This window comes from Alcanivorax sp. (genome assembly GCF_017794965.1).
In the GTDB taxonomy this organism is placed as follows: domain Bacteria; phylum Pseudomonadota; class Gammaproteobacteria; order Pseudomonadales; family Alcanivoracaceae; genus Alcanivorax.
In genome coordinates, this window is the sequence record NZ_CP051240.1 from 2,238,264 (window position 1) to 2,295,934 (window position 57,671).

The window sequence follows — 57,671 nt, forward strand, 5'->3', positions numbered from 1 at the left end:
ACCGCCCGGCCGAGGGAGCCGTTGAGCTCGGTGGGGATATAGATGGCGCTGCCCGCATGGGGATAGACCAACGCCATGGGCGGTTCACTCTGCAGGGCCAGAGCGCCGGCGATGCAGTCTTCACGCCAGGCCGGTAGCGGACGGTAGTCCGGGTGATGGCGACGATAGAACCATGCCTGAGCCGGGGGCAGCACAAACCAGTCGCGGTGCTGCATGGCCGCCACCCTCTCACAACCGCTATGAACCCGCTGGCCGTTGCTGTCCAGGTGAATGCGCCGATGGTGCGGGGTTACGGTCTGGAAATGACTCTGTCGTGGCGCCAGCTGATCCCGGGTCGCGCACTGTCCGCCTGCCAGGTAACCATCATCCGCACAGACCTGCACGGTCTTCAGTTCCGACAGGGGCGGCTCCGGCCAGGGGGACGGCCCCAGCAGGCTGAACACATCCAGCATGAGGGGGGCCGCAGTGGCTGTTCCTCCCAGGCTCGGGGCCGGTTCGCCGTTACCATTACCCGCCCATACCCCCACGGTATAGCGGCCATTACTGCCCACAGCCCAGGCATCGCGCAGACCATAGCTGGTGCCGGTTTTCCAGGCGATGGGCTGGCTGGAACTGAACTGGCGCCATTGTCTGGCCGTACCGGGCCGGGCCACATCGCGCAGGGCCTGCTGGGTAAGCCAGGCAGCCCCGGGGCTGAGCATGAAGGGCACGTCCTGGCCGCTGGATTCACTACTCTGCAACGTGGCGACCGGTTGCACCGGACGGCCACTGGCCGCGGCCATGAGCCGGGCATAGATGGCGGTGATTTCATCCAGCCGTCCTTCTGCCCCTCCCAGGATCAGGGTCAGGCCATAGTCTTCTGCGGGGCGAAACAGGGTGCTCATGCCCATGCGCTGCAGGCGGCTGTGAAAACGGCCCCCTCCATAACGGCGCAGCATGCGCACGGCGGGAATGTTAAGCGACTGGCTGAGCGCTTCGTGGGCGGGCACGGCACCACGGTAACTGTGATCATGATTCTCCGGGCTGAACCCCCCGTAATTGGTGGGCAGATCCGCAATCAGTGTTTCCGGTAGCAGCTGGCCATCATCCAGCATCAGACCATAGAGCAGTGGTTTGAGAATGCTGCCGGTGGAGCGCGGTGAAGCCGCAATGTCCACGTCGGCACCGTACTCGCTCCGGTTGCCGTGGGTGACATTGCCCACATAAGCGCGGGTCTGCTGCTGGTGGTGATCAATGACCACCACAGCCAGATTGTGTACCCCTTCCCGTTCCAGCCGCTCACCATGTTGGCGAGTGAGATCCCGTACCCGTTGCTGAAGCGGTGCCTCCAGGGTGGTGACTAGCAACTTGCCCTGCCCCTGCTTTTCCAGGGTATTCATCAGGTGTGGTGCCAGCGCGGGCAACGCTTGCGGTGGTGGCGGCAGGGGTTCCAGCAGGGCCAGTTGCAGATCCCTGTCATTCAGTTCGCCTTTCTCATGCAGGCTGGCCAACAGGCGATCACGTTTGGCCTTTAACCGTTGCTGGTTTCTGCCCGGATGGATCCAGGACGGCGCGTTGGGCAGAACCGCCAGCAACGCGGCTTCCGCCCAACTCAGTGCGTCCGGTTCACGCTGGAAGTAGCGCCATGAAGCTGCACGCAGGCCCACGGTGTTGCCACCGAACGGCGCCCGGCTGGCATATTCGGTGAGAATCTCCTGTTTGCTGAGATGCCACTCCAGCTGCAGCGCCAGTGCCGCTTCGCGGGCTTTCTCTTGCAGGGTCCGTGGCGGATCATCGCGTAGCAGGCGGGCCAGTTGCATGGTGACGGTGGAGCCACCGCTCACCACCCTGCCCGCCTTGAAATTCAGCCAGGCAGCCCGGCCAATGGCCAATGGGTCGATGCCCGGATGCCAGGCAAACCGCTTGTCTTCAAAATCCAGCAGCGCCTTGCGGTACTTGTCTGGCACCTGTTCCACTGGCACGAAACGCCATTGCTGATCTTTGGCAATGCGGGCATCCAGCATGCGGCCATGGCGATCGAGCATGAGGGTGGCATAGGGGGTATTGTGCAGGCGCTCCGGTAACGGCCAGACTTGCAGTGCTGCCAACAGCACCAACAGCAGGATCAGGAATGCCAAAAGGCCAGGCCGCCATCGAAAGGTCATAGAGTCGGGCTCTTCGCCGATTGGTGAGGAGGATTTCGCTTGCCGTGGATATGGTCATGCCAGCCGGCACTGCCGTTGACCTTTGAGAGCCGGGCTGCGCGCCAAAAGTAGCCAGTCACAATATAGCAAAATGGTCACAAATCCCCTACATCAGGGCATAGCCGACGCGGGCCCTGTGGCGCAGAATGAATCCGCATTTCATTTCTGCATGATAAAAAGGGATCTCTGCATGGACACGCTGCAACACTTCTACATTAACGGCCAGTGGACCGCGCCTTCTGCCGGCAGTACCCAACACACCATCATCAATCCTGCCACGGAAGAGTCGGTGGGCTCGCTGGCCATGGCTGACGCAGCGGACATCGATGCCGCCATCGCTGCGGCCCACGCGGCGTTCCCCAGCTGGAGCGAAACCCCGCTGGAGACCCGGCTCGGCTATCTGGAAAAAATTCTTGCCCTGTATCAGGACAAGCTGCCGGCGATGGCCCAGGCCATCAGCCAGGAAATGGGGGCGCCGATTGGTCTTGCCACCAACCTGCAGGCCCCTGTGGGCCTGATGCATATTGCCAACAACCTGGAAGTGGCCCGTGAATTCACTTTCGAGGAAGAGCACGGCTCCTCCATCATCCGTCACGAGCCGGCAGGCGTCTGCGCCCTGATCACCCCGTGGAACTGGCCCATGAACCAGGTGATGTGCAAGCTGGCGCCGGCGCTGGCGGTGGGCTGCACCGTGGTGCTCAAGCCCAGCGAGTTTGCCGCCCTGTCCGCTAATGTGCTGGCACAGATCATCGACGAAGCCGGGCTGCCGGCGGGCGTGGTGAACATTGTCTACGGCGATGGCGCCAAGGTAGGCCCGCAGCTGTCCTCGGATCCCCGTATCGATGTGGTGTCCCTCACCGGTTCCACCCGTGCCGGCATTTCCGTCAGCCAGGAAGCGGCTACCACCATCAAGCGCGTGTCGCTGGAACTGGGTGGCAAGTCAGCCAATATCCTGTTGCCGGACTGTGATCTGGACGCGGCGGTGACCCACGGGGTACGGGCCATGATGAACAATACCGGGCAAAGCTGTAATGCCCCCTCCCGTATGCTGGTGCCGGCAGACAAGCTGGCGGAAGCGGAAGCCATTGCGGCCAGGGCCTGTGCGGACATTGTGGTCGGTGATACCACTGATGAAGCCACCATCATGGGGCCGATCGCCAATGGTCGCCAATACCAGCGGGTGCTGTCGTTGATCGAGCAAGGTGTGAAGGAAGGCGCCAAGCTGGTGTGTGGCGGTACCGAAAAGCCAGCAGGCCTGGACAAGGGCTACTATGTGCAGCCCACCGTGTTCAGTGACGCCAACAACGACATGACCATCGCCCGGGAAGAGATCTTCGGCCCGGTGCTGACCATGATCCCCTATCAGGACCTGGACGACGCCGTGGCGATTGCCAACGACACCATCTATGGTCTGTCCGGCTATGTGTTTGGTGAGCCCGAGCTGGCCCGGTCCGTGGCCAACCGGCTGCGCACCGGCAACGTCCACCTGAACGGCGCGGCACCGGATTTCACCACCGCTTTCGGGGGTTACAAGCAATCCGGCGTGGGCCGGGAGTGGGGCAAGTACGGCTTTGACGAGTTCCTGGAGATCAAGGCCCTGTTCCAGCCCGCCTGATAACCAGCACAAAACCCCACCTTTTGTTTACTGGCATTGGCGCCCCGCCCGGGGTGCCAATGCGCCAATTACCCCTCCCTCCTGAATTGACACTATCTTTACATTGAATAATGTCACATTAAGACATTGAGTGGTCATATCGACCGCGGACCAGGAGGATTTATGACAACAACAGCCACCACCCGGATCAAGCAGAACGAGAAAAAGGCCGAGAAGGTACCGCAGGGTGCCACGGTCAACATCCCGCCGCGCCGTCTGGATTTCGAGTTTGATGAAACCACTGCCAAGCGCTATTTCTACGCGGATGACCCATTTCTGAGTGCGTTCTGGATCACGCTCTCTACCCTGTTCCCGGAAGGGGAGGATTTCTTTGTGCAGGCGGTACGTCACTATCGCAAGGAAATCACCGACCCGACCCTGAAAGCCCAGGTGGCGGGCTTTATTGGCCAGGAAGCCATGCACAGCAAGGAGCATGAAGCCTGGAATGAACTGGGTCAGAAATTCGGTTACCCCACCGAAAAACTGGACAAGACCCTGGGCAAACTGCTGGGTGCGGTAAAAAAGTACACCCCGAAGATCTTTCAGCTTTCTGCCACAGTGAGCCTGGAGCATTACACCGCGATCATTGCCGAGCAGCTGCTCCGCGATGAGTCCCACCGCGAACTGGCCGATCCAGAAACCCTGAAACTGTGGCTGTGGCACGCGCTGGAAGAAAACGAGCACAAGACCGTGGCCTACGATGTGTACGAGAAGGTGAGCGGCAACTATCTGCTGCGGGCCGGTACCATGATTCCGGTCACCGTGATCTTCTTTGCTGTGATCGGTGCCTTCCAGGCGCAGATGCTGGCCTCTGATGGCAAGTTGCTGGACCTTCGCAACAACTGGAAAGGGGTGAAATTCCTGTTCGGTGGCAAGGGTCTGTTCACCCAGCTGTGGCCGCAGTATCTGGATTTCTTCAAGCCGGGCTTCCACCCGTCCCAGCACGACACCGATGCGCTGCTGGACGAATGGCGCGAGCGTCTGTTCGGTGCCGACGGCATGCTCACCGAGCAGCACGAGCAAGCCAGCCAGAAGAAGAAAAAGAAGCTGCATTAAAACAGCTTCGAGCTGTCAGCTTTCAGCTGCGAGGAAAAGCAAAAACGGAAAGCCGCCTTTGGGCGGCTTTTTGTATTTTGGGGAGCGCCGGTGGCACAGGTTACCGCAGGAGCGGTCGTTCGACCGCGATGCCCCCGACATTCGCGGTGGAACCACCGCTCCTACAGCTCGGCGCGTCCTTCCCCGTTTGCTTCCTGTGCCAGCTCATGTACAACATCGGTAGCCAAGGATGTGATACATGAAGCTTCTGCGTTTTTCTGCTCTTCCCCTGTTCTTACCGTTAGCCGGGTTCTCTGATTCCATCACGCTGGACCCGGTCATGGTGACCAGCACCCGCATGGAGCGCCCGCTTGCGGATACTCCCGCGGCTCTCACCGTGGTGGATGGACACGACGCCCAGCAGGGCCAGCCACGGCTGCAGCTGGATGAAAGCCTCAACCGGGTGCCCGGTCTTTATCTGCAAAACCGTTACAACTTTGCTCAGGGTCTGCGGCTTTCTTCCCGTGGCTTTGGCGCACGGGCGCCGTTCGGGGTACGCGGGCTGCGCCTGAATGTGGACGGCTTTCCGGAAACCCTGCCCGATGGACAATCCCAACTGGACAGCATTGACCTGTTTACCGTGGATCGTCTCACCGTGCTGCGAGGTCCCAGCTCCCTGTTCTACGGTAATGCCACCGGCGGCGTAATCGACATCACCACCTTTGCCGCTCCGCTGGCGGAATCGGCCAGCGCCACATTACTGGCCGGGAGTGACGGCTACCGTCAGGCCAATGTGCAAGCCAGCGACCAGCGGGATCAACAGCATCATGCGTTCAGCCTCACCGCGCTGGCCGATGACGGCGACCGGGCGCAAAGCGAGGTGCGTAAATACCTGCTCACCGGTCAGGCCGGCTGGCAACTGCCTGACGACCGCGCCGTCACCCTGTATATGAGCGCCATGGATACGCCCATGGCCAATGACCCGGGGGGCCTTACCCGACAGCAGGTTCGCGACAATCCCCGCCAGGCCACTCGCTTTGCCTCGCAGCTGGATGCCGGACAGGACGTGGATCAGCAACGCCTCGGGTTTCACTACCGGGATGAGTCACTGGGTAGAGGCATGCTCAATGCCCGTGCCTTTATCAGCCAGCGGGACTTCCGCCAGCAACTGCCTTTCCCTGGCAGCAGCCTGATCAATTACGACCGGCTATTTTACGGTGCCCGTCTGGATTACACCCTGCCCCTGAGCCTGTTTCAGCGCCCCAACCGGTTACTGGTGGGCCTGGATGCGGATCGGCAGGAAGATGCCCGTGGACGGCGCGCGGTGAATCCCCTCGGCGACATCACCGCGCAGACTGCCAATGAGGACCAGCACGCCACCGCCACCGGCCTGTTTCTGCAACTGGACAGCCAGATGACAGAAAGGCTCATGCTCACGGTGGGCGGCCGGGCGGACCGGTTGCGCATGCGCATTGAGGATCACCTGCTCGACGATGGCGACGACAGTGGCCGCAGGGACTTTGAGGAGAGGAGTTACAGTGCCGGGCTGGCCTGGCAGGCGACGCGCACCCACACGCTTTACAGCACGGTCAGCTCCGCGTTTGAGAGCCCCACCTTCACCGAACTGGCCAATCCTTCCGGCGCCGGCGGCTTCAATCCGGCACTGGAACCGCAAACCGCACTGAACCTGGAAGTGGGTGCACGGGGTGCACTGACAGAGCGTTTGTTCTATGAGGCCGCCCTGTTCCGGGTCGACGTGGAGGACGAAATCACCCCCTATGAACTGGGCGGGCGCACCTTTTACCAGAACGCCGGCGAAACCCGCCGGGACGGGTTCGAACTGGGACTGGAGCATGCGACCACTGACCGCCTGACCCTGGCGCTGTCCTGGACCTGGTCCGACTTCCGGTTCCGGGAATTTGTCGACACCCAACAGAATACGGATGTGAGCGGCAACCGCCTGCCCGGTCTGCCGGAGCATCACCTGTATGGACAGGTGGAGTGGCAGGCTGACAACGGGCTCTTTGCGGCGGTGGAAGGCCTGTTCAGTTCCCCCCGCTATGCGGAGAACACCAATACCACCCGAGTGGGCAGCGAGATGATCGTGAATCTGCGGCTGGGCAAGGAATGGCAGGGAGCGCAGCAATCGCTCACTCTGTTTGGTGGCGTTACCAACCTGTTCGACCGGGACTACATCAGCAACCTGCGCATCAATGCCAACAGTGACCGACCGGTGGCGGCACGGGGGTATTTTGAACCGGGGCCGGGTAGCGGGGTTTACGCCGGGGTTTCGGTTGGGTGGTGATGCCATGCCGCGAGCTACCGGCGTAGAAGTGAAAGGCTTCATTCAGCAAGCTGAATTTCCCACAGGGACTTGGAGGTTTATTGCAGCTGTGGGAGCCAGCCTGCTGGCGATCCGAGCCCAGGTGAGGAAAGAACCGTTACGAGTCTCAAGAAGCCAGTCTCGAAGACCAACCCCCGAAGACCCCATTCTGTTTTGCCTTTCGCCACTCGAAACGCGTCTCTCGCTTCTCCCTCCCCTGCCTCGCTGTCGCTCGGATCGCTTGCAGGCAAGCTCCCACAAAACCCCGCGCCCTATCGCGATAAAACCGTAGGGCGGAAATCGGCGAATGCCGATCTCCGCCATGAACGCCCACGCCCGGTCGGAGATGGGCTACGCCCATTTCCGACCTACGTTTTGCCGAAGCGCTTGTGGGAGCCCAGGACAAGGAGCCAGCCTGCTGGAGAAAAGATCGCGTGCAGGCACGCTCCTACGGGGAGGGCCACTGGGTGAGGCTGTGGGTGCCAACCGTCTGAGTATGGCTATTGCTGCAGAGCTTCTCCCCCCACAACAATTACCCTCTCCGCAGGAGCGGTCGTTCGACCGCGATGCCCTCAAATTCGCGGTGGAACCACCGCTCCTACAGTCCCAGTCATGCATGAGGCAGCTGATGGCGATGACCGCATCCCTTGCAGGCAAGCTCGCACATAGCCTCTATTGCCGCTGTAAGAACTCCTCTTGAGGGGCGAAGGGTTTACGGTTCTTGCATCAGGCTTCCGGCATCCAACCTCAGGCGTCACGTCTAAAACGCCGACACCCCGCCGTCCACGGCCAGGCTCTGGCCTGTCATGTAGCTGTTGGCCGGGGACAGCAGCATGAGCATGACGGTGACGATTTCTTCCGGCTGACCGAGGCGCTTCATGGGGCTGCCGGAGGCCAGCATGGCGTGGACGGTTTCCTTGTTCTCGGATAGTTCCCCCTCGTCCACCATGGGGGTGTGGGAGTAGAACGGGCATACCGCATTGACGCGAATATTACGACGCGCGTATTCCACTGCCGCGGTTTTGGTCATGCCGATCACCGCGTGTTTGGCCGCCGAGTAGGCGCCAATCTTGGGAGCGCCCCCCAGCCCTGCCATGGAGCTGACGTTGACGATGGCGCCGCCGTTTTCCTTCATGGCCGCGATCTGGTGCTTCATCCCGTACATCACGCCTTTCACGTTGATGTTGATCTGCTGATCGAGGATCTCATCGGTGAGCTGATCGAACGGCACAAAGGCGTGGGCGATACCGGCGTTGTTCACCGCCATATCAAGATGGCCGAACTGGGCCAGGGCGGTGTCCACCATGGCCTTGCAGTCGGCTTCGCTGGCCACGTCACATTTCACTGCGGCCACTTTCACGCCCTGCCCGGCCAGTGTATCGGCGACGGCATCGAGGGCATCGGTATTGATATCACCCAGCACCAGGCTGGCGCCACGCTTGCCCAACTCTTCGGCCAGCAGTTTGCCGAAGCCACTGGCGGCGCCGGTGATGATGACGCTCTTGCCGGTGAAATCGAGAATGGGATCCATGGGGTGTTCTCCTTCGTCGAACAGCTGCGAGCTATGAGCTTCTAGCTGCGAGTAAAATCCTGCTATACAAGAAAGATTAACTACGAAGCCGCTGTAGGAGCACCACTTGAGGTGCGGATGGGGGTGGTACAGGTGCCGGAAGCCCATCCTGCGTTCCTGGAATCCTTACCTCGCTTAGGCTCGGATCGCCTGCAGGCAGGTTATTCGCTCCGCTCACCCTGCGGGCCGCACTGCGTGCGTTACTCCGCTGCGCTACGTTCCTACAGCGGCTTCGTTGCTTCTGCGCTCGTAGCTCGTAGCTCGTAGCTCGTAGCTCGTAGCTAAATCTAGATCGTGAAACCGCCGTCGACCACCACGCATTCGCCGGTGACGTAGCTGGACGCATCAGAGACCAGGTACAGCACGGTGCCGGCCATTTCTTTGGGCTCGGCGTGGCGACGCATGGGGATCTGGGCGATGGCATGCTTGTAGATGTCATCGTTGCTGAACAGGGCGCCGGCGAACTTGGTCTTGGTGAGACCGGGCAGCAAGGCGTTCACGCGGATGTTGAACTGGGCGCATTCCTGGGCAAAGGATTTGGTCATGCTGATGACCGCCGCCTTGGAGATGGAATAGATGCCCTGCATGTCACCCGGGTGCAGGCCGTTGATGGAGGCGGTATTCACGATGGCGCCGCCGCCATGTTCGCGCATCAGTTTGGCGCCATTCACTGACATGTAGAAGTAACCGCGCAGGTTCACGTCCACGGTCTTGTCGAAGGCATCCACCGGGGTGTCGAGGATATGCCCGAAGTACGGGTTGGCCGCGGCGTTGTTGACCAGGATATCCAGCTTGCCGTGGCTCTCGCGGATGTGAGCGAAGATCGCATCCACTTGCGCCATCTCGCCGATGTGGCAGGCAAACCCTTCGGCACTGCCGCCGTCCGCCTTGATGGCATCGGCCACCGCCTGGCAATCATCCTGCTTGCGGCTGGACACGATCACATGGGCGCCCTGCTCGGCCAGCAAACGCGCGATTTCTTCACCGATACCACGGCTGGCACCGGTGACCAGGGCAATCTTGCCCGTCAGATCAAACAGCTTGGTACTCATCACTTACTCTCCCTATCAAAAACGCGGCACGCTTCACGCAACAGGCAACAACGCGTCAGACGGGGTTGCCAATCGGCAACGCCCTGCCCGCGCGTCTTTTTTGTGTTTTGGATTCTGGCGTGTTGCCTGATGCATGGTGCGTGTTGCGGGGGCTTACGCCCCGTTATGAATAATCTCCACGGCCATATTGGCCAGGGGTTCTACCAGGGCACCGACGGTGGCGGCTTCCTTGCTGGAGGCGTTGCCGTCTTCGGCGCGCTTGGCGACGCCCTGACAGATGGCGGCCAGACGGAAGAAGCTGAAGCACAGGTAGAATTCCCAGTGCTCAATCTTGTCGATGCCACGGCGCTTGCAGTACATCTCCACGTATTCCTGCTCGGTGGGGATGCCCAGTGCCTTGCGGTCCACACCGCGCAGGCCGGCCATCTTGGCATCGCCCTGGGGCATGCGCATGCCCATACACTGATAGGCCAGATCCGCCAGCGGGTGACCGAGGGTGGACAGTTCCCAGTCCAATACCGCGATCACCTTGGGCTCGGTGGGGTGCCACATCATGTTGTCGAGACGGAAATCACCGTGGGCCAGGGCCACCTGCCCATCGTCTTCCGGCTTGTGCTTTTCCAGCCACGCCATCAGCTCGTCCATGGCCGGAATGTCTTTCAGCTTGGAAGCCGCATACTGCTTGGTCCAGCGACCCAGCTGGCGCTCGAAGTAGTTGCCCGGCTTGCCGTAATCGCTCAGGCCCACCGCTTCCAGATCCAGGCTGTGCATGGCCGCCAGCACCCGGTTCATTTCGTCGTACATGGCCGCTCGCAGGGCATTGCCCTCTTCACCTTCGCCCATCTCGGGGAGTGCAGCGCCCCAGAAGATGCGGCCTTCACAGAATTCCATCACGTAGAACATGGAGCCAATCACGTCACGGTCTTCGCACAGGTGCAGCACGTTGGGCACCGGCACGTCGGTGTTCTTGAGGGCGGCCATGACGCGGTATTCGCGATCTACGGCGTGGGCCGACTGGAGCAGCTCACCCGGCGGTTGACGACGCAGCACGTAGGCTCCGGAGGGCGTCGTGATCTTGAAGGTGGGGTTGGACTGGCCACCCTCAAACTTGTCAGCTTCGATGGGGCCCTTGAAGCCAGGGATCTGCTGTTCGAGGTACTCGGCCAGTTTTACGGTATCCAGTGTATCCACCTGGGACATGGAGCTCTCCTGTTGTTCTGTCTGCTGCGCAAATGGCTCGTCACGGCGCCGCCCTCCCTTTTTAAGAGAGCAGCGACGCCGGACACGATCGGTTCAGGCGAATTGTTTGGCCAGGGTGCGGCCCAGCTGCATCATGTGCACCTGATCCGGCCCATCTGCCAGCCGCAGGCTGCGGGCATAGCTGAAGAAGTGGGCCAACGGGGTGTCCTGACTGACACCCACCGCACCATGGACCTGAATCGCCCGGTCGATGACATTTAACGCCATATTGGGCGCAACCACCTTGATCATTGCGATCAAATCCTTGGCGACTTTGTTACCTTCGCGATCCATCAGGTCCGCCGCCTTCAGCGTAAGCAGGCGTGCCTGCTCGATTTCGCACCAGGATCTGGCCAGATCTTCGCGCACGGAACCCTGTTTACTCATGGGCTGACCGAACACTTCCCGCTCGTTGACCCGCTTCGCCATGAGCTCGAACGCCTCCTGGGCGGCACCGATCAGGCGCATGCAGTGATGAATCCGGCCCGGGCCCAGGCGCCCCTGGGCAATCTCGAAGCCGCGGCCTTCGCCGAGGATGATGTTTTCCTTCGGCACCCTGACATTCTCGAAGATCACTTCCGCGTGGCCTTCCGGGGCATCGTCATAGCCAAACACCTTCATGGGCCGCAGGATCTTGACCCCCGGGGTGTTGGTGGGCACCAGCACCTGGGACTGCTGCACATAGCGGTTGGGGTTGTCCGCGTCGGTCTTGCCCATGACGATAAGGATCTCGCAGCTCTTGCGCATGGCGCCGCTGATGTAGAACTTGCGGCCGTTGATGACGTAGTCGTCACCATCACGCTCGATGCGGGTCTCGATATTGGTGGCATCGGAGGACGCCACCTCCGGCTCGGTCATGGCAAAGGCACTGCGGATGGAGCCGTCCAGCAGCGGCTCCAGCCACTGCGTCTTTTGCTGCTCGTTACCATACCTGGCCAGCACTTCCATGTTGCCAGTATCCGGCGCGGCGCAGTTAAACACCTCGGAGGCAATCAGGCTGCGACCCATTTCCTCAGCCAACGGCGCATATTCCAGATTGCTCAGACCTGCACTGTAATCGCCATACTCTTTCGGCAGGAACAGGTTCCAGAGACCCTTATCTTTCGCCTTGGCCTTGAGCTCGTCCATTACCAGTGGGGTTTCCCACGGGTTGGCGGCCAGCTCTTCACGGAAACGGGCTTCCGCCGGGCGGATTTCGGTGTTGATGAAACTACGGACCTGTTGCACCAGATCCTTCATCTTGTCGGTGTATTGAAAGTCCATGTCGCTCTCCCTGGTCTCTCGTTGTCTGTTGCGATGTCAGCCGTGGCGGTCTAGTTGCCGCTTTGCTTGCTGCGTATTGATCTTGCGGTTTCTACGTCCGGCGTCGGGCGTCAGGCGTCCGGCATCAATTCAGAAATAGGTAATCGCGTCGAACCGGTCCGCCCGGTCCAGATGCGGTACATTGTTGAAGCTGGCCACGCGCACCACCTTGCGGTTGAAGAACCCGTGTACCACGCTGGTATTGCGGATCTGCAGGTTGAGTTCGACCACGGTATCGTCAGCAGTATTGAGTGCATGCTTCATGAACATGCCCATGGCGCCGCCGGAGCTGACGATCACCACTTTTTCCTTGTCACTGTAGGTCTGCTGGATATGGTCACGGGCGGCGGCCACACGGTCGGAGAAGTTTTCCCAGGTTTCCGGCAACTCCCCTTCCAGCTCACCATGGCGCCAGGCTTTCATGGCCGATTTCAGGGCCCGGTAAAAGGCCGATGCGTGGGCGCTGTCTTCCTTTGCCTTGTCTTCGGGGTGCTGGGCCTGCCAGGCATGCACGAGGGAATGGAAGTCGAATTCGTTGAGGCCGGTGTGAATCTCGCCGGGCAGCTGCACGCCCAGGCCGTCGCAGATCCCGGCGCCGGTTTCCTGATGGCGCACCAGATCCCCGGTGATCAGGCCATCAAATTGCATGTCCCGTTCGGCAAAGTACTCGCCCAGCCAGCGGGCCTGCTGGTGCCCCAACGGGGACAGCTGGTCGTAATTGTCACTGCCGAAAGACGCTTGTCCGTGGCGGACAAGGTAGAACTGGGCCATGCGCTTCTCCTCAGCGGGTGTCATTGATGGCCCAGACTAGATCAGCCCGCACTGTTAGTGAAATTGATATTTTGAATCCTGACCAATAAGTCTCATGCATGAAGATAGCTACAAGCTGCAAGCCTCAAGCTACAAGGCGCGAAAAGGGGTATCAGGTCCGGATGCGCCGTGCCCGCGGGATTGAGTTGAAAGTGGAAAGGGGAAACCTGGTCGGCGGTAGCGGGTTGGTTATCGTAGGGCGGAAATGCCTTAGGGCATCTCCGCCACCTCTGTGACCATGGGGCGCTTGTGGGAGCTTGCTTGCAAGCGAATGGGCTGGATACAAGGATTTCGCGTGCAGGCACGCTCCCACATAGTGAGTGGTTACGCGGGCACGGCATCTCCGGTTCTGGCCACCCATCCCGCGCCTTGTAGCTTGAGGCTTATGGCTTGCAGCTCCCCTCCCATAGCCGCCCCCTATCCTGGCAAGGGAGATTTTCGCTTGCAGTGGTAGCGGGGGCTGGTTAGGCTTTGTCCATTGTTTAAAGGAATTCATGCAATGAAAGCGATAGCCTCATCCCAACAGCTCGTGACCGCCCTTCCGGCGGAGCGTATTGCTGTGTCCGTCGCTTTCTATTTTGGGTATTGGTTTAGCCGCTCGCGCGCCTGACCTTTCCCAGGCGCGCCCGCTACGGGACGCCTGCCGAAACCTTCGAAAACCCCGGTCGGTATCCCGCCCGGGGTTTTTTATTGTCCGCAAACTACTGAAAACACGGCAACGCAACGACGGAGACACAGCATGTATCGATATCAACCGACCACACTGCCACTGCGATTTCGTCACTGGCCGCAGCCCCAGAACCGATTACGACGATGACAACGAACACAGAGATCAAAGGACAGACCATGCAACAGCTTCATAATGCTACCGCCGACACCCCACCTTCGGTGGATCCCAGCCGCCGCAGTCTGGCACTGCCTTCCCCTGCCGTGCTGCGCGAGCGTCTGCCAGTGGATGCGGCACTGGCTTCACAAATTGCCAGTCACCGCCAGACCATTCGCGACATCCTCAATGGTGAAGACCCGCGTCTGCTGATCATCACCGGGCCCTGTTCACTCCATGACCCCAAGTCGGCGCTGGAGTACGGCCACAAACTCGCCGCGCTTGCCGATACGTTGTCAGACCGGGCCTTCATCGTGATGCGGGCGTACGTGGAGAAGCCGCGCACCACGGTAGGTTGGAAAGGCATGCTCTACGATCCCCACCTGGACGGCAGCCACGACATGGCCACCGGCCTGAACGTGTCCCGTCATCTGCTGCTGGATCTGGCGAAACTCGGTCTGCCTCTGGCCACCGAGCTGTTGCATCCCATGGCCGCGGACTACCTGGGTGATCTACTCAGCTGGGCCGCCATTGGCGCACGCACCACCGAGTCCCAGATTCACCGGGAAATGGTGAGTGGCCTGCCCCTGCCGGTGGGCTTCAAGAACGGCACGGATGGCAGCATCGGGGTGGCCTGCGATGCCATGGGATCGGCCTCTCACCCGCACAGCCACCTGGGTGTGGATGATGACGGTCGCGCCGCACTCCTGCAGACCGCCGGTAACCCGGATACCCATCTGGTCCTGCGTGGCGGGCATGATGGACCCAACTACGATGCCAGCAGTGTTGCCATTGCCGTGGCAGAACTGCAGCAACGTGGCCAGAACCCGCGTTTGATCGTGGATTGCAGCCACGCCAACAGCGGCAAGAATCCGTTACAACAGCCGGCGGTGATGCGTGACCTGCTGGCCCAGCGAGCTGAAGGTCAGGCGCACATCGCCGGGATCATGCTGGAGAGTCATCTGGAGGACGGTCGCCAGGGGCAGGATGGTGAGCTGGCTTACGGGGTGTCCATTACCGATGGCTGTCTCGGGTGGGAGAAGACTTGTACGTTGCTGGAGGGGGTATAGCTACAAGCTTCAAGCCTCAAGCTACAAGGCGCGGGATGGGTGGGGAGTCGTTTGAACCGCCGTGCCCGCGCATTTTCGTGGACGATATACTTTTGTGGAAGCTTTCCTGTAAGCGATTTAGCGTAGGTCGGAAATGGGCGTCAGCCCATCTCCGACGGTGGAATAGGCTTGGGGAGGGGCATGGCGGAGATCGGCATACGCCGATTTCCGCCCTACGTTTTTTCTGGATCGCCGCAGGAGCTCTCTGTGGCCTTCAGGGTATGCCTGCAAGCGATCCGTGCGACAGCGAGGCTGGACGGCAGAGCAGCGAGTAACGAGTTTCGAGTTGCGAAAGGCCAAACAGGATGAGCTTTCAGGTTTTTGGTTTTCGAAACTCGCTTCTCGGGACTCGTAACGATTTTCCCTCGCCTGGGCTCGGATCGCCTGCAGGCAGGCTCCTACGGGTGCTTAACCATGGCGCCGATGAACCTGATAGCCCATGTCGCACCTGTCAGCTCATAGCTCACAGCTCACAGCTCACAGCTATTCTTTCCCGCGCTGGTTTTTCAGATAAACGACGAAGGCCACGCTGGCGATCAGCAGCAGGAAGAACACAAAGGCGGTGAGCTTCTCATACAGGGTCAGGTCATTTAGCACCGGCTTGCTCCGTTTGCGGTCAGGAATACAACAGCGAACCCACGCCCATCTTCACCACCTTGCCGCCGATGCGGCAACGCAGCGCCTTGCCGGCATGCTTGTCGAATTCTGCACGCAACAGGCTCTTGCGAGTGTCCGGGCTACCCCGGTCCACGGAGAAGGTATGGGTGCCATCGGCGGTGTCTTTCTGTTCTGCCAGGTAGGCAATGAACTCGGGCATGACATTGCCAATGGGGGGATACACATCCCTGGGCAGGTCAGGATTAAGGATGCGACCGTGGAATTCGGATTCCCCGGTAATGGTACCCGGCGCAAACAGGAACAATTCGGTGGTATAGACGTGCCCACTCAGGGCCTCCCAATAGCCCGTGTTCAGGCTGGCCGACAGAACATGCTCCGGCTTGGTGAATGGCACGATCAGGGTGGGCTTGTCCACGCTGACCACCATGGGTTTGTACTTGCTGAAAGAGATATGTTTTTCATCCGTATTCAGCGCTGCCGCCAGCTTGCTGATCTCCGGGGTGTAGTGATCGATGGTAGGCGCCAGTTCGCGGGCAAACTGAATGGCTCCCGGGCCGCCTTCCCCCTTGTCCACAAAGCTTTGTATCAGCTGGTCATTCTGCTTGAGCAGGAAGGAAGCGAAGGCCCCCTCATCCTGGGTCAGCCCCATTTCGTAGGCCACATAGGACGCCGCAAGGATGGTGTGGGCGCCAAACAGTTGCTGGCCCCGGCCGTTATAGACGGACGCAGGACAGCCGCTGTCTGACGGGTCGATGAAAACGGTTTCGGTCTGCTGGAACTCGCTGGCGATGGCCGCCTTGCTACGCGAATCAATGGGTTCATTGCCCAGGGTAACCACAGGAATTTGGGTGCCCTGAAACGGGGCCCCGGCAAACACGTCCAGCAAGGCATAATCGAGCGACATATCATCCATCCTCATGATTGTTGTCCGTCCTTCGACTATGCCCGACGGGAGGATTATTGCAATGGAGCAAAGAACGCCTGGCGCCGGATACATGACGCCAGACAAAGAGAACACAAAATCTGTGCACCAGTTCGCCTGCAGGGCATCGCGTTCAGAGTTTTTTAGCGTCAGGCGTCCGGCGTATCACGGCATCGGTGCGGTGATACCGCCAAGCAGGAAGGGCAGCAGGCGTCGGGTGATGTCCGCTTCGGTCACGTCCATGTTGAAATCGTTTCGGCTGATTTCTTTCAGGGATTCCATGCCGGACAGGGTAAAGATGGCGGCCCCGAGGCCAAATTGCACCCGCCAGAACAATTCCCGGGGAGGCATATTGGGCAGGGCGCGCTGCATGTGCTCCTGCAAACGCCGGAATACCGCACCGTACTGTTTCTGCAGATAATCCCGAAGGTGCCCTACCGGCTGGCTGTAGGCCTGGCCGGAGAGTCGGAAGAACACGGCGGCCCGTTGCGGATCTTCAGGGTGAGTACCGAGCGCAAGGCGGGAAATCAGGGAGAGCAGGTTTTCTGCCGTATCGGGCACCCCGCTCTCTTCCATTTCCGCGAGCTTGGCATCCAGCGCCTGTGAGAAGGGAGACAGGAAGCGTTCGAATACTGCCTGTATCAGGGCTTCCTTGGAACCGAAATGATAGTTCACCGCCGCCAGGTTGACCCCGGCCTTGCTGGTGATCGCCCGCAGGCTGGTCTCCGCAAACCCCTTTTGGGCAAACAGCACCTCTGCGGTATCCAGAATCCGGTCTACTGTTCCTGGCTGTGCCATTGCCCCCGCCCCCAGCGTTCAAAACATACGTTTCAAACATACGTTTGGAGCGGGGATCGGTCAAGGTTTCATGGTTAGCCCGGGGGATCAATTTGGTGAAGGAAAGCCCGACTGACAGGTGAGGGGGCGACCGTTTGCTATGCCCTCCGGATGCGACCGCGATCCGCACCTGTTTTCGCGCCAGAACTGCCGCTGCGACAATAAACGGGAAGTCCTTTTCCTTTGTGGGAGCTTGCTTGCAAGCGAATATACCCTCACCCAGGTTTGCCCCCCCTTCGCGTGCAAGCACGCTCCCACAGAGCAGAAAGGGATACGACTCTGGAGCATCTGGAATCAGAACAGATTCGCTTGCAAGCAAGCTCCCACAGCTATAGCGGGGGGCAGCAGTGTTTCATTGGTAACCTGCAGGGAGCGGTCGTTTGCTATGCCCTCCGGGTGCGACCGCGTTCCGCACGTGTTTTCGCACCGGAACTGCCGCTCCGGCAAAACAGGAAGTCCTTTCCTTTGTGGGAGCTTGCTTGCAAGCGAATATACCCTCACCCGGGTGCCCACCCTTCGCGTGCAAGCAAGCTCCCACAGATGCCCTGCGGTGAGGGGATCGGTTTCCTTTTCAACTTTACACTTTGAACGTTCAACTCATCACTCAGAAGTAATACACCAGTTCTGCCTGCACAAAGTCCGAGCGGCTGATCGGGCCCAGGCCCGGGTTGGTGTTCACGTTCCTGATGGCATCACGGTACAGCGCCGAGGGGCTCAATGGATCCGCCGCATCGGTATAGAAACGCGCTTCCAGGGTGGCTTTCAGGTTGTTGCCAAAACGCCGGCTGGATTCGAAGCTGATCGCCTTCTCTTCTTCTTCGGTGTCATAGATGATGCCGGCCAGGATCTCGGTGGACGACACATCGTTAAAGGTGAAACGGGTTGCCAGCAGCACATCACTGGCCAGCGGTGAGGCCAGGCTGTCGTCGCGGTCTTCCCAGATGTATTCAAGAATCCAGCCCAGATCCGTGGCACTGCCAAACAGCCCCACCTGGGTGTATTCAAAGCCCCCGTCAAGAGCGTTGAAGCGCTCCCCCTGTCCGGAGCGGCTGATGCCTTCCAGCTTCCACAACCAGCCGTTCTGCAGGTATTGCAGCTCCAGACCGGTCTGGTCAATCACATTATATAACGGTGTGAATTCCGGATCGGAACCGGCGGGTAACGCCCCGGTTGTTGCCAATGCGACCAACTCTGCCTGGGTCAGGTTCCGAGGGATCAGCAGCGGGTCCCGGCTGGTGCCGGAGAAATGCGACAGGGCCAGTTCGATGCCATTGTCGAAGTACTGCTGGTAACGAATGGCAAAGTCCACCCGGCCATCTTCTCGGGAAGATTCATACACTGCGTCATCGGATACCGGCAGGGGGGTACGGGGGCGTCCTTCCTCCCCGGCGTAGGTGCGCTCCCGGAACCCGGGAAGCACAAACAGGTCCACGATCCCCCAGTCCCGCACCAGCGACAGGTTGATCATGGGCTGGCCCAGCTTTTCCTCACCGTCCACCTGATCCACCTGGTCGGTCTGGTTGATGATGTCCACCAGATGGCGCCCTTCAGTGACGCCCCAGAACACCTTGCGGATCCCCACCCGGGATTCCCAACCGTTGCCCACGTGAATCCACGACAGTTCGCGAATATCCCAATGGGTCCGCTCGCTGTCGTGCTGGTCCACGCGCACATAAGGTATGAAGGTAAAGAGGTCATCCCGGTCATTCCACTCATGGAAGATTTCCGGTTTCAGGTAGGCGGAGCCGTTAGCGGAATAATCAGCATCGGGATACGGCGATTCCTGGGTGAAGTAGCGCGCTTCCAGCGCCACTTCACCACGGAACTCCCAGCCCATGGAGGCCAGCGGCATCGCCAGCAGCGATGCCGTAAAAAGTGCTTTTTTCATGGCTTATCGGGCGCGCTTGAGGCTGTTCTTGTTGAAATCCGCTTCGCTGAGCCCGGTGTCATACTGGTAGTTGCTCCAGAACAGGTCAGTGGCCTTGCCGGTCTGGTGATTGACCATGGACATCTTGGCCGGCTGCCAGAACTTGTCTTTGTACTGGCTGAAATCGCTGGATTCCAGGGTCTTCAGCAGGCTGCCGCGACGATCGTAGTAGTCCACTTTCCAGGTGCGGTATTCGTCCTTGTCCAGCCAGACCACCATCTTGGTATAGCCGGAATGCTTGTCGGTGGGGTAGCGCTCCATGACGTAGCAGGTCAGCTTGCCGCAGGCTTCTTCACGCAGGTACTTGTAGGTGTACTTTTCCACTTCCTGACCACGCATGTCTTCAAAGCTGAATTCGCTGCCCATGAAGGGGCCGGACTTGTTACGCGAGGCAATGGTCTTCACCCGGCGAAGCGCCGGCAGGTACAACCACTGGTCATCGTCTTTGGTCTTGTAGCTGAAGGTCAGCATGGCTGTGCCACGCACATCACGGGGGGTATCGAAAATGGTCAGGCTCTTGTCACCCTCGTCGTCACCCTGCCCTTCCAGGGTCTTCACTCGCAGTTCGCGCTCCGCGGTGTCGCCACGTTGGGTGATCAGCACCATCTTCATGTCAGCCTGAAAGTCACCAAATCCTTCTCCGCGGGCATCCGCCTCACGAGCAATTTCCAGCCCTTTCTCTTCGGGGGTCTGGGCGATAGCGGCAAACGGGAAGGCGATGGCCAGGGCCAGCCCGGCAGTGAGCAAACGAGATGTCATGGGTACCTCAATACGGTCAGGAATCATTGTTGTAGCGACGATGGTGCACGCAACACCGTGTTTACCATGATACCTTCCGCGCCGGAAACAGCGATGCCAATGGGGCCAAAATACGCCTTGCCCGTGTCAACATATGTCACGGATCCAGCTTAAATGTCAGACCGAACCTGCTTCACTGCTGCCGAAATAGCCATGCCGCAGAAAGAGCAGCACCTGGTTGATCACCGCCTTTTTGCGCATGATGAAGGCATGACTGGCAGGCACTTCCAGGTAGTCCCGCATCTCGTCAAGACGGGTGCTGGGCAGGGACACCTTGCCATCATCCTCGCCGGGGATCATCCACGACAACCAGGGGTCCACGGTGCGCGTCCCGGCGATCACGCCGATTTCCGCCACCACCGGGTCGAGCCGGGCAGCAATGCCCTGCGGCCCGGTCCCCAGCTGCTGGCCCGCCGGACCGGTCAGTTTCTGGAACAGCCACCAGTCCTGGACACGGTCCACCACTTCACTGCCGTGATTCGGAGGGGCCAGCATGACCACCCTGCCCAGCTCGGGAATGGCCTGCTCTTGCAGGTAACTGCGCACCAGGATGCCACCCATGGAATGGGTCACGAAATGAATCTGTGGCGCCCCGCGGGACCGGCACCAGTCCAGCGCGGTACCGATCTCCTGCTGGGCCAGCACCTCTACCGGGGCAGAGGTAGACGGATAATCCGGGTTGTAGACCTGGTAGCCCACGTCACTGAGGGAGGCTTCGATACGGGACATGGCCCAGGCGGAGCGACGCAGACCATGGAGCACCACCACGCAATCGGTTTGACCACCGATTAACTCAGGGGGCAGATCTGCCCTCGCCGGCTGCAAACTGGACAATAGCCAGCCCGACAGGACCAGTAGCAGTACAGACATCCAGCGATAGGGGTGGGTCATTGGGGCTCCGACAATGGCAATTTCCGGAGCAGCGATGCCCGGCAGACCAAGCATTCTGTCTGCCAGGGGGAATTTCAAGAACCAGCGTCCCTAGCGGTCGTCTGGCCCGGCTGAGTTGCCGTTTACCACTCTTCCAGGTAGCCGACGCAGTGTTCGATGAGTTCCCCCACCCGCGCAGTAGCCTGCTCCAGCCGCTCCAGATCCCCATCCGCCAGGGGCGCATAGCGATCTTCCGCCATCAGGTTCAGGGTATTGGCTTCACTGGGCGGGGTTGGCCGGCGGGCCAATCCTGCAGCACCCAGCGCCGCCTGCATTTCCGTGTCCAGCCAGGCGACCAGATCGGCACGATCTTGTCGGGCCTGGGCAAGCACCGACACCTCTGGCGCCTGCACCCCCGCATCAGCAAAAGCCTGCTCCAGCGCAGCCAGACTGAACAGATTGTCAGCCCCTGCCACCTGATAGGTCTTGGCGGACTGACGGATCATACCGACCAGCGCGGAGTACAGATGAAAGACCACTGCCCCGCGCAACGCCAGACGAATCGTCGGCGAGGCATCGGCCTGCTCCCGGGTCAACTGGCGAAGCATGGCATTGGCAAAATAGATCCGCTCACGCAGACCACTAACGGTGTTTTCACGAACCATTCGGGACATAACAAAATCCTGGAAAGAAGCTGCAAGCTACAAGCCTCAAGCTGCAAGGCGCGGGGGAGGCCATCGCGGAGATCGGGCCGTGCCCGCGCTCCTGTGTCTTCGCAGCACGGAGCACAGCGCCCTCAGAGCAAGAGACGCGAGCCTCGTGTTGTAGCTTGCAGCTTGTAGCTTGTGTCTTTACTTCTTCGCTGCCGCTTTCTTCTTGGCAGCGGCCTTCTTCTTCGCGGCGGCTTTTTTCTTGGCGGGGGCCTTCTTCTTGGTCTGCTCTTCCACCCATTTACCGTCGCGGTAGAACGCCATCCAGCCGGTGGCCTTGCCGTCGATCTCGCTCATCACGTACTGCTCTTTGGCCTTGCGGCTGTAACGCAGCACCCCCGGATTGCCGTCCGGATCTTTCGCCGGCGCTTCCGCCAGGTACTTGTGCTTGGGATCCAGCTGCTCGGCCACGCTCTGGATTTCCGCGATCAGCGGCGGGCGGGTTTCCCGGTTCTTCGGGAACTTGCTGGCCGCCATGAACAGACCGGAAGCGCCGTCACGGAGCAGGTAGTGATCGTCGTCGTACTTCTCGCACTTGAGGTGCGGCATGGGGATCGGGTCGGCGCGCGGCGGTGCCGGCTCGCCACTCTTGAGCAGCTTGCGGGTATTGCCACAGGCCTCATTGGTGCACTTGAAGAACTTGCCAAAGCGACCGGTGCGCAACTGCATCTCGTGGTTACATTTTTCGCAGTCCAGGGTCGGACCGTCGTAACCCTTGATACGGAATTCGCCCTGTTCCACCACATAGCCGTCACAGTCCGGGTTGTTACCACAGACATGCAGCTTGCGCTTTTCGTCGATCAGGTAGTTTTCCATGGCGGTGCCGCATTTCGGGCAACGCTTCTTGTTTCGCAGTTCGTTGATTTCCGCTTCTTCATCATCCGCTTTCACATCCACGGCTTCTTCACCGGGCAGCAGATTCAGGGTAGCGGTACAACGCTCCTTGGGCGGCAGACTGTAACCGGAACACCCCAGGAACACCCCGGTGGAGCCGGTGCGGATCTGCATGGGGCGTCCACAGGTGGGGCAATCTATATCGGTGTCGGTGGGCAGGTTGGCTCGCATGCCACCAATTGCCTGCTTGCCTGATCCTTCACCCTGGGCGGCTTCCAGCTTGGCAACGAAATCCTTGTAGAACTCGTCCAGCACGTCTTTCCAGTTGCGCTCCCCCTCGGCGATTTCATCGAGGGTCTCTTCCATGCTGGCGGTGAAGCCGTAGTCCATCAGATGGGGGAAATTCTCCACCAGCCGATCGGTGACGATGTCACCCATTTTCTCGGCATAGAAGCGACGGTTGTCCTGGCGCACATAGCCACGATCCTGAATGGTGGAAATGATCGCCGCGTAGGTGGACGGGCGGCCAATGCCACGCTTTTCCAGTTCCTTCACCAGGCTGGCTTCCGTGTAACGGGCCGGCGGCTTGGTGAAGTGCTGTTCGGCATCCACCTGATCGATGGTGAGGATATCGCCTTCCTTCACGTCAGGCAGCAGGGTGTCTTCCTGGCCCTTGCGGGAGGCCGGCGGCTGGATGCGGGTCCAGCCGTCGAATTTCATGATGCGCCCTTTCGCCTTCAGCTCGTAATGGTTGCCGGTGGCCGTCAGGGTGCTGCTCAAGTACTCCGCCGGGGGCATCTGACAGGCGATGAACTGGCGCCGGATCAGCTCGTAGAGACGCTGGGCATCACGTTCCATATCTTTCAAGTGCTCGGAACGACGATTCACATCGGAAGGACGAATCGCTTCGTGGGCTTCCTGGGCGCCTTCCTTGCTGGAGTAGGACAGCGGTTTTTCCGGCAGGTATTTGTCGCCCAGGTTCTGGCCGATCCACTCCCGGCACGCGGCTACCGCATCGGTGCTCAGGTTGGTGGAGTCGGTACGCATATAGGTGATGTGACCGGCTTCGTAGAGCCGTTGCGCCATCATCATGGTTTTCTTCACACCAAAACCAAGGCGGGTACTGGCCGCCTGCTGCAGCGTGGAGGTAATAAAGGGTGCAGACGGACGGGATTTGGTAGGCCGCTGTTCACGCTGGGTGATGGTCAGTTGGCCTGCAGCCTCCAGCGCCTCACGATGGGCCTTGGCATCCTCGCCGTTATTGGGGCGGAAATTCTCACCGTTGTGCTTGGCCACCTGCATTCGCAGGGCTTCGCCTTGGGCACTGTGGGTGTCGGAGTACATTTCCCAATACTCTTCCGGGATGAAAGCGCGGATTTCCCGCTCACGCTCCACCACCAGCTCCACGGCCACGGACTGTACCCGGCCGGCAGACAGGCCGCGGGCAATTTTTTCCCACAGCAGTGGCGAGATCATGAAGCCCACCACGCGATCCAGGAAGCGTCGTGCCTGCTGGGCTTCTACGCGGTGCAGATCCAGCTTGCCCGGCTCTTCGAAGGCCGCCTGAATGGCTTTCTTGGTAATTTCGTTGAACACCACCCGGTCAAAGCGTGCATCATCGCCACCGATCACTTCCCGCAGGTGCCAGGCAATGGCCTCCCCTTCGCGGTCCAAATCCGTTGCGAGATAAACCCGGTCCGCCTTTTCGGCAAGACGCTTCAGTTCATCCACCACCTTGTCCTTGCCCGGGAGCACTTCGTAATGCGCATCCCAGCCCTTCTCCGGGTCGATGCCCATGCGGTTGATCAGCTGGGCTTTGGCCTTCTTCTTTTTATAGGCTTCGCGCTCTTCCTTGGGCAGGGAGCGGGTGTAGGCGGCTTCCTTGGCCCGTTCCTGAGGGGTGCTTTTTTTGGAGCCGCCGCTGACTGGCAGATCCCGCACGTGGCCGACACTGGACTTCACAATGAAGTCATCGCCCAGGTAACGGTTGATGGTTTTGGCCTTGGCAGGCGACTCCACAATGACTAGCGATTTTCCCATTCTCAGGTACTCAACATCCGATCTAAGGCTTGCGATGGGCGCTATTTAGACAGCGCCGGTATGGCCGGGTCAAGCAGGTTATGACTCTGGCTTCCTTTTTTAGTACTAGACCAGAGCACGCCTCCAGGGCAAGCCCAAGGCTCGGCAGACACTCACGCCAGGACGCTCTACCACCCCTGAAACCCGCATGGTGCATGGCATTGATCGGGATCAACCAGACTTATTCCCGGCGCTGGAAAGCCCCGGCAAGCACGTTATACTCAGGGGAAAAGCCGCTCATGGAGAAGATCGTGCCTACACCCTATCGAAAGATCCTGGTTGCCATTGATGGCAGCGATGAGTCCGTTCAGGTGCTTTCCCGGGCTGCCGGGGTACTGTCTGGCAATGAAGGTGAGCTGCACCTGATACATGTGATCGAGCCGCTGGCCCTGGCCTATGGTGCCGACGTCCCCATGGATGTGACCGACCTGCAAACCGGATTGATGGACCAGGCCCGAGCCATGGCGTCACGTTATGCTGCGCAATACCAGATTCCAGACGCCAATGTGCACGTGGAACTGGGCTCCATTGAAAAAACCATTCTGGACATGGCAGACAAGCTGGAAGCAGACCTGATCACTGTGGGCAGCCACACCCGCAGCGGCCTGGCCCTGTTACTGGGCTCCACCGCCCGCGGCCTGGTGCCCGGCGCCCATTGTGATGTGCTGGCAGTGAAAGTAGACCAGAAGGGTAATTAATAGTTAATAATGAATAATTAATAACGTCGCGAGCGATGTTTCTGTCTTTATAAACGCATGAGGCCGCGCCCGAAATCCGGGCGCGGCCCCATGCGTTTAAAAGCCAGGATTCGCTATTTCGCGAACTATTAATTATTCATTATTAACTATTAATTACCTATCCATTGCCTCTCTAGGTCAGTTGCAACGCCCCCGTATTCCCCTGCCCTTCCTCGTTCCAGCGACATAACAGTTCCGCCAGGCCCTGGGCCTGGACCCGCAGGGCTGCCAGTTCTTCCGCGCTGCCTTTTTCGCCATGGAAGACCGGCAACTTGCGCATGGATTGCACCAGCTCGTGATCCGGTGCCGCCATTCTTTTCACCTCGAGGGTCCAGCGGATGTGGTGGACAATCATATGATAGAAGGCAAGTCGGGTTGTCAGGGTATAGGGGCTGTCTTCTTCGCTGAATTCATTGAAGTCCAGACTGGCGATGACCGCTTCCCGACAGTTGTCTGACACCCGGATATCGGCGCTGCGTGGTGTGCCCAGCAACATGGACAGGGTGCCAAACACCTCCCCCGGGGAAACATAATAAAGAGGGGATCCCGAAGCGGCATCACCGAGCACTTCCAGCTGCCCCCGCAGCAGGAAATACAGGGTGGAGTCCACGTCACCGGCACGAATCACATCCTCGCCGGAACCGGCTACCCAGAGGCGGGTATTACGCTCCAGCAAATCGAACTGCTCCGCATCGTCTCGGTAGATCTCGTTGAAGAACGGCACCCCCGACAACAACTGCCTGACTCGCTCCTGGCCGTAATCATTGTTATTGGCCCTTTCCATCTGATACCCCACAACCGTTGAAGGACACGAAAGTGTTTATGTTATTGGGCTGGAGAAGTGAGAACAATGTCTCACGGAAACAGATTAACTGTTTGCCACTGGAAATGGCCCATTTGGATCATTAACCGCATTGAGCCCCTGCCCAGGGTTACTTCTCTGCGGATTGCCGCACAAATGGGCGCCCCTGAAAACCCGGAACGCGCTGCATTGGCCTTATGGACAGGGTGGACAAATAACACTGTTCATATTATCAGTATCCATGCTAGCATCATTGATAACGTACAACGGTGTCAGCATTGGCTGACACGGCGGACACCACCCCGCCGCCCTCTGCGTCTACATGGAGAAGGTTATGAGCAGCAAACTCACCGATCGTCAGCAGCAGGTACTGGACTGTATTCGCGAATGCATCGCCGACACCGGCATGGCCCCAACCCGCGCTGAAATCGCCGACATCATGGGCTTTCAGTCCAAGAATGCCGCCTCAGACCATCTCCGTGCGCTGGAACGCAAGGGGTTTATCCGGCTGCACAGTGACCGCTCCCGCGGCATCCAGCTGCTGGACAACGCCTACTGGTCCGAAGAAGAGCTCCCCATTGTGGGCAAGGTGGCTGCCGGGGTGCCCATTGAAGCCATCGAAAACGTGGAACGTACCGTTCCTGTTCCCCAGGGGCTGTTCAAGCAACGTCCTACTTATCTGTTGAAGGTACAGGGGGACAGTATGGTAGACGCAGGTATATTCGATGGCGACTTGATTGCAGTAAGAAAGTCTAACGTTGCCCGAACCGGCGAAATCGTAGTGGCAAGAATTGACGAAGAAGTGACAGTTAAGACATTAAAACTGAACAAGTCCAGTGCTACCCTGCTGCCTGCAAATGAGGCCTATGAGCCCATCAAGGTGCCAGCTGATCAGCTGGTGATTGAAGGCATTTTTGTGGGGTTGATCCGTGATCCGAATTCTTACTAGCTTCTTTATCCTGGTTTTGAGTAGTCATGTCATGGCAGACGAAAACTTGCTCGCACCCTGCCCGAATTCGCCCAACTGCGTGTCCAGCCTGAGTGGCAGCAAGGACCATTGGGTGGCACCTCTTGAGGTATCAGACACCCGCGACACCAGCCTGCAGCGCGTCCAGTCCGTACTCGATTCACTGCCCCGGGTGGACTACGACGTGGTTGGCCCGGCCCGCATTAACGCCCGGTTCAAGAGCATGGTGCTGCGCTTCACTGACGACGTGACCTTCTATGTGCGTGAGAACGGCACGGTTGAGGTCCGCTCCGCGTCCCGCGTGGGTTACTGGGATTTAGGTGCCAACCGTCGTCGGGTAGAATCCCTGCGCGAGAAGCTGGCAGAGATGCAATCCAATGACCGAAGCGCACGACTCGACAACGAATCCGCCCCTCCAGTGGGCTGATATCGGCGTCAACCTGACCGACAAGCAGTTCCATGATGACCGCGAAGCGGTCATCGCCCGGGCCCGTCAGGCCGGTGTTGACTGGCAACTCATTACCGGCACCAGCCTTGACGAGTCCCGCGCGGCCATCGCTCTGGCAGAACAGCATGATGACCTGTTTGCCACCGCAGGCCTGCACCCCCACAGTGCCCGCTTTTATTCCCCTGAAATGGAGAAAGAACTCCGCGACCTGCTCCGGCACCCTGCTGTACGTGCGGCGGGTGAAATGGGCCTGGACTTCAATCGGGACTTCTCTCCCCGCGCGGATCAACAAGCCGCCTTTGAGGCCCAGCTGGCACTGGCGGTGGAAGCCGGTCTGCCGGTGTTTCTCCATGAACGGGATGCCCACGAGCGCTTCCAGCCAATCCTGAAAGCCTTTCGTGATGATCTGGTGGGTGCCGTGGTGCACTGCTTTACCGGCTCAAAAGCAGCCCTGTTCGATTATCTGGATCTGGATTGCCATATCGGCATTACCGGCTGGGTGTGTGATGAGCGTCGCGGCAAGGCGCTTGCGGAGCTGGTGCACAGTATCCCGGATAATCGCCTGCTGATTGAAACTGACGCCCCCTATCTGCTGCCCCGGGACTTACCGGAACCGCCCCCGAAAAAGCGCCGCAATGAACCCTCAATCCTGCCGTGGATCGGCCAGCGCATCGCGACGCTGCGCGGCCAGGACGTCGAAGCGGTGGCGGCACTAACCAGCGCCAACGCCAGGACGTTGTTTGCTGCTCGGTAGAGAAGCGTTTTACCACAGGGAGCACAAAGGGAAATGCTATACGCCTCACGCAACAGGCTCCACGCTAAAGCCTAAGCATGCAGGACCGCACTTCCACCCGCGGTAGGCGCGCCGGTTATTCGCTTCGCTCGGTGAGGTGCGAACACCAGTCTTGGCGACGCTTACCACAGAGCGGAAATTCTCAGGCCATTGGCGCCACGGCGGAGACAGGCCTTCGCCTGTTTCCGCCCTACGCACAGATCCAGGTTATCGCATTGGACGGGCACATTCGCTCTGCAAGCTGAGGCTCCTGCAAGAAGCCACCCGCAGTTTTTTCTCTCTGTCCTCTGCGGACTCTGTGGTGAGAATGCTTTTGATCTGACCTTGTCAGGCGTGATCGCTGCGCCAGTGGAAATCCACTTTCAATGGGGGGATCACCTCGCCTTCCGGCTGGCCGACCATTTCTGCATGGGCAGAATGATGAAGCAAGGTGGCCTTTGGTGTGGAGACGTGGCTGAGCTGGTTGTTGGCGTGCTCCGGTCCGTTAAAGCGCTGAATCTTGCCATTCTGATCAGTGACCCAGAACCACTCACCGTCGAGTCTCACCCGCACGGTACAGACGGAAAGGCAGGCCGAGGTAATCTCGATTTCTTCTGCCTGACGCTTTTTCAGTTTGCTGGCTGTGATTGTCTTCATGAGGACAGGATTACCTCAGGATTGTGAATCCTGCGTCATGAGAGGGTGGTCTTTTTTTTGGTTCATCGCGGATTTCGGGGAAAGCCCAAACTTTCCGCAGGAGCGTCGCTGGCGGCGCGATTTCAGACCGGGCTCAAAAACGTTTTCATCACAGGGATCACTGCAACCTCAGTTCGGGAGCGGTTGCCAGAAGCTTCGTTCAGCAAGCTGAATCTCCCACCGGGCAGCGATTTCGCCCGGGCGAAGTAAAGCACAGGAATCGCGCCGACACCGAGCGCAGCGAATAATCGGCGCTCCTGTAGCTAGAGCCAGTGCGACCCTGGATGGTTTTGGCCTAAGCGTGTTGCGTGCAGCGCCTAACCTTTCTGCAAAAACGCCTGTACATCCAGTAATCCGAAAGGCCAGGCCAGTTCGTGGCCCTTGCGGGCCAGCACCGGGATACGTTCGCCATACTGCGCAATCAGATCATCTTCTTCGGCAACATCCACGGATTCAATCTCCACATTGGGATTGACCATCACCAGCATCTCTTTTGCCTGTTCACAAAGATGACAACCGAGGGTGGTGTACAACACAACGGTCATGGTTCCTCCACATGACGGATGGCATAGAGCACATGGATCTTGTCGTTGCGACGGAAGTCCTCCGGAATACTCCAACGGGTCAGATCTTCCACGTCGTACCACTTGGTGATGGATTCATCCAGTTTGAAGCGCCGGTAGTTACAGGAGAAATAGAGCACGCCACCGGGCTCGAGGCGACGCATGATCTTGCGAATCAGGTCCCCGTGATGCTCTTCCACCACAAAGTCACTACGCGACTTGTTGTTGGAGAAAGTGGGCGGATCGCAAAACACCAGGTCGAACTGCTCTTTGCACTCATCCAGCCAGCGCATGGTATCTGCCCGCTCCAGGGCATGCTGGTCGGTAGAGAAGCCATTCAGGGCCAGATTACTGGCCGCCCATTCCAGATATTTCTTCGAGGCATCAACCGTGACGGTACGCTTGGCACCACCCACCGCGGCATGCACCGTGGCCGAGCCGGTGTAGGCAAACAGGTTGAGGAAGCGTTTGCCGCTGGCCTGCTCGGCAATGCGCAACCGGATCGGTCGATGGTCCAGAAACAGGCCCGTATCCAGATAGTCCTGCAGGTTCACCAACAGCTGTGACTGTCCTTCGCGTACCGGACGGTAATGCCCCTGCCCGTCCAGTTTCTGATACTGTTGCTTGCCCTTCTGACGCTCACGGGTACGCAGGTGAACCTGCTCCCGATGCACACCCAATGCTGCGCGCACCGCTGTCACCGCCAAATCACGGCGTTCACGTGCTTTCTCCGGATCAACGGTCTTGGGGGCCTTGAATTCCTGTACCAGCACCTGATCCCCGTAGATGTCCACCGCCACATTGAATTCGGGTAGATCCCGGTCATAGAGGCGGTAGCACTGGATGTCTTCCCGCTCCAGCCATCGCCTCAGGTGCTTGCCGTTCTTCTTCAGCCGGTTAACCAGTGGCATGGCCTGCTCAGGCACATCGAAGGCCACACTGTCCGCCACTTGCACAACCTGGGCGGGTTGCTGCGGGCGTGGTGTATAAAGACGAATAAAATTGTTGAACGGGCCGTTCTTGAGCCGCCACTGGCTCTCCAGGTTCATCCCCGAGCGGTCCATGACCTGGGCGTCGGCCCCCAGCAGGATCACCTGCCAGCCTGGCGCCAGTCTGGCCATCATTCGGCCCAGCCCCAGGTGCAACCAGCCAGCCTGGTCTTGTTCGTCCAGACGCTCGCCCCAGGGCGGGTTCGTCACCATCACCCCCGCTTCTGCCACATCCCGGGGACGCAATGCGCCCAGCTCTCGGCGTTCAAAGTGGATAGCACTACGTACCCCTGCTCGCTCAGCATTTTGCTGGGCCAGCTGGATCGCTTTCAGGTCCGCATCAAAGCCTTTCAGGGACAGTGCCGGTACCGGTCGGTCTGCACTGGCTGCAGCTTCATCCATAGCCGCTTGCCACAGCTGCCGACGGCAGCCGCGCCAATGCTGAAAACCATAGTGGCGGCGCTGCTGACCAGGGGCCCGGCCCGCCGCCATCCAGGCGGCTTCGATCAACAGGGTACCGGAGCCACAGAACGGGTCCAGCATGGCGCCGGGGCGATCCGCCTTGTGCCAGCCCGCCGCCCACAACATGGCGGCAGCCAGGGTTTCACGCAGTGGTGCCCGGCCACCGGCCAGCCGGTAACCGCGCCGATGCAAAGGATCACCGGCCAGGTCCAGCCACAGGTGGGCCTCATTCTGATCCAGTCGGGCACGAATACAGCAACTCCCCCGCAGATCCCGGGAAATGGCAAACTGCGGCGGCAGTGCCTGGATAAAGCGCTTGGCGCTGATGCGATTGTCTCCACGCACCCCGGCACCATGCTCCACATTCACGTGGATCGGTGCACCGTTGCCTACCAGTGACAGCCAGTCCTGGCTGGCCGCCAGCTTCTCCGGTGCGATGTCCGGTGTTACCCCCAGTGTGGCCAGCGGTAACAATACCCGCTCGGCAAGGCGTGACCACAGACAAACCCTGAGTGCATCGGCGGTGCCACCGGAGAATTCCACATGAGCCTTGCCCGTCTCCGTTACCGTTATCCCCAATGCGCTCAGCTCGTCGGCCAGCAGGGGAGCAATCCCGGGCATGCTGGTGGCAACAAATTCCATTATCTCTTCCTCATAAGTGACTGTTTTGTGCAATCACGAAATTTAAATTTCCAGCATTTTCAGCAAGTTACACAAACTGTCATGGCACTGTCCTTTAGACGTCATATGCTTAAAGAACAGCGCTGATATTGCTACTTGGTATTCGACACTACTCTAGCCGTTTTCCATACTGATTTTGTCGACCCCGGAAGTGAAGTCCAAAACACAACGGGCCTGTTCGCATTGCCCGGGGTTATTTCTTTTTTGTACCGATGTATGTGAAAGGATAAGCGTCTATGAAGCGACAAAAACGAAACAGAGACGACCGCGCCTACAACAAAGGCTACAACGCTGGCCTTGATGGTAAATCCCGTGAAGACTGCCCCTTCGGCTCACTTCAGGCCCGAACCAACTGGATGGGTGGCTGGCGTGAAGGTCGCACCAACCTCGCTCAAGGCATGCTGGGTGTGGCCAGCATTCAGAATCTGAAGAATATCGGTTAATTCATCCCAAGTTCATCCAAGCCGACGCGCTCGTCGCGCCGACCCACAGGGCCCCACCAGGGCCCTTTTTAATTTATACGCGCAGGCAGGAAGTCGGCGCAGCAAGACGACCGGAGGAAGATCCTTGTTTAGCGGCCTTTTCGAGCCTGGAGCTCCCTGATCACCCTGGGAGGATTTCGTGCTGCGCACGGTTCGCCCAGGCAAGCTGGGCTCCTACAAAACCCGAAACGAGCGAAAAGCCGCTGTAGGAGCCCAGCTTGTCTGGGCGAATTCGGCCTTGTAAACAGCTAAACACCTCTGGCTCCCTTTTCGGGTTTCCCTGGCCAATGGGGAATTGCGCGTACGTCTACTTCCAGGCCCGAGCAATCTTGCTGATCAGGCCGGGGCCCTGGTAGATCAGGCCGCTGTAGATCTGGACCAGTTCGGCACCGAGTTTTTTCTTGGCCAGGGCATCTTCTGCACTGTTGATGCCACCTACCCCGATAATCGGTATGCGGCCGTTAAGCGCCTTGCTCATGATGTCCAGAGCCTGGTTGGCGATGGGGGTGAGGGGCGCACCGCTGAGGCCACCCTGTTCCTCGCCGTGGGGCAAACCCTTGACCCCTTCCCGGGACAGCGTGGTGTTGCCTACGCAGACACCATCAATGCGATGCGCAACGAACGCTTCGGCCATGGCCTGAAGCTCTTCCTCGCTATTGTCCGGCGCGATCTTGATCACCAGGGGGACCTTTCTCCGGTGCTGTTCGTCCAGACGGTCCTGGGCCTCTCTCAGGGTGGCCAGCAGGGTATTCAGTGCATCGCCATGCTGAAGCTCCCGTAGACCCGGGGTATTGGGTGAAGAGACGTTGACCACCAGATAAGTCGCGTAGGCATGTACTTTCTGCTGGCAGATCAGGTAATCATCCACCGCATTCTCAACCGGGGTATCCTTGTTCTTGCCGATATTGATACCCAACACACCCTTATAGTGACTGTGCTTGACCGCATTGACCAGGTAATCCACTCCCAGGTTGTTAAACCCCATGCGGTTGATAATGGCGTTGGCCTTGGGCAGCCGGAACAGACGCGGTTTCGGATTGCCTGGCTGCGGGCGGGGCGTAATGGTACCTACTTCAATAAAACCGAAACCCAGGTCAGCCAGACCATCGATGCAGTCGCCGTTCTTGTCCAGCCCGGCCGCCAACCCTACCGCATTGGGAAACTCGATCCCCATCACCTTCACCGGGGCCGACACCTGGCCTCCCGGCCACAGCTTGCCGGTCCGCTTGCGAAGCATGGCCAGCGTCAGGTCATGGGACTGTTCCGCGGAAAGGGTAAAAAGCAGGGGTCGGGCAAGGGAATACAACATGAGGGAATCCGCAACTAGTGAGCTGGCGGCATTATAGCCAAGGGGGCCGGTGACTTCGATGGTTTGTGTCGGACGAAGAGTCGCGGCACGGTTTACGCAACAGCCATCACGCAAAAGCTGAAATGCGTCGCCGCTTCCAGGGTCGGACTGGTGGCGCGTCCTTTGTGGGAGCCGGCCTGCAGGCGATGTATTGGGTCTGCGCCTGCTCGACATTGAGCACGTGTTGTAGCGCCAGGTGCCGGATGGATCCCCACGGCAGTGTGGGAGCGTGCCTGCACGCGATGGCTTGGGTGAAGATCGCCTGCAGGCAGGCTTGTATGGGGGCGGTGTTGGTGTTGGTGCTGGTGCTGGTGTTGGGCTTTGGGCGTCTGGCGTCTGGCGTCTGGCGTCTGGCGTCTGGCGTCTGGCGTCTGGCGTCTGGCGTCTGGCGTCTGGCGGGATGATGACCTACTTGTGTGACGAGGCAAGCTCGTCATCCCTGCGGGACGCCTTCGGCGCACCAAGCTGGCACCTGCGGTGCATCGCTTGTCACATGGCGACTTTGTCGCGAGGTAGGGAGAGGAGTTCACCGTATCCACGTGCTTCGCTTGCGAAGCCGAACAGCCGCTTTTCAGGCTGGCCCGAAGGGTGAGCGCAGCGAATCAAATATAAAAAAAGGCCCGTCAGCATAATGCGCTGAGGGGCCTTCTTTTATATTTAAGAGCCTGACGATGACCTACTCTCACATGGGGAAGCCCCACACTACCATCGGCGATATGTCGTTTCACTTCTGAGTTCGGCAAGGGATCAGGTGGTTCCAACACTCTATTGTCGTCAGGCAAACTGGTTTGGTTTTCCTGATGAGATCAGGAGGACCAAATAAGTTGCCTTACCGGTCGACGACTCGACTGACCGGCAAAGCCAAATTGGGAACGAGAAGTTTGCTATTCACTGTAGCAAGCTGACTTCTGACACACTGTCTTTACGCTGTCCTGTGGCCTGGAGCCAAGGGACTGCTTTGGTGTTATATAGTCAAGCCTCACGGGCAATTAGTACGGGTTAGCTTCACGCCTTACAACGCTTCCACACCCCGCCTATCAACGTTGTGGTCTTCAACGGCCCTTCAGGGGAATCAAGTTCCCAGGGAGATCTCATCTTGAGGGAGGCTTCCCGCTTAGATGCTTTCAGCGGTTATCCCGTCCGAACTTAGCTACCCGGCAATGCCACTGGCGTGACAACCGGAACACCAGAGGTTCGTCCACTCCGGTCCTCTCGTACTAGGAGCAGCTCCTCTCAAATCTCCAACGCCCACGGCAGATAGGGACCGAACTGTCTCACGACGTTCTAAACCCAGCTCGCGTACCTCTTTAAATGGCGAACAGCCATACCCTTGGGACCGGCTTCAGCCCCAGGATGAGATGAGCCGACATCGAGGTGCCAAACACCGCCGTCGATATGAACTCTTGGGCGGTATCAGCCTGTTATCCCCGGAGTACCTTTTATCCGTTGAGCGATGGCCCTTCCATACAGAACCACCGGATCACTAAGACCTGCTTTCGCACCTGCTCGACTTGTAGGTCTCGCAGTCAAGCACCCTTCTACCTTTACGCTCGTTGCACGATGTCCGACCGTGCTGAGGGTACCTTTGTGCTCCTCCGTTACTCTTTGGGAGGAGACCGCCCCAGTCAAACTACCCACCACACAATGTCCCCGACCCGGATAACGGGCCTGGGTTAGAACCTCAAACATGCCAGGCTGGTATTTCAAGGACGACTCCACAATGACTGGCGTCACTGCTTCAAAGTCTCCCAGCTATCCTACACAAGCAGGCTCAAAGTCCACTGTGAAGCTGTAGTAAAGGTTCACGGGGTCTTTCCGTCTAGCCGCGGGTACACAGCATCTTCACTGCGATTTCGATTTCACTGAGTCTCGGGTGGAGACAGCGCCCCCATCATTACGCCATTCGTGCAGGTCGGAACTTACCCGACAAGGAATTTCGCTACCTTAGGACCGTTATAGTTACGGCCGCCGTTTACCGGGGCTTCGATCAAGAGCTTCGCCGAAGCTAACCCCATCAATTAACCTTCCGGCACCGGGCAGGCGTCACACCCTATACGTCCGCTTACGCGTTTGCAGAGTGCTGTGTTTTTAATAAACAGTTGCAGGGGCCTTTTCACTGCGACCGCCGATAGCTTAGGGAGTAAATCCCATCACCGTCAGCGGCGTACCTTCTCCCGAAGTTACGGTACCACTTTGCCTAGTTCCTTCACCCGAGTTCTCTCAAGCGCCTTAGAATACTCATCCCAACCACCTGTGTCGGTTTGGGGTACGGTTCCTTATAACCTGAAGCTTAGAAGATTTTCCTGGAAGCATGGCATCAACCACTTCCCGGTCACAAAGGACCAGTGGTCTCGACTCTCAGCCTTAAGAACCCGGATTTGCCTAAGTTCTCAGCCTACAGCCTTTCCCCGGGACAACCAACGCCCGGTAGGCATAGCCTTCTCCGTCTCTCCATCGCAGTTATAAGAAGTACAGGAATATTAACCTGTTTCCCATCAGCTACGCATTTCTGCCTCGCCTTAGGGGCCGACTCACCCTGCGCCGATTAGCGTTGCGCAGGAAACCTTGGTCTTTCGGCGTGGAAGTTTTTCACTCCCATTATCGTTACTCACGTCAGCATTCGCACTTGTGATACCTCCAGCATGCTTCTCAACACACCTTCACAGGCTTACACAACGCTCCCCTACCCAGTGACATAAGTCACTGCCGCAGCTTCGGTATCCAGTTTTAGCCCCGTTACATCTTCCGCGCAGGCCGACTCGACTAGTGAGCTATTACGCTTTCTTTAAAGAGTGGCTGCTTCTAAGCCAACCTCCTAGCTGTCTGAGCCTTCCCACATCGTTTCCCACTTAACTGGAATTTGGGGACCTTAGCTGGCGGTCTGGGTTGTTTCCCTCTCCACGACGGACGTTAGCACCCGCCGTGTGTCTCCCGGATAGTACTCACTGGTATTCGGAGTTTGCATCGGTTTGGTAAGTCGGGATGACCCCCTAGCCGAAACAGTGCTCTACCCCCAGTGGTATTCGTCCGAGGCGCTACCTAAATAGCTTTCGGGGAGAACCAGCTATCTCCGAGCTTGATTAGCCTTTCACTCCGATCCACAGGTCATCCGCTAACTTTTCAACGGTAGTCGGTTCGGTCCTCCAATGCGTGTTACCGCATCTTCAACCTGCCCATGGATAGATCGCCCGGTTTCGGGTCTAATCCCAGCAACTCAACGCCCTATTAAGACTCGGTTTCCCTACGGCTCCCCTAAACGGTTAACCTCGCTACTGAAATTAAGTCGCTGACCCATTATACAAAAGGTACGCCGTCACCCTACAAGAGGGCTCCGACTGCTTGTACGTACACGGTTTCAGGTTCTATTTCACTCCCCTCTCCGGGGTTCTTTTCGCCTTTCCCTCACGGTACTGGTTCACTATCGGTCAGCCAGGAGTATTTAGCCTTGGAGGATGGTCCCCCCACATTCAGTCAAAGTTTCACGTGCTCCGACCTACTCGATTTCACTTGATCAGATTTTCGGATACGGGGCTATCACCCACTATGGCCGGCCTTCCCAGACCGTTCTCCTAATCATTCACAAGCTTAAGGGCTAATCCGCGTTCGCTCGCCGCTACTGACGGAATCTCAATTGATTTCTGTTCCTAAGGGTACTTAGATGTTTCAGTTCCCCTCGTTCGCTTCACATACCTATGGATTCAGTATGTGATACCTGCCTTATGACAGGTGGGTTTCCCCATTCGGAAATCTCCGGATCAAAGTCTGTTTGCCGACTCCCCGAAGCTTATCGCAGGCTACAACGTCCTTCATCGCCTCTGGCTGCCAAGGCATCCACCGTGTACGCTTAATCACTTGACTATATAACCCAAAACAGTCTCTTCATCGTTGACCTCTCGACCAACAACTCCAATCCCGTCCAGGCTTTTTCATCGTGATAACGATTCACCATAAAGACACAAGTGTCAGAAAGTCTCTAACGCTTGCATTCTCAATGAATACTTGGACTTCTCATTTCCCAAATTGTTAAAGAGCTTCTCATATCATCAAATATGAGACCGATTAAAAAACCGGAAACAAATAATCCGACTCTCTTCACAAGGAAGGGGAATCACTTGTTTCCGGCTTCTTGCCGGCAACTTTAACCAACAGACAAGCAAACGTGTGGGCCCTGAACAGGACGGAGATCTTTGTCGTTAAGGAGGTGATCCAGCCGCAGGTTCCCCTACGGCTACCTTGTTACGACTTCACCCCAGTCATGAACCACACCGTGGTAATCGTCCTCCCGAAGGTTAGACTAACTACTTCTGGTGCAATCCACTCCCATGGTGTGACGGGCGGTGTGTACAAGGCCCGGGAACGTATTCACCGTGGCATTCTGATCCACGATTACTAGCGATTCCGACTTCATGGAGTCGAGTTGCAGACTCCAATCCGGACTACGAACGGTTTTAAGGGATTTGCTTGGCCTCGCGACTTCGCTGCCCTCTGTACCGCCCATTGTAGCACGTGTGTAGCCCAGGCCGTAAGGGCCATGATGACTTGACGTCGTCCCCACCTTCCTCCGGTTTGTCACCGGCAGTCTCCCTAGAGTTCCCACCCGAAGTGCTGGCAACTAAGGACAAGGGTTGCGCTCGTTACGGGACTTAACCCAACATCTCACGACACGAGCTGACGACAGCCATGCAGCACCTGTCACTGCGTTCCCGAAGGCACCAATCTATCTCTAGAAAGTTCGCAGGATGTCAAGGCCTGGTAAGGTTCTTCGCGTTGCATCGAATTAAACCACATGCTCCACCGCTTGTGCGGGCCCCCGTCAATTCATTTGAGTTTTAACCTTGCGGCCGTACTCCCCAGGCGGTCTACTTATCGCGTTAACTTCGTCACCAAGAATACTAAGATCCCCAACGACTAGTAGACATCGTTTACGGCGTGGACTACCAGGGTATCTAATCCTGTTTGCTCCCCACGCTTTCGCACCTCAGCGTCAGTGTCAGTCCAGGAGGCCGCCTTCGCCACTGGTGTTCCTTCCGATCTCTACGCATTTCACCGCTACACCGGAAATTCCACCTCCCTCTACTGCACTCTAGCCTGCCAGTTTCAAATGCAGTTCCCAGGTTGAGCCCGGGGCTTTCACATCTGACTTAACAAACCGCCTACGCGCGCTTTACGCCCAGTAATTCCGATTAACGCTCGCACCTTTCGTATTACCGCGGCTGCTGGCACGAAATTAGCCGGTGCTTCTTCTGCAGGTAACGTCAAGTACTCACCGGTATTAACAGTAAGCCTTCCTCCCTGCTGAAAGTGCTTTACAACCCTAGGGCCTTCTTCACACACGCGGCATGGCTGGATCAGGGTTGCCCCCATTGTCCAAGATTCCCCACTGCTGCCTCCCGTAGGAGTCCGGGCCGTGTCTCAGTCCCGGTGTGGCTGATCATCCTCTCAGACCAGCTACGGATCGTCGCCTTGGTAGGCCTTTACCCCACCAACTAGCTAATCCGACGCGAGCTCATCCATCTGCACAAGGCCCGAAGGTCCCCTGCTTTCCCCCGTAGGGATTATGCGGTATTAGCTCGAGTTTCCCCGAGTTATCCCCCACAAATGGGCAGATTCTCACGCGTTACTCACCCGTCCGCCGCTCGACGCCTGGTAGCAAGCTACCATCGTTTCCGCTCGACTTGCATGTGTTAGGCCTGCCGCCAGCGTTCAATCTGAGCCATGATCAAACTCTTCAGTTAAGAAAAGCGTTTAAAGTGGCCTCTCATAGAGAGGAGCACTTAATGCATGCTCAGTTCGTCATCTGAATTAACAAAAACTTTGTTGACTCGTTCAGAACTGAAATCTTTTAAAGATCTCGTCCCGAACAGGTCCCACACGTTTGCTTGCCTGATTGTTAAAGAGCGTCTCGTCCGGCGCCGCGCTTCGCGTTGTTGCCCCGTCGAGGAGTGCGCATTCTAGGGATTTTTCCGGGGGCGTCAACACCTTTTTGCCCCTCATGGGCAAGAAAGTGAAATTTCCTTCAATCAGTCGATTTTCTGATCATTTTTGGACCAAAACGCCGGCCGATCAGGCCCTTTTCCGCTCAGGTTCGCGCCTGCCGGTTGGAGCGTGCCGCATGTTGCGTGAAGCCTGTTGCGGCCGTGAAGCGGCACAAAAAAAGCCCGGCTTACGCCGGGCTTGCACACACAACCAACGAAATCAGCGCGCCGGTTATTTCGCGGCGCTGGCCGGCTTGAGCAGGAAACGACCCAATGCCGGGAGTAACCACAGGGCACCGATCATGTTCCACAGGAACATAAAGGTGAGCAGGATGCCCATGTCCGCCTGGAACTTGATGGAGCTGAACACCCAGAAGATCACGCCTACTGCCAGGGTGATACCGGTGAATGCCACCGCCTTGCCCGTGGTCTTCAGTGTCTCCTTGTAGGCCGACTCCAGATCCATGCCCTGCTTCAGGTACTCGGACAACTTGCTGTAGATATAGATACCATAGTCAACCCCGATGCCAACGCCCAAGGCGATCACAGGCAGGGTCGCCACTTTCACCCCGATGCCCATCTGCGCCATGAGCGCCTGACAGAGGATAGAGGTCAAGCCCAGCGGCACGATGATACAGATCACAGCCCGAATAGAGCGGAAGGCAATCAGCACCAGCACGGAGACCACTGCGTAGACCAGGGCAAGCATTGGATACTGGCTGGCTTCGATGGTCTGGTTGGTGGCTGCTTCCACACCCGCATTCCCGGAGGCCAGCTTGAACTCGATGACATCCGGGTTGTTACGGGTCTCGGAAAAGTCCGCCACGGCCCGGGTGACCCGGTCCAGCGTCTCGGCCTTGTGGTCATCCAGGAACACGTAGATGGGCGTCAGGGAACAGTCCAGGTTGTAAAGGCTGTCCGGCATGAAGCTCATTACGTTGTTGAGTGCATACTGATCCCGGGAAATGGTGGCCCACTTCATGGAGCCCTCATTCATGTTGGTGGAGATCATCTTGGTGGCCGAGGCAATGGTCACCACGTCCTGCACGCCTTCAACATTCTGCAATGCCCACGCCATGTCATCTGCAGCCTGCATGGCCTGATAGGTATTACAGGCCTCCTGCGGCGTCTTGCCCATCACCACCAGTACATCGGCGCTGACCGAGTAGTTGGAGACCAGGAAGTTCACGTCATGGTTGTAGCGATAACGGTCCTTGGGCTCGTAACCACGGGGGCAGTCCATATCTTCACACGGGTCCGGCCACAGTTCCGGCGCCCCCTTGTCCAGGTCACCAATCTTGAGTTCCTGGCTCAGGTAAATACCACCGGCATAACCGACCACCGCCAGCAGCACCGAGGCCGCTGCCATACCCGGGCGGGTAAAGCGGGCAAAAAGCCCCGCCAGGGGATGATCTTTCTTTTCGCCAGCCTGGATCTTGCGTACCGCAGCACCGCTCACCCCGAAGTAGGACAGCAGCATGGGCACAATGATCAGGTTGGTGATAATAATCACCGCCACACCGATACTGGCCGCCATGGCCAATTCACGGATCACACCAATATCAATGATGTACAGGGTAAGGAAACCGATAGCATCAGACACCAGCGCCACCATGCCCGGCACCATCAGTGACTGCAGGGTGGATTTGGCGCCATCCAGCGGCGACAGGCCACCGGCCACATTATTGGCCAGAGTATTGACGATCTGCACCCCGTGAGACACCGCAATGGCAAACACCAGGAACGGTACCAGCATGGAATAGGGATCGATGGTAAAGCCCAGGGAGCTGACGATCCCCAGCTGCCAGATGACCGCCACGAAGGAACAGGCGGTAACGGTGAGCGCGCTGCGGATACAACGGGTATCGAGCAGCAGCAGTACCGCGATCAGGCCCAGCGTCAGGAAGAAGAACATGGCCACTTCCTGGGCCGCCGACATCACGTCACCGGCTTTCTTGGCCAGCCCGACAATGTGAATACGCACATTGGGGTACTTGTCCTGATAGGTCTGACGGATCTCTTCCAGCTTCGCTGACAAGGCGGGGATATCCACGCCATCGTCACCCAGCGCATCCAGCAGGTAGGCATGCACAATGCTGGACTGGAAGTTGTCCGCCACCAGCCGGCCCACCTGGCCGGAACGCAGCACGTTGGTGCGCAGCTGCTCCAGGCTCTGCTCAGTGCCATCGTAACCGGCAGGAATCACTTCCCCACCCTGGAACCCCTGCTCTGTTACCTCGTTCCAGCGAATGTTGCTGGTCCACAGGGAACTGATCTTGCTGGGGTCGACCCCCTCAAGCGCGAACACCTCATCGGTGATCTCCTTGAGGGCCATCATGTAGTCATCGTTGAAGATGTCCTCATCCTGGGTCTCCGCCACGATCAGACGGATATCGTTCCCCAGACTAAGGTCATTCTTGTGCTCGAAATAATTCTGGATATAGGGATGGTCCAGCGGAACCATCTTGCTGATATCGGTGTTCAGTTCGATCTTGGACGCCTGAAACCCCAGCAGTGCCGTTAACGCCACGAAGAGGAACAGCACGACCATGCGCGCCTTGAACAAGGCGCCGGCAATGTTTTGAGAAATGCTACCTGACATGCTGAGCCCCTTATTTCACGTCTTCAATCACGCGCAGACCACCCTGACCAGCGACCAGGATGCCGCCGCCCTCAAGGGGAAGCACTGCGGAGATGGATTCACGGCCCGGCAGGTACCGCAAGGAGAAATTCTTACCCTGATCGTGACTGGTGAGAATGCCGCCGGCATTGGTGACCAGCACCACGGTGCCATCCTCCAGCACCGCACCATCGTTCACGCCTCGGGACAACCCGCTGGGCACCTTGCTCCAGCTGACACCCCGGTTGCCTGTGAGCCAGATATTGCCCTGCAGGCCATACGCCAGCGCCTTGGCATCAGAGAGCGTAATGGCACCAAAGAAGGTACCGCTATAGGGGCTCTTGACACGCTCCCAGCTGGCACCCTGGTCCATTGAGCGGAACATGGCGCCCTTCTCACCCACCAGGTAACGGGTGGAGGTATTGGCCGCCGCAGTCATGTCATACAGATGCCAGCCATCACCGTTGTTAAGGCCTTCCAGATTCTTGGACCAGTTGGCGCCGCCATCTGTGGTTTCCAGATAGTACCCATAACCACCGACGGCAACGGCACGGTCACGGCTTTCGCAATGCACGTCCAGTAGCGGAGCACCGGAGGTGTCAACCGGCCCGGCACTGCCGCCCCCCACATCCGCGTAGGGGTCATCACTGTACATGTCGTCCCCGTAAGGATCGTCACTGTAAATATCATCGGCATAAGGATCGTCCGCATAGGGATCGCCATAGAGATCATCCATGGACAGATCATCCACAGCGATGTCGTCATCACTGCTGCCATCATCGCCAGTGCCATCGCCACCCAGGGGGTCACTGTACTGCAGGCTCCAGGTCTCACCGCCGTCGGTGGTGCCCAGCACCAGAGCATCGTGGCCCACGGCCCAGCCATGGCGAGCGTCTGCAAAGCAGACACTGGTCAAGAGCACTTCTGTCGGTGAGGCCGCCACTTGCCAGTGTGCGCCCTCATCGTCGGAGTAAAGAATCTTTCCACGATCACCCACGGCAACAATACGTCCGCCTGCATCTGCCAGATCCAGGAAACTGTTTGCCTTCACCAGTGGGGAATCGCTTGCAACAAATTCTGCCTGCGCAGTTGCAGACAGCGCGGCCGAAACGGCCAAAACCATTATTTTTTTCATCGTCCCATCTCTTCCCGAGGTTCTGAACCAGAACCGAGCACAAAACGACCGGGAGCCATGCGGGTCCCGGTCGTCCTGTTATTGCTGCCGCTCACACGGCAAGCATTGTTACTTCATTAACCACGACCACGACGACGCAGTGCGGCCGGATGGAAGTAGCGGTCATCCGGTACCGGCTGGCTGTAGTCAAGGATCGACGGTTCTTCGTTATCCAGGAACTGTACGTGGTAACGCTGGGCACGCAGATCGTGGAAGACATCCAGCGCAGTCCACTGTGCCGGCACTTCGTAGTAATTCTTGATGTAAGCCAGGCTGACACGCCACAGCTCGCCACGACGGTCGTACTGGTCGATGGCGGCGATCTGCCAGGAGTCTTCATCAATGTAGAAGCGACGCTTGTTGTAGATATGACGCTCGCCGTCTTTCAGAGTCGCTTCCACAACCCACACGCGATGCAGTTCCCAACGCTGATAATCAGCGTTCACATGACCTTTCTGCAGCAGGGTCTCGTAGCTTACGTCCGGGCTATCCATCTTGTAGTTGTTGTAGGGGATGAACATTTCCACCGGCTTGGCGTGCACCAGCTTCCAGTTGTACTTGTCCGGCGCACCGTTATACATGTCGGTGTCGTCGGCGGTACGCAGGCCATCCGCTGCAGCGATCGGGGTGTCATAGGCCAGGTTCGGCGCACGACGAACACGACGTTGACCGGCGTTGTAGCCCCAGGCCTGACGCGGCATCTTCTTCTGATCCTGCATTTCGTGTACCAGTACCGCACCACCGGCCAGACGTGCCGGCGCCTTGGTGAAGGACAGGTAGTAGAACAGTACGTTATCCAGAGTCTCGTAGTTGTACTTCGGATCGTAGTAACGGAAGTAGATCTCCTGCTGGGAGGTGATCAGGGAGTAGGCACCACTGCGCTGTACTGCCACTTCGGAGGCACGACGCACCACGTACAAACCACGCCAGCGCAGGATGTGGTTCCAGATCGCCTGCAGGGCCTGGTCTTCGTTAGGACCGCTGAGAATCGGGAACGGAATACCACCGAAGGTATCCTTTACGCCGGTCTCACCCAGCTCCGCCTTGGTGGCATTGCTCTTGGTGTTGTCGTAAACCCACTGCGGCGCAGAGGTAGAGCGGTGGCTCGGGTACACATTCAGTTTGAAGGTATCCGGATAGGTCTTGAGCATGGCCTGCACGCCATCCGGCACCTTGTCGGCATACTGCTCTACATTCTGTGCGGTAATGGTGAATACCGGCTTTTCGCTGGCGTACGGGTCCGGATGGTGCTGCCCCGGACGGGTGTAGCTCTTGGGAATGTCGTTGCGCTGAATACCGCCAGTCCAGTCCGGAATGCCCAGACCCGTGGAGATGGCCTTGCCGTTGCCTTTCACCTGGGCACCGAACGGGGTGAGGCTCTTGCCAAGTTTGGCGGCCTCGGAAGCAGGAACGGCCGCCTGTACATTGGCCGCCACGCTCAGAGACAGCGCCAGTGCGCTGCCCATTGCGGTCAATTTCTTCAACATGATTGCTCTCCGATAAACCGGGCCGCAACGCGGCCCGCAAAAAATTTAGAAAGAGTACTTAACAGAAACCGAAGCATTGTTTCGGTCGGCCAGTTTGTTTGAGTAATCAGCACCCCAGAAGGTGGTACCGGACATGGCCACTTCCAGGTTGTTCAAGTACACAAAATTCACACCCAGAGTGGCTGCTTTACGGCCTTCCATGAAGTTGCCACCGATGGGGGAATTGCCATCCACGTCGTGGGCAATACGTACACTCGGACTCATGGATACACCCGCAAAGACATTACTGTAGTCTGCCTTGACCACAGCACGGTAACCCCATGAGGTGGTATCGAGATCATAATCATCTGTCTCGCTACTCTCGACCACCCCATCGCCGTTACCGTTGAGGATGTCCGCTTCGGTACCAAGAATCGCCGCTGTGGAGTTGTAGTACTGATCCGGGGTTTCCAGGCCATCAATATGCTCTACGCCCAGTTCCAAAAGAGCGACAAGACCATCGGAACCAAATGTAGGACCGAAGTTGAAGATGTTCACCAGAGAACCGTTGTAGCTATCTACTTCATCATAGAAGTAATAAAGCTGACCGGCCTCAACACTCCGGGAACCATCGAGACAGCTACCGCCGAGCTCCATTCGCACACAGTGAGAAGTGAAATCAGCGATTGTCGGCGTCGCGTTCACCGCAACACCTGCCAGGTTCTGGATCAGGTTATCACCCACTTCATTGATGATGGCACGGTTAGGCCGATAGGCAATTTCACCCGCGAATGAAACGTTACCCACCGCCGTGTTGAAGCTCGCACCGATCATGTCCTGATCTTCAACGTAGGCCATCTGGTACTCAGTGGTGTCGATAGTCTCCGGCGCTCCAGCAGGACCCGCCGCATTGATCTGGTTCAATCGGGCACCCACGATCGGGGTCTTGGCATGGGTACGGGTGTAATACACCGCGAACTCTGTGCCGTTCAGGCCTTCGGCGAAGTAACGATAGGCCAGACCGAACTGACCGCTCTCGGAAGCTTCCTTGTCACGGATGCGATCCACGGTTACCTGGGTCGCTTCGTACTGGTAATCCGCGCCGTAGGCACTTGCGGTGTAAGCAGCAAATGCTGGCTCGATAAAGCCTGGCCCCGGAACCAGCCCGGCAGCTGCTGCGCTCTGTGCAACCACTCGTCCATCGATAATAACGTGATCAGCCCCTTTGCCAGGGAACGCATCATGGGTAGAGAAGTAGGTGCCCGTCGGAGCATCTTCAGAGTTCTTCCAGTCAAACTGGTAGAAGGCTTCAACGGTGGCATTGAAGGTCAGGCCGTAGGAGAAGTAGAGGCTGTTCAGCGGGAGCAAGGCTTCCTTGATCTCGGAGCCCGGCAGACGCAGGGCATTAAGATCGAAGTAGTTGGCAGTGTTGACACCATTCTGCATGAACAGCGCTTCGCCCCAGTTGATAACCTGCTGACCCAGGCGAACATTCAACGGACGCTCGAACAGGTCAAAGTTACCCCACACATACGCATCCAGAATACGTGCCCGCTCACCGGCATAACGCTCAGCGTCGCTGGTAAAATCATCGCCGATGCCATTGTTGGCGTAGTCAGAGTAGGTAGCATAACGCTGGAAACCCTGGGCGCCCGGGTAAGGCGCGGAGGCAAACAGGTCGCCCCCGTCATGGCCGCCACCCATGATCTGCTGATCATAGAACGCCGTACCGCGCAGGAAGAGGCCGTACTGGCCTTGCCAGTTCAGATCCAGTTCCGGGGTGATCTTGTAGACCAGCGATGCCAGACCGGTATCGAAATTGTTGTTGGCATCGTTCTTGTTGATCTGGGAACCGAAACCCCGACTGGTCATGGCAACCACATCATCGGTGGCGGCCAACATGGCATCCTGGGATTCCGTACGGAACAACGCACCTACCGAAACCGTGGTGTCCAGGCGACCTTGCCAGTCAGAATTTTCAAACCGTAGTTCAACCGCCGAGGCCGGCGCAGAGAGAGCCCCGAGGGCAGTGATACTGGCGACAGCCATCGCCAGCCTGGTTTTACGCAGGTGGTTATTATTCATGTAGCTACTCCGAGTTGCCAAATGGCTTTATTGTTCTTGCTGCCGTGTCCCTATACGGATTCAGATCCCATCTTTCCTACTGAAACACGCCACAGACAGCTAATACCTAATTCTTACACATTGAAACCCAAAATAAATCCCCCCTGAGGAGCGATTTACGACCGGCCGGTCACGTTTTAATTTTGGGCATCTCAATATGCAATTTATGACTATTTTCCAGTCAGGATACGCTCCAGCACCTCTTTCAGATTGGGGGATGCCTGCTCACTGACATCCTGCAGCAGCGTCCGAAAAGCTCCTTGCCGGCCCGGCTCAAGCCGGTGCAGGCGGGCAGCGGCATTGGCGATGCGTGCCGCAATCTGTGGGTTCAGGCCATCCACCGTGGACAAGGCCCGGGCAAACAACCGATAGCCCTTGTCAGTATTGAATGCAGAGGGATTGCTTCCGGCCAGGGCACCCAGTACAGAGCGCACCCGGTTAGGCACCTTCCAGTCAAAATCAGGATGGGCAAGAAGCTGCTCCACGGTATCAATCGTGGCCTCTCCAGGAGCGGAAGCCTGTACCGAGAACCACTGATCCATTACCAAAGCTTCTTCTTTCCATTTTTCGGCGAACTGTTTCAACGCCTGACCGGCGCCAGGCAAACCGTGATGCACCAGGACCCGCAGCGCGCCCAGTTCTTCCGACATGCAAAGCGGTAACTCAAACAACTCCACAGCAATCCTTCCCGCCTCCGGGTGTCCGCCAGCAGCAAGGTAATCCAGCGACAGATTACGCAACTGCCGGCGTCCCATGGCCACACCATCCATCTCCAGTTCGGTAGCCAACAGGTTTTCTGCCAGGGACAGCCAACGGGATTGCAGGGCGACACCCAGTGCTTGCTTTAATTGCTGGTGGGCCACATGAATGACTGCAGGGTCCAGCGGGGAATGACGATCACCCAGCGCCACCTCGGAAGGTAACGTCAACAACAGCGCAGCCTGTGCCGGGTCCTCCCCTGCCCGCTCGATCACCTGCTCCAGCACAGGCGCCAGCACAGCGGCTTCATCTGCCGCCCGTCCCTTGCCAATCACCAGACGATCCAGTGCCGCAAAGTACAAACGCTGGGCAGCAGACCAACGACAGTAACCATCCGTATCGTGGGCCAGCAAGGTGGCCAGCTGATCGGTTGTGTAATCGAATTCCAGCACCACTGGCGCCGAAAAACCACGCAGAAGCGATGGGGTCACATCCGCCTTCACCGGAAAGCGAAATGTCTGCTCCTGTGCATCCAGAATCAGCACCGTTTCCCGCAGGCCGTCACCGTCCAGCGCGACCGGCTCACCCTGCGGGTCCAACAGTGCCAGGCGTACCGGAATGACCAGCGGCAACTTGTCTGTCTGGCCCGGCGTGGGCGGGGTATGCTGCCGAAACGTCAGCACATAGTCGCTGCCCTGCTGCCCTGCCGTCACCGACAGAATCGGGGTGCCCGCCTGGCTGTACCAGCGGCGAAACTGTGTCATGTCATGGCCAGACACCGCTTCCATGCAGTCCACAAAATCATCGCAGGTGACCGCCTGCCCATCGAAACGGTCAAAGTAAAGGTCCGTGGCCTTGCGGAAGTCCTCAGCCCCAAGCAGGTGATACTGCATACGGACAATTTCGGCGCCCTTCTCATAGATGGTCAGCGTGTAGAAATTGTCGATCTTCTGGTATTCAGCGGGGCGCACCGGATGGGCCATGGGCCCCTGATCTTCCGGGAACTGGTGGTTAACAAGAAAATCCACATCGTTCACCCGCTGCACCGCAGCGGAATTCATGTCAGCAGAGAACATCTGGTCGCGGAATACGGTAAAGCCTTCCTTGAGGCTCAGCTGGAACCAGTCACGGCAAGTGACCCGGTTCCCGGACCAGTTATGGAAATACTCATGGGCCACCACGGATTCCACCCGCTGAAACCCCGCATCGGTAGTGGTGGCGGGATGGGCCAGCACGCAGGAGGTGTTAAAGATGTTGAGGCCCTTGTTTTCCATAGCCCCCATATTGAAATGACTCACCGCCACGATCATGTAGATATCCAGATCGTATTCCCGACCATAGGTCTCTTCATCCCAGCGCATGGCGTTCTTCAGGGACGCCATGGCGTGGTCCAGCTTGTCCAGATCCCGGTGTTCGGCGTAAAGGCGCAACGCCACTTCGCGACCGGAGACAGTGGTAAAGCTGTCTTCCAGGCAGGCCAGATCACCGGCCACCAGGGCAAACAGGTAACAGGGCTTCGGGAACGGATCCTCCCAGGTGACCCAGTGGCGATCACCCTCCTCGCCCTGATCCACCGGGTTGCCATTGGACAACAACAGGGGATAACGCTGCTTGTCTGCCCGCACGGTGGTCCGGAAACGGGACAGCACATCCGGGCGATCCGGGAAGAAGGTAATGTGTCTGAACCCCTGGGCTTCACACTGGGTGCAATACATGCCATTGGACATGTATAGCCCTTCCAGGGCGGTGTTGTTTTCCGGATCAATCTCCACGACGGTTTTCAGCACCGCTTGCGGCGGCAAACCTGCCAACGTCAGCTCCCCGTTTTCATACCGGTAACTGCCTTGCTCCAGTGGCTGCCCGTCCAGGGAAAGCGAGACCAGGGTCAGCCCCTCACCATTGAAGACCATGGAATCCGTCTCTCCCGCCTCCGGATTGCGTCGCAATGCGAGCTCGCTGGTGACGGTGGTGACACCCTGGCGGATATCCACGTCCAGCGTCACGCTATCCACCAGGTAGGCCGGGGGCTGATAGTCAGCCAGACGGGTGGTGATTGCAGCAGCGTGGGCAGTTTCCATTCAACAACTCCAGACAAGGAAAGATGCAGACAGTTTAACGCGTCCCCAAAACGACAACACCCCGCCAAAGGCGGGGTGTTGTCGTTTTCAGCGATGAACGAAATATCAGGGCGCTGCAGTCTCGACAAACAGAGACGCGGCACCCTCGCCCGCCGTACCAACAGAAATGCTGGAAGGGTTCAGAACAAAGGTAACCACCTCGGTCTGAAGTTCGCCTGTGGCAAGCGTTTCACCATTGGTAGCCTCGGTTACGCCATCCTCACTGGGGCGCAACAGGGAGCCGTGATGCCCAATAGCCAGATTGATCAGCAGATTCGCAGAGGCCGTCCCCGGAACACTGCTCGGCAAGGAGGCACCAGCAAGCGTCGCCAACGGAGTGGTGCCCGCCAACGGAGCCCCTTCAACGCTGTTCGGGATCACCTTGTCAGCGGTGTAGGTCTTGGTATCACCCAGCGCGCTGGCATCACCTCCACCCACGATTTGCTGCATCAATACCGGCACACCAAGGTCGGACAACGTGGAGGCAAAGTTCACCGGGTCGCCAGAGTCAATGGTGCTCTGAGCGGCATAGAGGAACTTCTCATAGTCCGAGGTGCCTTGGTTGACACCCGCCTGAGCCAGCCCCGCGTTAACAGTGGGACCAAGAGCCAGGGAATTGGAGAGCACCTGAGAGAGCTGACCACCCGCCGCAGACGCCACCACACCCGCAACCGGCTTCAGGTTGCTGGTAAAACCGGCCTGGGCTTCGGCGCCCATCGCCAGCTGGTTCACAGTGGCATACACGGACCCCACAATCCCCCCGAGGGATACACCGACCACTTTCACGTTAGAAGTATCCAGAGTCCCGAGCATCTGCGCGTCCAGATTGGCGCTGATCGCATCCAGGCTGGCGTTCAGGTTAAGCAGGTCCATGACCCCCTGACGCAGGTTGTCACGGGTGTTCTGCAGCACCCCCAGATTGATGAACTGCCCACCGGAGCCTGCAGCATCATTGAAGTGCCGCTCACGGGGCGCGTCTTCACCCAGACCAGCAAAGGCGGCCCCCAGACCCTCGGGGTTTTCCACATTCAGGCCATAAAGCGCAGAACCTGTGTCATTGGTGACACCATGCAGCGGCAAATCAATGGCCACCGTTGCCACACAGGCATTACCCAAGGCGTGAGCGAGCGCAACCACGGAGCTACGATCGCTGGTGATACCGTGAACATAAATCGCCACCGGGTAAGGAGCTGAACAGTTACCACCACCCGCAGCGGACCCGGGCAGAGTCACTTGCAGCGGCACGGTTTCCAGGCTCTGCTCCGTGGCAAACGGGTAGCGGTAGGTAACGTTGGTAGAGCCATCCACATCCTGGGGAACACTCATGCCCAGATTTGCCGCCAAGGTGGCATCGGGCACCCAGCTGTCCTGGGTATAGCTGGCACTGGTAGTGGTTTCAGGGGTGGTCAGGTAATAGGGCAGCTGAATGTAACCGGTATACAGGTTGGCAATATTGGCCGGCAAACCAGTCAGACCACCAATATCGGTAGCGGTTGCAGCCGGAACACCCACCAGTTCAGAGGCAACCGGCGTGGACAGAAGACCACCCGCCTGCAGACCATCAATGTTTTGGGAGGGCACACCAAGGCCCGCCAGACCAGCACGCGGGGCCGCCATACCCACCAACGGCGCAATCGGATCGGTGGTGGTAAAGGTAAAGGAAATAGCCACGCTGGCCTTGGCCGCGTCTACGGGCAACATACCGCCAGACAAGGTCGCCAGAAGACCACTGGCAATGGTTTCCCAGCCCTGAATGGCGCCGCGCACGGCAGCCAGATCACCTGCCACAGCGGGCTCATTTTCACCCAACAGATCGTAGGCGGTAGACGGCTGGATAGGATCACCGTTGGTATCCAGCACGCTATTGGTGACAAAAACCAGGTACTTGCTCTTGGGAAGCAGCGGCTTCAGGGGAGCAATACGGAGCACGTTATCCGTACCGCCATCCAGGGAAACCACGGAGGCGCTGATACCCGTGCTGGCAAAAGCGGCGCTATCAACCCCTACGATATTGGCCGGATCCAGGGCATCGTTTTCGCCAGTATCCAGCGGCACCAGAAATACGTTCGGCAACCCTTCACAACCACCGGGAACACACAGGGACTCCGCATCAATGCTGCCTTCAAAAGCGATATCGAAATAGGCATTGGTGGAGAAACCGTCAATCCCGTTCAGCGCTGCTTCCACCGGATTGGTAGCCACACCCACGTTGGCCGTGCCGTCACTGGTGGCCGCCGCGGCAAAAATCAGGTCTGTATTGAGAGGCAGATCCGAGGTCACCGGATTGAATTTGGGATAAGTACCAAGAGAGGCAGAACCCTGGCTCTGGTCCTCTACGCTATCGCTACCGCCGCCGCAGGCAGTCAGAGCCATAGCAACTGCGACAGGCAGTACTTTCTTATAAATATGCATGTGGTCTCCCGAACCGTTTGTTATTTAATTCTATTACCCAGGGGGCAAAATATCGGTACAGACAGGCAGTCTGCTGGTCCTTTCGGCTAAATAAAATTTACCTAGCCCGGAATTGGCCCTGGTAAGAAGAATACAGTATGTAATACCACCGACCAATGCCAGTAGAAAGCAAAATGCGCCGAAGGGCCAATAAAAGGATGACCCGTCGGTCACGGCTCACGTTATCATCACTGCAGCGTGTCTGGTCCGCGCAGGGTTACCGGCTGCTCTTCGCTGTCTTTCTCCTCACTCTTGCAAGCCTGCTCCATATAGCCTGTGCGCTGGTCTTCAGGCAGATTCTTTGCCTCCCAGGCCAGCACCGCCTGCATACACGTTTCCCGCTGCTCTTTGGTCAGCACACGGCCATCCGGCCATTTCCCCAGCTCCACCGCACGGCGCATGTTGTCGCAGATCTCAGGAGTCATGGAGGCAATCAAGTCTTCAAAGCTTTGGTAGGTCATGGTTTGTTCCGGTAGAAAGATGCCCCGCCGATTGGCGGAGATCGGCCCACGCCGATTTCCGCCCTACGAGAAGCAGTTGCCTGTCTTTTGAATTTCACTATTAACGATTAATTATTAACTATTCACTGCTCTTCAGTTGTTATCACCCGGCCGGGTGCTCCAGCCCAGCTTGGAGCGGCAGGCCTGATAGAAGTCATGGCCCGGGGGATGAATCAGGTGAAGGCGATGGGGCTTCTTGCGGATCACCAGCACATCATCCACTTGCAGACGAATACCCTCGGTCCCATCGCAGCTGACCAGCGGACGCACTTTTTCGGTGGTGATGTGAATCTTGATTTCCGAATCCCCGGCCACCACCAGAGGACGGCTGGTCAGGGTATGCGGGTTGAGCGGCACCAGCACCATGGCATCCAGCTTGGGGTGCATGATGGGCCCGCCACCGGAAAGCGCATAGGCGGTGGAGCCGGTGGGCGTGGAAATGATCAGACCATCGGAACGCTGGCCGTAGACAAAGTGGCCATCGATACCCAGCTCGAAATCAATCATGTGCACGCTGTCACCGGACAGCAGTACCACGTCATTGAGAGCACTCCCCTCGCCCGCCACTGTCTTGCCGCGACGAACCTCCAGGTCCAGCAGAAACCGTTTTTCGGTGGTGTATTCCCCGTCCAGCACCTGCCCCACACGGGACTCGATTTCAGAGGGAAGAATATCGGTAAGGAAGCCAAGGTGGCCGCGGTTGACCCCCAGAACCGGCACCTTGTAGCGCGCCAGGGTACGGGCGGCGCCCAGCAGACTGCCGTCACCACCGACCACGATGACCAGATCGCAGGCCTCCCCCATCTGTGCAGGGGTGGCGCCTTGCAGACCCATTTCTGGCAGGTTGTCGATGATGTTCTTGTCGAGAATGACGGTGCAATCACGGCCGTGCAGGAAGTGAATCAGCTGGCGCAGTGAATACAGCGCCTGCTCACTTTCTGAACGGGCAATCAGACCGATGTTGCGAAACTTGTCGTGAACCACAGTGATCCCGGGGCAGCGGCGGCTGCTGTCGGTTGCGGGGGCCGCTACCGTCAGCAGCGATCACCCCTGGGTCATGCTCTCGTTCAGGGTAGCAGCATTGGCATTCAGGCCGCCATCCAGGACGATCACATCCAGGCCGGCGTTTTTTAACAAAAATGCCGCGGTTGCGCTACGCCTTCCGGTATCGCAGTAGGTCACGTAGGTGCGGGAAGGGTCCAGAAGCCGGGATTTCAGGCGCAATACGTTGAGCGGCATATTGGAGGCGCCATCAAGGTGCCCCTGGTCAAACTCATCGCTGGTGCGCACATCCAGCCAACTGGCCCCCTTTGTGATGGCGTCCTGTACCTTGTCCACCGGCAGGGTATTGATGATGGGCTCACGCAGCAGGGCATCGAAATCCTTGCGGTCCAGACGCATCAGTACACCATCGGTGGCCATGGTCACGGTAGCGTTACGCGGTTTGCCGGATAGCAGCGCTTCTTCACCAAACCACTGCCCTTCTTCCAGCATGGCCACCGGGGTGGGCTCATTGTCCCCCATGCTCACGGCCACCTCGCAAACGCCTTCCTTGAGGATATAACAGCAATCGGCCGCCTCCCCCTGGCGAATGATCACATCCCCTTCCTTGTGCCGATAGGCACGCAGACGGCGAAAGATTTCCAGAATATTGGTGGGCGGTACCCGGTGAAACAGCTTGGAACGAAGCAGACGGATCATCCACTCGCGGTCGTTCTGATATGCCGAGTTGGCATTGATGTCGAGAATCACATAACCGGCGGACTGATCCCAGGAGAGGATGGTATCCAGCCGGAAACTGTCGAAGCGGACCACGCTGACTTCACCAACCGCACGAGCGGTGCTTCGCCGCGGCTGGGCGTGATCGAGAGGATGCCAGGAAGCAGAGTCACCCGCGCTGACCTGTTCGGTATTGCCATTCTCGTCAGTGAGTTCCACCTTGCCGCTCAGCAGGTAAATGGTGGTGTTATCTTCATCACCTAACGAAAAAAGCACATCACCTGACACATAGCGGCACACCTCCTGCTGATCCAGCAACCAGTCCAGCTGGTCGCCAGACAGTGCATTGACTGGCACAAACGTCTGCAAAAGGCTCTTATCAATGGATTCTCGCGCCATAACTGCCGCTCCCCGGTCTTTTTGATCACGCGCTTTCTGGTTATATCCAGACTAACTACTGCGAACTACTGCAAAAAGCCGACCACTTCCTGATTCCAGGGAACTAGTTCACAGTTTTTGTTTACCGAAACTTCAGCACATTATCGATGGCGGAGTCATTCCTGCAGTTCGGGCAACGGTTGGCATTGCGGTCTGAAACGCCGGGCTTGAACTGGTTGGGGACCTCCACACGGATCACCCGTTTGCCGCATACCTGCCCTTCCATCCCTGCGCTGACCTGACACACCGGATTTTCATAATGAGCCAGCCAGGCCCGGTAGTGATCCTCGGTCACCAGACATTTGCGCGCAGCAAAGGCCACCGGATTTTCCATATACTCGGCAATCTGCTCAGCGGGGATCGAGATATGCCCGGCCCCAGGGTGAAAGGCGATAAAGCTCAGCCCCAGATCTTCCAGCTTTTCCAGCACTTTCTGTGCCCCGGAGCTGGCTTCGCGGGTCTGGTTGCGCTTGAGTTCGGCGATCTCCTCCTTCTGCTGACTGATCAGATCGTCCCGGGTCAGCACATCCATTTCCTTGGCGTGAATCTCCTCGGACAGCTTTGCCCGCTCCTCTTCCAGGCGCTGCTCAAGTGCCAGCTTGTACTGCTCGGTAAGCACCTCCAACTCGCTGCCCTGGCTCGCACTCTGAAGCGTCTGCTCTTCCAGACTCTTGTTAAGGCTCATGACCTGGGCCTTGAGCGAATCATTCTGCTCCCGCAGGGCGCCGCTCTGGGCCTTCAGGGCCTTGAACTGGCCCAGCACCTTTTCCAGCTGGGCATTGAGGATCTCTTCTTTTTGCTGGGCCGCGTAGCGCAGCTTGCCGACCTCCTCGCTCTGGGAGTTCTCCAGTGTCTGGACCCGCAACCGCAGTTCCTTGATGATCCGCGCCAGCCGGACCCGCTCCTCATCGTCCTGTTTGCGGGTATCTTCATCATCCGGCGTGATGGTGGGGAGCACAGGAGGCGCGGCAGACGGCGCCACCGGCTCCATGTCATCGGCCACTTCCAGGCCCATCTTGGGGCCTCGCTCACGGATAAGATCCCGGATGGCGATGAAATCATTGGCACCCGGTTTCATGCCCGGATCCCACAGCTGATCCTGATGCCAGGCGACCGGACACTGACTGCGGCACGCCAGACGAATAGGACCGGCCCCCATATCAGGGCCCTGCGCGCCATGCTCGGCAAGGTGTCGCAGCGGCACGTTCCAGGTGGTATCGGCCATGCCGTCTTCGTCGAAATCGATGGTGAACAACACCAACGCCCTGACTCTCAAGTGACCATTGACCAGACAGTAGGCGCCACGGACTTCCTTATCGGCAAATTCGGGTACCCCGACCATGCCATCCAGAATGGCCTCGAAATCCGAGTAGAGCATGCTCTTGCTGATGCCCCGATGATCAAAAAACAGAATGGCTTCGGACGTCACTGCAGATGCAGACATGTGTGCCTTTCCTTTCCCTGAAATTATTTTAGTTGGCCCCTGCCCCGGGTCGACACACCCAGAAAGTGACGCCCAGAGTCAGAATGCTGCCAATTATAGTCAGCCCCGAAAATCAAAGTGTGGCCTGAATGGCTCGCAAAAAAAAGCACATTCATCAACTGCCTAGGATGCCGCAGACAGACCAGGACAACCACAACCGGGATCACGTTGTGAGACTTGAACGGGAAAATGCATCAACTGAACCCGATTCTCCTTGAAAGAGGCGCTTTCAGCTGGACAGGGATCGAGAGGAGGGGGGAGGGGAGGGAAGGATCAGACTGGAGAAAAAGACATGCCAGAAACACGTACGGGCCGAGACGGGAGGATTACAATTCCTCGCCGTCGTCTGCCCAGCCATCTTCTTCCAGCCACTCTTCCAGGCTTTCCATCATCTGGCGCTCTTCGAGGCGCTCTTCAAACAGCTCTTCCATGGTTTCTTCCTTCTATCGTTTTGCTATCGGTTTGGTCTTTTCACATGTTGTGAGAAGGATTAGACAGGGGAAACGTGACAAGTTCATTAAGAGACGCAACAGGCAGCACGCTTCACGCAACACGGGAAGATTAAAGGCAAGACAACGGCGAAAAAAAGCGGGCGTGCTGCGTGAAGCGTGGTGCGTGCAGCGTCTCCAGAAACAAAAAAGGCCCTCCTTTCGGAGAGCCTTTGATGCTGAATAGTGGCGGAGCGGACGGGACTCGAACCCGCGACCCCCGGCGTGACAGGCCGGTATTCTAACCAACTGAACTACCGCTCCACATTCCTTACGGAATTCTTCAAATTTTGGTGGGTGGTGACGGGATCGAACCGCCGACCCTCTGCTTGTAAGGCAGATGCTCTCCCAGCTGAGCTAACCACCCGCATCGCGTTGCGAAGTGGGCGCCATTTTAGGGATTGGGCCGGGGGTGTCAACGGCTTTTTTCAGAAAAATGATCGTTTGCCTACAAAATGGTCGAAACGGCTAAAAAAGGAGCAAGCTACAAGCTTCAAGCTGCAACACGGCTTATCCGCCGGTGGGTTTTCCAGGATTATCGCCGCGCTCAAGCCCGGTTCGCGGCCGCAGCCATTCTCGCCCCCCCCCGGCACCTGATCGCGTTGTAGCTTGTAGCTTGCTGCTTGTCGCTACTCTTTTTCCAGGGCCTCAATCTTCGCCTTGGCCTCTTCCAGCGTATAGCGCCCGGGCAGGTTGTCGCCGTTGGGTTTGGCGATCAGATAGTGGTGGATATCCAGGGCCCAGGTGTCACGATTGAGCTCGCCCTCTTCCAGGA

The 57,671-nt window shown here is 58.2% G+C and carries 39 protein-coding genes, 2 tRNA genes and 3 rRNA genes (2 of these 44 cut by a window edge); 10 read left to right on the top strand and 34 right to left on the bottom strand.

What is annotated here, in order from left to right:
- Window positions 1-2,144 carry the 5' portion of a penicillin-binding protein 1C gene (pbpC, locus tag HF945_RS09910; RefSeq protein ID WP_290522453.1) on the bottom strand. 184 nt of this gene lie to the left of the window's left edge, so only the first 2,144 of its 2,328 coding nucleotides appear in the window; its start codon is at window positions 2,142-2,144; its stop codon lies beyond the left edge, outside the window.
- A gap of 229 nt (window positions 2,145-2,373) precedes the next feature.
- Between pbpC and HF945_RS09915 the strand changes: the two genes are divergently transcribed.
- The 3 genes from HF945_RS09915 to HF945_RS09925 all read left to right on the top strand — a co-directional run bounded on the left by HF945_RS09915 (window position 2,374) and on the right by HF945_RS09925 (window position 7,177).
- Window positions 2,374-3,798 carry an aldehyde dehydrogenase family protein gene (locus HF945_RS09915; RefSeq protein ID WP_290522454.1) on the top strand — a complete coding sequence of 475 codons (1,425 nt, stop codon included), beginning with the start codon at window positions 2,374-2,376 and terminating at the stop codon, window positions 3,796-3,798.
- Between the two features lie 162 nt (window positions 3,799-3,960).
- Window positions 3,961-4,893, top strand: coding sequence for a metal-dependent hydrolase (locus tag HF945_RS09920; RefSeq protein ID WP_290522455.1), 933 nt, complete (start codon window positions 3,961-3,963; stop codon window positions 4,891-4,893).
- Between the two features lie 238 nt (window positions 4,894-5,131).
- Window positions 5,132-7,177: a TonB-dependent receptor gene (locus tag HF945_RS09925; protein WP_290522456.1), complete on the top strand. Its 2,046-nt coding sequence runs from the start codon at window positions 5,132-5,134 to the stop codon at window positions 7,175-7,177.
- Between the two features lie 778 nt (window positions 7,178-7,955).
- Here the strand turns inward: HF945_RS09925 and HF945_RS09930 are convergent.
- The 5 genes from HF945_RS09930 to HF945_RS09950 form a co-directional block, all read right to left on the bottom strand.
- Window positions 7,956-8,726, bottom strand: a complete 771-nt coding sequence (locus HF945_RS09930; protein WP_290522457.1) for an SDR family NAD(P)-dependent oxidoreductase — start codon at window positions 8,724-8,726, stop codon at window positions 7,956-7,958.
- 326 nt (window positions 8,727-9,052) lie between these two features.
- Window positions 9,053-9,817, bottom strand: a complete 765-nt coding sequence (locus tag HF945_RS09935; RefSeq protein WP_290522458.1) for an SDR family oxidoreductase — start codon at window positions 9,815-9,817, stop codon at window positions 9,053-9,055.
- A 153-nt stretch (window positions 9,818-9,970) separates the two neighbouring features.
- A complete protein-coding gene (locus HF945_RS09940; protein ID WP_290522459.1) occupies window positions 9,971-11,017 on the bottom strand; it encodes a phosphotransferase family protein in 1,047 nt (348 codons plus the stop codon).
- Window positions 11,018-11,110: 93 nt separating this feature from the next.
- Complete coding sequence (locus HF945_RS09945) at window positions 11,111-12,319, bottom strand: acyl-CoA dehydrogenase family protein (RefSeq protein WP_290522460.1); 1,209 nt, start codon at window positions 12,317-12,319, stop codon at window positions 11,111-11,113.
- A gap of 129 nt (window positions 12,320-12,448) precedes the next feature.
- Complete coding sequence (locus tag HF945_RS09950; RefSeq protein ID WP_290522461.1) at window positions 12,449-13,129, bottom strand: histidine phosphatase family protein; 681 nt, start codon at window positions 13,127-13,129, stop codon at window positions 12,449-12,451.
- Between the two features lie 885 nt (window positions 13,130-14,014).
- Here HF945_RS09950 and HF945_RS09955 point away from each other — a divergent pair.
- Window positions 14,015-15,061 carry a 3-deoxy-7-phosphoheptulonate synthase gene (locus HF945_RS09955; RefSeq protein ID WP_290522462.1) on the top strand — a complete coding sequence of 349 codons (1,047 nt, stop codon included), beginning with the start codon at window positions 14,015-14,017 and terminating at the stop codon, window positions 15,059-15,061.
- 655 nt (window positions 15,062-15,716) lie between these two features.
- Here the strand turns inward: HF945_RS09955 and HF945_RS09960 are convergent.
- The 7 genes from HF945_RS09960 to topA all read right to left on the bottom strand — a co-directional run bounded on the left by HF945_RS09960 (window position 15,717) and on the right by topA (window position 24,656).
- A complete protein-coding gene (locus tag HF945_RS09960) occupies window positions 15,717-16,622 on the bottom strand; it encodes a PhzF family phenazine biosynthesis protein (RefSeq protein ID WP_290522463.1) in 906 nt (301 codons plus the stop codon).
- A gap of 183 nt (window positions 16,623-16,805) precedes the next feature.
- Window positions 16,806-17,438, bottom strand: coding sequence for a TetR/AcrR family transcriptional regulator (locus tag HF945_RS09965; protein WP_290522464.1), 633 nt, complete (start codon window positions 17,436-17,438; stop codon window positions 16,806-16,808).
- Between the two features lie 643 nt (window positions 17,439-18,081).
- The gene (locus HF945_RS09970) at window positions 18,082-19,365 is read right to left on the bottom strand and encodes a hypothetical protein (protein WP_290522465.1); all 1,284 of its coding nucleotides are present in this window, start codon (window positions 19,363-19,365) and stop codon (window positions 18,082-18,084) included.
- Between the two features lie 3 nt (window positions 19,366-19,368).
- A complete protein-coding gene (locus tag HF945_RS09975; protein ID WP_290522466.1) occupies window positions 19,369-20,163 on the bottom strand; it encodes an outer membrane lipoprotein-sorting protein in 795 nt (264 codons plus the stop codon).
- A gap of 156 nt (window positions 20,164-20,319) precedes the next feature.
- Window positions 20,320-21,171: an alpha/beta fold hydrolase gene (locus HF945_RS09980; protein WP_290522467.1), complete on the bottom strand. Its 852-nt coding sequence runs from the start codon at window positions 21,169-21,171 to the stop codon at window positions 20,320-20,322.
- Between the two features lie 44 nt (window positions 21,172-21,215).
- Window positions 21,216-21,746, bottom strand: a complete 531-nt coding sequence (locus HF945_RS09985; protein ID WP_290522468.1) for a DUF6586 family protein — start codon at window positions 21,744-21,746, stop codon at window positions 21,216-21,218.
- Window positions 21,747-21,923: 177 nt separating this feature from the next.
- The gene (gene topA, locus HF945_RS09990) at window positions 21,924-24,656 is read right to left on the bottom strand and encodes a type I DNA topoisomerase (protein ID WP_290522469.1); all 2,733 of its coding nucleotides are present in this window, start codon (window positions 24,654-24,656) and stop codon (window positions 21,924-21,926) included.
- Between the two features lie 290 nt (window positions 24,657-24,946).
- Between topA and HF945_RS09995 the strand changes: the two genes are divergently transcribed.
- Complete coding sequence (locus HF945_RS09995; protein WP_290522470.1) at window positions 24,947-25,393, top strand: universal stress protein; 447 nt, start codon at window positions 24,947-24,949, stop codon at window positions 25,391-25,393.
- Window positions 25,394-25,565: 172 nt separating this feature from the next.
- Here the strand turns inward: HF945_RS09995 and HF945_RS10000 are convergent, their stop codons facing one another.
- The gene (locus HF945_RS10000; protein ID WP_290522471.1) at window positions 25,566-26,216 is read right to left on the bottom strand and encodes a cyclic nucleotide-binding domain-containing protein; all 651 of its coding nucleotides are present in this window, start codon (window positions 26,214-26,216) and stop codon (window positions 25,566-25,568) included.
- Window positions 26,217-26,568: 352 nt separating this feature from the next.
- Between HF945_RS10000 and lexA the strand changes: the two genes are divergently transcribed.
- The 3 genes from lexA to HF945_RS10015 are packed head-to-tail and all read left to right on the top strand — an operon-like array spanning window position 26,569 to window position 28,403.
- Window positions 26,569-27,183 carry a transcriptional repressor LexA gene (gene lexA, locus HF945_RS10005; protein WP_290522472.1) on the top strand — a complete coding sequence of 205 codons (615 nt, stop codon included), beginning with the start codon at window positions 26,569-26,571 and terminating at the stop codon, window positions 27,181-27,183.
- A gap of 31 nt (window positions 27,184-27,214) precedes the next feature.
- Window positions 27,215-27,628 (top strand): DUF1499 domain-containing protein, encoded by a 414-nt coding sequence (locus HF945_RS10010; protein ID WP_290522473.1) that lies wholly within the window; start codon window positions 27,215-27,217, stop codon window positions 27,626-27,628.
- On the top strand, window positions 27,579-28,403 hold the full coding sequence (locus tag HF945_RS10015) for a TatD family hydrolase (RefSeq protein ID WP_290522474.1): 825 nt from the start codon (window positions 27,579-27,581) through the stop codon (window positions 28,401-28,403). Before HF945_RS10010 ends, HF945_RS10015 begins: the two co-directional genes overlap by 50 nt.
- 366 nt (window positions 28,404-28,769) lie before the next feature.
- Here the strand turns inward: HF945_RS10015 and HF945_RS10020 are convergent, their stop codons facing one another.
- From HF945_RS10020 to rlmKL, 3 genes are all read right to left on the bottom strand, one after another.
- Window positions 28,770-29,078, bottom strand: coding sequence for a DUF6482 family protein (locus HF945_RS10020; protein WP_290522475.1), 309 nt, complete (start codon window positions 29,076-29,078; stop codon window positions 28,770-28,772).
- A 356-nt stretch (window positions 29,079-29,434) separates the two neighbouring features.
- Window positions 29,435-29,662, bottom strand: coding sequence for a glutaredoxin family protein (locus tag HF945_RS10025; protein WP_290522476.1), 228 nt, complete (start codon window positions 29,660-29,662; stop codon window positions 29,435-29,437).
- The gene (rlmKL, locus tag HF945_RS10030; RefSeq protein ID WP_290522477.1) at window positions 29,659-31,773 is read right to left on the bottom strand and encodes a bifunctional 23S rRNA (guanine(2069)-N(7))-methyltransferase RlmK/23S rRNA (guanine(2445)-N(2))-methyltransferase RlmL; all 2,115 of its coding nucleotides are present in this window, start codon (window positions 31,771-31,773) and stop codon (window positions 29,659-29,661) included. Before rlmKL ends, HF945_RS10025 begins: the two co-directional genes overlap by 4 nt.
- Before the next feature lie 275 nt (window positions 31,774-32,048).
- Here rlmKL and rmf point away from each other — a divergent pair, with 275 nt between their 5' ends.
- Window positions 32,049-32,255, top strand: a complete 207-nt coding sequence (gene rmf / locus HF945_RS10035; protein ID WP_035229665.1) for a ribosome modulation factor — start codon at window positions 32,049-32,051, stop codon at window positions 32,253-32,255.
- A 346-nt stretch (window positions 32,256-32,601) separates the two neighbouring features.
- Here the strand turns inward: rmf and HF945_RS10040 are convergent, their stop codons facing one another.
- The gene (locus tag HF945_RS10040; RefSeq protein ID WP_290522478.1) at window positions 32,602-33,603 is read right to left on the bottom strand and encodes a quinone-dependent dihydroorotate dehydrogenase; all 1,002 of its coding nucleotides are present in this window, start codon (window positions 33,601-33,603) and stop codon (window positions 32,602-32,604) included.
- A 281-nt stretch (window positions 33,604-33,884) separates the two neighbouring features.
- Here HF945_RS10040 and HF945_RS10045 point away from each other — a divergent pair, with 281 nt between their 5' ends.
- Complete coding sequence (locus HF945_RS10045) at window positions 33,885-34,046, top strand: hypothetical protein (protein ID WP_290522479.1); 162 nt, start codon at window positions 33,885-33,887, stop codon at window positions 34,044-34,046.
- Between the two features lie 259 nt (window positions 34,047-34,305).
- Here HF945_RS10045 and rrf read toward each other — a convergent pair.
- The 16 genes from rrf to HF945_RS10125 all read right to left on the bottom strand — a co-directional run.
- Window positions 34,306-34,421, bottom strand: a 5S ribosomal RNA gene (gene rrf / locus HF945_RS10050).
- Window positions 34,422-34,610: 189 nt separating this feature from the next.
- Window positions 34,611-37,500, bottom strand: a 23S ribosomal RNA gene (locus HF945_RS10055).
- 336 nt (window positions 37,501-37,836) lie between these two features.
- Window positions 37,837-39,377: ribosomal RNA gene (locus tag HF945_RS10060) — 16S ribosomal RNA — on the bottom strand.
- Together the 16S, 23S and 5S rRNA genes form the textbook arrangement of a ribosomal RNA operon.
- A 472-nt stretch (window positions 39,378-39,849) precedes the next feature.
- A complete protein-coding gene (locus HF945_RS10065; protein ID WP_290522480.1) occupies window positions 39,850-42,219 on the bottom strand; it encodes an MMPL family transporter in 2,370 nt (789 codons plus the stop codon).
- A gap of 10 nt (window positions 42,220-42,229) precedes the next feature.
- Window positions 42,230-43,372, bottom strand: coding sequence for a YCF48-related protein (locus HF945_RS10070; RefSeq protein ID WP_290522481.1), 1,143 nt, complete (start codon window positions 43,370-43,372; stop codon window positions 42,230-42,232).
- Window positions 43,373-43,488: 116 nt separating this feature from the next.
- Entirely contained in the window at window positions 43,489-44,898 is a 1,410-nt protein-coding gene (locus HF945_RS10075) for a DUF1329 domain-containing protein (RefSeq protein WP_290522482.1), read from the bottom strand.
- A 45-nt stretch (window positions 44,899-44,943) separates the two neighbouring features.
- A complete protein-coding gene (locus HF945_RS10080) occupies window positions 44,944-46,962 on the bottom strand; it encodes a DUF1302 domain-containing protein (protein ID WP_290522483.1) in 2,019 nt (672 codons plus the stop codon).
- 209 nt (window positions 46,963-47,171) lie between these two features.
- The gene (gene pepN / locus HF945_RS10085) at window positions 47,172-49,778 is read right to left on the bottom strand and encodes an aminopeptidase N (RefSeq protein WP_290522484.1); all 2,607 of its coding nucleotides are present in this window, start codon (window positions 49,776-49,778) and stop codon (window positions 47,172-47,174) included.
- 105 nt (window positions 49,779-49,883) lie between these two features.
- Window positions 49,884-52,229 (bottom strand): hypothetical protein, encoded by a 2,346-nt coding sequence (locus HF945_RS10090; protein WP_290522485.1) that lies wholly within the window; start codon window positions 52,227-52,229, stop codon window positions 49,884-49,886.
- 227 nt (window positions 52,230-52,456) lie between these two features.
- On the bottom strand, window positions 52,457-52,729 hold the full coding sequence (locus HF945_RS10095) for a DUF1315 family protein (RefSeq protein ID WP_290522486.1): 273 nt from the start codon (window positions 52,727-52,729) through the stop codon (window positions 52,457-52,459).
- 132 nt (window positions 52,730-52,861) lie between these two features.
- Window positions 52,862-53,752, bottom strand: coding sequence for an NAD(+) kinase (locus tag HF945_RS10100; RefSeq protein WP_290522487.1), 891 nt, complete (start codon window positions 53,750-53,752; stop codon window positions 52,862-52,864).
- A 60-nt stretch (window positions 53,753-53,812) separates the two neighbouring features.
- The gene (locus HF945_RS10105; protein ID WP_290522488.1) at window positions 53,813-54,886 is read right to left on the bottom strand and encodes a cyclic nucleotide-binding domain-containing protein; all 1,074 of its coding nucleotides are present in this window, start codon (window positions 54,884-54,886) and stop codon (window positions 53,813-53,815) included.
- A 121-nt stretch (window positions 54,887-55,007) separates the two neighbouring features.
- Window positions 55,008-56,369, bottom strand: a complete 1,362-nt coding sequence (locus HF945_RS10110) for a hypothetical protein (RefSeq protein WP_290522489.1) — start codon at window positions 56,367-56,369, stop codon at window positions 55,008-55,010.
- A 714-nt stretch (window positions 56,370-57,083) separates the two neighbouring features.
- Window positions 57,084-57,160 (bottom strand) — tRNA-Asp (locus tag HF945_RS10115).
- Between the two features lie 27 nt (window positions 57,161-57,187).
- Window positions 57,188-57,263: transfer RNA gene (locus tag HF945_RS10120), tRNA-Val, on the bottom strand.
- 262 nt (window positions 57,264-57,525) lie between these two features.
- Window positions 57,526-57,671, bottom strand: the 3' portion of a protein-coding gene (locus tag HF945_RS10125; RefSeq protein WP_290522490.1) for a hypothetical protein. Its footprint extends 43 nt past the window's final position; the window shows 146 of its 189 coding nt (coding positions 44-189); the start codon falls outside the window, past its right edge; its stop codon occupies window positions 57,526-57,528.

Excerpts from the sequence above, each read along its gene's own strand:
- rmf (WP_035229665.1), top strand. The coding sequence starts at position 32,049 with ATGAAGCGACAAAAACGAAACAGAGACGACCGCGCCTACAACAAAGGC.
- HF945_RS09960 (WP_290522463.1), bottom strand. The coding sequence starts at position 16,622 with ATGTCGCTCGATTATGCCTTGCTGGACGTGTTTGCCGGGGCCCCGTTT.
- HF945_RS09925 (WP_290522456.1), top strand. The coding sequence starts at position 5,132 with ATGAAGCTTCTGCGTTTTTCTGCTCTTCCCCTGTTCTTACCGTTAGCC.
- HF945_RS09985 (WP_290522468.1), bottom strand. The coding sequence starts at position 21,746 with ATGTCCCGAATGGTTCGTGAAAACACCGTTAGTGGTCTGCGTGAGCGG.
- HF945_RS10110 (WP_290522489.1), bottom strand. The coding sequence starts at position 56,369 with ATGTCTGCATCTGCAGTGACGTCCGAAGCCATTCTGTTTTTTGATCAT.
- HF945_RS10105 (WP_290522488.1), bottom strand. The coding sequence starts at position 54,886 with ATGGCGCGAGAATCCATTGATAAGAGCCTTTTGCAGACGTTTGTGCCA.
- HF945_RS10040 (WP_290522478.1), bottom strand. The coding sequence starts at position 33,603 with ATGTTGTATTCCCTTGCCCGACCCCTGCTTTTTACCCTTTCCGCGGAA.
- topA (WP_290522469.1), bottom strand. The coding sequence starts at position 24,656 with ATGGGAAAATCGCTAGTCATTGTGGAGTCGCCTGCCAAGGCCAAAACC.
- HF945_RS09975 (WP_290522466.1), bottom strand. The coding sequence starts at position 20,163 with ATGACATCTCGTTTGCTCACTGCCGGGCTGGCCCTGGCCATCGCCTTC.
- HF945_RS10090 (WP_290522485.1), bottom strand. The coding sequence starts at position 52,229 with ATGCATATTTATAAGAAAGTACTGCCTGTCGCAGTTGCTATGGCTCTG.
- HF945_RS09930 (WP_290522457.1), bottom strand. The coding sequence starts at position 8,726 with ATGGATCCCATTCTCGATTTCACCGGCAAGAGCGTCATCATCACCGGC.
- HF945_RS10000 (WP_290522471.1), bottom strand. The coding sequence starts at position 26,216 with ATGGAAAGGGCCAATAACAATGATTACGGCCAGGAGCGAGTCAGGCAG.
- HF945_RS09935 (WP_290522458.1), bottom strand. The coding sequence starts at position 9,817 with ATGAGTACCAAGCTGTTTGATCTGACGGGCAAGATTGCCCTGGTCACC.
- HF945_RS09955 (WP_290522462.1), top strand. The coding sequence starts at position 14,015 with ATGCAACAGCTTCATAATGCTACCGCCGACACCCCACCTTCGGTGGAT.
- HF945_RS10075 (WP_290522482.1), bottom strand. The coding sequence starts at position 44,898 with ATGTTGAAGAAATTGACCGCAATGGGCAGCGCACTGGCGCTGTCTCTG.
- pepN (WP_290522484.1), bottom strand. The coding sequence starts at position 49,778 with ATGGAAACTGCCCACGCTGCTGCAATCACCACCCGTCTGGCTGACTAT.
- HF945_RS10065 (WP_290522480.1), bottom strand. The coding sequence starts at position 42,219 with ATGTCAGGTAGCATTTCTCAAAACATTGCCGGCGCCTTGTTCAAGGCG.
- HF945_RS09920 (WP_290522455.1), top strand. The coding sequence starts at position 3,961 with ATGACAACAACAGCCACCACCCGGATCAAGCAGAACGAGAAAAAGGCC.
- HF945_RS10095 (WP_290522486.1), bottom strand. The coding sequence starts at position 52,729 with ATGACCTACCAAAGCTTTGAAGACTTGATTGCCTCCATGACTCCTGAG.
- HF945_RS10015 (WP_290522474.1), top strand. The coding sequence starts at position 27,579 with ATGACCGAAGCGCACGACTCGACAACGAATCCGCCCCTCCAGTGGGCT.
- HF945_RS10070 (WP_290522481.1), bottom strand. The coding sequence starts at position 43,372 with ATGAAAAAAATAATGGTTTTGGCCGTTTCGGCCGCGCTGTCTGCAACT.
- HF945_RS10080 (WP_290522483.1), bottom strand. The coding sequence starts at position 46,962 with ATGAATAATAACCACCTGCGTAAAACCAGGCTGGCGATGGCTGTCGCC.
- HF945_RS10045 (WP_290522479.1), top strand. The coding sequence starts at position 33,885 with ATGGCTTGGGTGAAGATCGCCTGCAGGCAGGCTTGTATGGGGGCGGTG.
- HF945_RS09945 (WP_290522460.1), bottom strand. The coding sequence starts at position 12,319 with ATGGACTTTCAATACACCGACAAGATGAAGGATCTGGTGCAACAGGTC.
- HF945_RS09915 (WP_290522454.1), top strand. The coding sequence starts at position 2,374 with ATGGACACGCTGCAACACTTCTACATTAACGGCCAGTGGACCGCGCCT.
- HF945_RS09940 (WP_290522459.1), bottom strand. The coding sequence starts at position 11,017 with ATGTCCCAGGTGGATACACTGGATACCGTAAAACTGGCCGAGTACCTC.
- HF945_RS09950 (WP_290522461.1), bottom strand. The coding sequence starts at position 13,129 with ATGGCCCAGTTCTACCTTGTCCGCCACGGACAAGCGTCTTTCGGCAGT.
- lexA (WP_290522472.1), top strand. The coding sequence starts at position 26,569 with ATGAGCAGCAAACTCACCGATCGTCAGCAGCAGGTACTGGACTGTATT.
- HF945_RS10010 (WP_290522473.1), top strand. The coding sequence starts at position 27,215 with ATGGCAGACGAAAACTTGCTCGCACCCTGCCCGAATTCGCCCAACTGC.
- rlmKL (WP_290522477.1), bottom strand. The coding sequence starts at position 31,773 with ATGGAATTTGTTGCCACCAGCATGCCCGGGATTGCTCCCCTGCTGGCC.
- HF945_RS10025 (WP_290522476.1), bottom strand. The coding sequence starts at position 29,662 with ATGACCGTTGTGTTGTACACCACCCTCGGTTGTCATCTTTGTGAACAG.
- HF945_RS09970 (WP_290522465.1), bottom strand. The coding sequence starts at position 19,365 with ATGAAAAAAGCACTTTTTACGGCATCGCTGCTGGCGATGCCGCTGGCC.
- HF945_RS09965 (WP_290522464.1), bottom strand. The coding sequence starts at position 17,438 with ATGGCACAGCCAGGAACAGTAGACCGGATTCTGGATACCGCAGAGGTG.
- HF945_RS10020 (WP_290522475.1), bottom strand. The coding sequence starts at position 29,078 with ATGAAGACAATCACAGCCAGCAAACTGAAAAAGCGTCAGGCAGAAGAA.